Annotated in this window: 44 protein-coding genes, 2 tRNA genes and 1 pseudogene; 22 read left to right on the top strand and 25 right to left on the bottom strand. The window is 73.3% G+C overall.

The window, feature by feature from the left end; translation table 11 throughout:
• Positions 1–206: 206 nt before the first annotated feature.
• The 4 genes from CR165_RS24575 to CR165_RS16425 all read left to right on the top strand — a co-directional run bounded on the left by CR165_RS24575 (position 207) and on the right by CR165_RS16425 (position 3,383).
• Positions 207–491, top strand: a complete 285-nt coding sequence (locus tag CR165_RS24575) for a hypothetical protein (protein WP_146201922.1) — start codon at positions 207–209, stop codon at positions 489–491.
• A 243-nt stretch (positions 492–734) separates the two neighbouring features.
• A complete protein-coding gene (locus CR165_RS16435; RefSeq protein ID WP_109518021.1) occupies positions 735–1,301 on the top strand; it encodes a transposase in 567 nt (188 codons plus the stop codon).
• Positions 1,302–1,372: 71 nt separating this feature from the next.
• Positions 1,373–2,608, top strand: a complete 1,236-nt coding sequence (locus CR165_RS16430) for an argininosuccinate synthase (RefSeq protein ID WP_109518020.1) — start codon at positions 1,373–1,375, stop codon at positions 2,606–2,608.
• 187 nt (positions 2,609–2,795) lie between these two features.
• Positions 2,796–3,383, top strand: coding sequence for a hypothetical protein (locus CR165_RS16425; protein WP_109518019.1), 588 nt, complete (start codon positions 2,796–2,798; stop codon positions 3,381–3,383).
• A 95-nt stretch (positions 3,384–3,478) separates the two neighbouring features.
• Here CR165_RS16425 and CR165_RS16420 read toward each other — a convergent pair whose 3' ends face one another.
• Positions 3,479–3,907 (bottom strand): DoxX family protein, encoded by a 429-nt coding sequence (locus CR165_RS16420; protein WP_109518018.1) that lies wholly within the window; start codon positions 3,905–3,907, stop codon positions 3,479–3,481.
• A 120-nt stretch (positions 3,908–4,027) separates the two neighbouring features.
• On the opposite strand from CR165_RS16420, the gene CR165_RS16415 reads away from it, so the two are divergent.
• Positions 4,028–4,951 (top strand): LysR family transcriptional regulator, encoded by a 924-nt coding sequence (locus tag CR165_RS16415; RefSeq protein WP_109518017.1) that lies wholly within the window; start codon positions 4,028–4,030, stop codon positions 4,949–4,951.
• A gap of 194 nt (positions 4,952–5,145) precedes the next feature.
• On the opposite strand, the gene htpX is transcribed toward CR165_RS16415, so the two are convergent.
• Positions 5,146–6,117: a zinc metalloprotease HtpX gene (gene htpX, locus CR165_RS16410; protein ID WP_109518016.1), complete on the bottom strand. Its 972-nt coding sequence runs from the start codon at positions 6,115–6,117 to the stop codon at positions 5,146–5,148.
• A gap of 42 nt (positions 6,118–6,159) precedes the next feature.
• Here htpX and CR165_RS16405 point away from each other — a divergent pair, with 42 nt between their 5' ends.
• On the top strand, positions 6,160–6,363 hold the full coding sequence (locus CR165_RS16405; protein WP_456316320.1) for a DUF1674 domain-containing protein: 204 nt from the start codon (positions 6,160–6,162) through the stop codon (positions 6,361–6,363).
• 119 nt (positions 6,364–6,482) lie between these two features.
• Here CR165_RS16405 and CR165_RS16400 read toward each other — a convergent pair whose 3' ends face one another.
• From CR165_RS16400 to CR165_RS16390, 3 genes are all read right to left on the bottom strand, one after another.
• Positions 6,483–7,685, bottom strand: coding sequence for an MFS transporter (locus CR165_RS16400; protein ID WP_109518035.1), 1,203 nt, complete (start codon positions 7,683–7,685; stop codon positions 6,483–6,485).
• A gap of 75 nt (positions 7,686–7,760) precedes the next feature.
• A complete protein-coding gene (locus CR165_RS16395; protein WP_109518014.1) occupies positions 7,761–8,246 on the bottom strand; it encodes a nucleoside deaminase in 486 nt (161 codons plus the stop codon).
• Positions 8,221–8,985 (bottom strand): SDR family NAD(P)-dependent oxidoreductase, encoded by a 765-nt coding sequence (locus CR165_RS16390; protein WP_109518013.1) that lies wholly within the window; start codon positions 8,983–8,985, stop codon positions 8,221–8,223. The genes CR165_RS16395 and CR165_RS16390 overlap by 26 nt, the downstream gene beginning before the upstream one ends.
• 171 nt (positions 8,986–9,156) lie before the next feature.
• Between CR165_RS16390 and CR165_RS16385 the strand changes: the two genes are divergently transcribed.
• The 3 genes and pseudogenes from CR165_RS16385 (at position 9,157) to rsmD (ending at position 11,538) form a co-directional block, all read left to right on the top strand.
• Positions 9,157–9,870, top strand: coding sequence for a gamma-glutamyl-gamma-aminobutyrate hydrolase family protein (locus CR165_RS16385; protein ID WP_109518012.1), 714 nt, complete (start codon positions 9,157–9,159; stop codon positions 9,868–9,870).
• Positions 9,871–9,878: 8 nt separating this feature from the next.
• A pseudogene (locus CR165_RS16380) lies at positions 9,879–10,613 on the top strand (pseudouridine synthase); the annotation flags it as partial.
• Positions 10,614–10,968: 355 nt separating this feature from the next.
• Positions 10,969–11,538, top strand: a complete 570-nt coding sequence (gene rsmD, locus CR165_RS16375) for a 16S rRNA (guanine(966)-N(2))-methyltransferase RsmD (protein WP_109518011.1) — start codon at positions 10,969–10,971, stop codon at positions 11,536–11,538.
• A gap of 3 nt (positions 11,539–11,541) precedes the next feature.
• Here the strand turns inward: rsmD and CR165_RS16370 are convergent, their stop codons facing one another.
• Both CR165_RS16370 and CR165_RS16365 read right to left on the bottom strand, forming a co-directional pair.
• Positions 11,542–12,294 carry an SDR family NAD(P)-dependent oxidoreductase gene (locus tag CR165_RS16370; RefSeq protein ID WP_281262106.1) on the bottom strand — a complete coding sequence of 251 codons (753 nt, stop codon included), beginning with the start codon at positions 12,292–12,294 and terminating at the stop codon, positions 11,542–11,544.
• Positions 12,295–12,320: 26 nt separating this feature from the next.
• Entirely contained in the window at positions 12,321–14,228 is a 1,908-nt protein-coding gene (locus CR165_RS16365) for a capsular polysaccharide export protein, LipB/KpsS family (RefSeq protein ID WP_109518009.1), read from the bottom strand.
• Positions 14,229–14,425: 197 nt separating this feature from the next.
• Between CR165_RS16365 and CR165_RS16360 the strand changes: the two genes are divergently transcribed.
• The 5 genes from CR165_RS16360 to CR165_RS16340 are packed head-to-tail and all read left to right on the top strand — an operon-like array spanning position 14,426 to position 19,101.
• The gene (locus CR165_RS16360; RefSeq protein WP_181378200.1) at positions 14,426–14,770 is read left to right on the top strand and encodes a DVU3141 family protein; all 345 of its coding nucleotides are present in this window, start codon (positions 14,426–14,428) and stop codon (positions 14,768–14,770) included.
• An 8-nt stretch (positions 14,771–14,778) separates the two neighbouring features.
• Positions 14,779–15,567 (top strand): ABC transporter permease, encoded by a 789-nt coding sequence (locus CR165_RS16355; protein WP_245906486.1) that lies wholly within the window; start codon positions 14,779–14,781, stop codon positions 15,565–15,567.
• Positions 15,568–15,574: 7 nt separating this feature from the next.
• Positions 15,575–16,225 (top strand): ABC transporter ATP-binding protein, encoded by a 651-nt coding sequence (locus CR165_RS16350; protein ID WP_109518006.1) that lies wholly within the window; start codon positions 15,575–15,577, stop codon positions 16,223–16,225.
• 7 nt (positions 16,226–16,232) lie between these two features.
• A complete protein-coding gene (locus tag CR165_RS16345; protein WP_109518005.1) occupies positions 16,233–17,378 on the top strand; it encodes a capsule biosynthesis protein in 1,146 nt (381 codons plus the stop codon).
• Complete coding sequence (locus tag CR165_RS16340; protein ID WP_109518004.1) at positions 17,368–19,101, top strand: polysaccharide biosynthesis/export family protein; 1,734 nt, start codon at positions 17,368–17,370, stop codon at positions 19,099–19,101. The genes CR165_RS16345 and CR165_RS16340 overlap by 11 nt, the downstream gene beginning before the upstream one ends.
• Before the next feature lie 40 nt (positions 19,102–19,141).
• On the opposite strand, the gene bluB is transcribed toward CR165_RS16340, so the two are convergent.
• Both bluB and CR165_RS16330 read right to left on the bottom strand, forming a co-directional pair.
• The gene (gene bluB, locus CR165_RS16335) at positions 19,142–19,774 is read right to left on the bottom strand and encodes a 5,6-dimethylbenzimidazole synthase (RefSeq protein ID WP_109518003.1); all 633 of its coding nucleotides are present in this window, start codon (positions 19,772–19,774) and stop codon (positions 19,142–19,144) included.
• 8 nt (positions 19,775–19,782) lie between these two features.
• Positions 19,783–21,954, bottom strand: coding sequence for a glycosyltransferase family 4 protein (locus CR165_RS16330; RefSeq protein WP_181378199.1), 2,172 nt, complete (start codon positions 21,952–21,954; stop codon positions 19,783–19,785).
• Positions 21,955–22,100: 146 nt separating this feature from the next.
• Between CR165_RS16330 and CR165_RS16325 the strand changes: the two genes are divergently transcribed.
• A complete protein-coding gene (locus tag CR165_RS16325) occupies positions 22,101–23,447 on the top strand; it encodes a glycosyltransferase family 4 protein (protein ID WP_109518001.1) in 1,347 nt (448 codons plus the stop codon).
• 131 nt (positions 23,448–23,578) lie between these two features.
• On the opposite strand, the gene CR165_RS16320 is transcribed toward CR165_RS16325, so the two are convergent.
• Both CR165_RS16320 and CR165_RS16315 read right to left on the bottom strand, forming a co-directional pair.
• The gene (locus CR165_RS16320; protein WP_109518000.1) at positions 23,579–24,763 is read right to left on the bottom strand and encodes an enolase C-terminal domain-like protein; all 1,185 of its coding nucleotides are present in this window, start codon (positions 24,761–24,763) and stop codon (positions 23,579–23,581) included.
• A gap of 4 nt (positions 24,764–24,767) precedes the next feature.
• Positions 24,768–25,940 carry a CaiB/BaiF CoA transferase family protein gene (locus tag CR165_RS16315; protein WP_109517999.1) on the bottom strand — a complete coding sequence of 391 codons (1,173 nt, stop codon included), beginning with the start codon at positions 25,938–25,940 and terminating at the stop codon, positions 24,768–24,770.
• A gap of 155 nt (positions 25,941–26,095) precedes the next feature.
• On the opposite strand from CR165_RS16315, the gene CR165_RS16310 reads away from it, so the two are divergent.
• Positions 26,096–26,578 carry a GNAT family N-acetyltransferase gene (locus CR165_RS16310; RefSeq protein ID WP_109517998.1) on the top strand — a complete coding sequence of 161 codons (483 nt, stop codon included), beginning with the start codon at positions 26,096–26,098 and terminating at the stop codon, positions 26,576–26,578.
• Positions 26,579–26,588: 10 nt separating this feature from the next.
• On the opposite strand, the gene CR165_RS16305 is transcribed toward CR165_RS16310, so the two are convergent.
• The 4 genes from CR165_RS16305 to CR165_RS16290 form a co-directional block, all read right to left on the bottom strand.
• Positions 26,589–27,137: a hypothetical protein gene (locus tag CR165_RS16305; RefSeq protein ID WP_109517997.1), complete on the bottom strand. Its 549-nt coding sequence runs from the start codon at positions 27,135–27,137 to the stop codon at positions 26,589–26,591.
• Between the two features lie 162 nt (positions 27,138–27,299).
• Entirely contained in the window at positions 27,300–27,503 is a 204-nt protein-coding gene (locus tag CR165_RS16300; RefSeq protein WP_109517996.1) for a heavy-metal-associated domain-containing protein, read from the bottom strand.
• Positions 27,500–27,889 carry a Cu(I)-responsive transcriptional regulator gene (gene cueR, locus CR165_RS16295; RefSeq protein ID WP_109517995.1) on the bottom strand — a complete coding sequence of 130 codons (390 nt, stop codon included), beginning with the start codon at positions 27,887–27,889 and terminating at the stop codon, positions 27,500–27,502. The genes CR165_RS16300 and cueR overlap by 4 nt, the downstream gene beginning before the upstream one ends.
• Positions 27,886–30,258 carry a heavy metal translocating P-type ATPase gene (locus tag CR165_RS16290; protein WP_109517994.1) on the bottom strand — a complete coding sequence of 791 codons (2,373 nt, stop codon included), beginning with the start codon at positions 30,256–30,258 and terminating at the stop codon, positions 27,886–27,888. Before CR165_RS16290 ends, cueR begins: the two co-directional genes overlap by 4 nt.
• Positions 30,259–30,375: 117 nt before the next feature.
• Here CR165_RS16290 and CR165_RS16285 point away from each other — a divergent pair, with 117 nt between their 5' ends.
• Complete coding sequence (locus CR165_RS16285; protein WP_109517993.1) at positions 30,376–31,458, top strand: trypsin-like peptidase domain-containing protein; 1,083 nt, start codon at positions 30,376–30,378, stop codon at positions 31,456–31,458.
• Positions 31,459–31,566: 108 nt separating this feature from the next.
• Here CR165_RS16285 and CR165_RS16280 read toward each other — a convergent pair whose 3' ends face one another.
• Complete coding sequence (locus CR165_RS16280; RefSeq protein ID WP_109517992.1) at positions 31,567–32,442, bottom strand: helix-turn-helix transcriptional regulator; 876 nt, start codon at positions 32,440–32,442, stop codon at positions 31,567–31,569.
• Positions 32,443–32,559: 117 nt separating this feature from the next.
• Here CR165_RS16280 and CR165_RS16275 point away from each other — a divergent pair, with 117 nt between their 5' ends.
• Positions 32,560–33,408, top strand: a complete 849-nt coding sequence (locus tag CR165_RS16275; protein ID WP_109517991.1) for a substrate-binding domain-containing protein — start codon at positions 32,560–32,562, stop codon at positions 33,406–33,408.
• Positions 33,409–33,459: 51 nt separating this feature from the next.
• Here CR165_RS16275 and CR165_RS26020 read toward each other — a convergent pair whose 3' ends face one another.
• The 6 genes from CR165_RS26020 to CR165_RS25105 all read right to left on the bottom strand — a co-directional run bounded on the left by CR165_RS26020 (position 33,460) and on the right by CR165_RS25105 (position 37,548).
• Positions 33,460–33,585, bottom strand: a complete 126-nt coding sequence (locus CR165_RS26020) for a hypothetical protein (protein WP_281262105.1) — start codon at positions 33,583–33,585, stop codon at positions 33,460–33,462.
• Between the two features lie 28 nt (positions 33,586–33,613).
• Positions 33,614–34,243, bottom strand: coding sequence for a molybdenum cofactor guanylyltransferase MobA (mobA, locus tag CR165_RS16270; protein WP_109517990.1), 630 nt, complete (start codon positions 34,241–34,243; stop codon positions 33,614–33,616).
• Positions 34,233–35,123, bottom strand: coding sequence for a formate dehydrogenase accessory sulfurtransferase FdhD (gene fdhD / locus CR165_RS16265; RefSeq protein WP_109517989.1), 891 nt, complete (start codon positions 35,121–35,123; stop codon positions 34,233–34,235). The genes mobA and fdhD overlap by 11 nt, the downstream gene beginning before the upstream one ends.
• 91 nt (positions 35,124–35,214) lie before the next feature.
• Complete coding sequence (locus CR165_RS16260) at positions 35,215–35,856, bottom strand: hypothetical protein (protein ID WP_146201920.1); 642 nt, start codon at positions 35,854–35,856, stop codon at positions 35,215–35,217.
• Between the two features lie 39 nt (positions 35,857–35,895).
• Positions 35,896–37,212: a 4-aminobutyrate--2-oxoglutarate transaminase gene (gabT, locus tag CR165_RS16255; protein WP_109517987.1), complete on the bottom strand. Its 1,317-nt coding sequence runs from the start codon at positions 37,210–37,212 to the stop codon at positions 35,896–35,898.
• A gap of 183 nt (positions 37,213–37,395) precedes the next feature.
• Positions 37,396–37,548 (bottom strand): hypothetical protein, encoded by a 153-nt coding sequence (locus CR165_RS25105; protein ID WP_181378198.1) that lies wholly within the window; start codon positions 37,546–37,548, stop codon positions 37,396–37,398.
• Positions 37,549–37,767: 219 nt separating this feature from the next.
• On the opposite strand from CR165_RS25105, the gene CR165_RS16250 reads away from it, so the two are divergent.
• Positions 37,768–38,769, top strand: a complete 1,002-nt coding sequence (locus CR165_RS16250) for a Bug family tripartite tricarboxylate transporter substrate binding protein (protein WP_109517986.1) — start codon at positions 37,768–37,770, stop codon at positions 38,767–38,769.
• Between the two features lie 33 nt (positions 38,770–38,802).
• Here the strand turns inward: CR165_RS16250 and CR165_RS16245 are convergent, their stop codons facing one another.
• The 3 genes from CR165_RS16245 to rlmB all read right to left on the bottom strand — a co-directional run bounded on the left by CR165_RS16245 (position 38,803) and on the right by rlmB (position 40,314).
• Positions 38,803–39,018, bottom strand: coding sequence for a hypothetical protein (locus CR165_RS16245; RefSeq protein ID WP_109517985.1), 216 nt, complete (start codon positions 39,016–39,018; stop codon positions 38,803–38,805).
• 19 nt (positions 39,019–39,037) lie between these two features.
• The gene (locus CR165_RS16240; RefSeq protein ID WP_109517984.1) at positions 39,038–39,271 is read right to left on the bottom strand and encodes a hypothetical protein; all 234 of its coding nucleotides are present in this window, start codon (positions 39,269–39,271) and stop codon (positions 39,038–39,040) included.
• Between the two features lie 134 nt (positions 39,272–39,405).
• Positions 39,406–40,314: a 23S rRNA (guanosine(2251)-2'-O)-methyltransferase RlmB gene (gene rlmB / locus CR165_RS16235; RefSeq protein ID WP_109517983.1), complete on the bottom strand. Its 909-nt coding sequence runs from the start codon at positions 40,312–40,314 to the stop codon at positions 39,406–39,408.
• A gap of 289 nt (positions 40,315–40,603) precedes the next feature.
• Between rlmB and CR165_RS16230 the strand changes: the two genes are divergently transcribed.
• The 3 genes from CR165_RS16230 to CR165_RS16220 form a co-directional block, all read left to right on the top strand.
• Positions 40,604–40,686 (top strand) — tRNA-Tyr (locus tag CR165_RS16230).
• A gap of 123 nt (positions 40,687–40,809) precedes the next feature.
• Positions 40,810–40,883: transfer RNA gene (locus CR165_RS16225), tRNA-Gly, on the top strand.
• 87 nt (positions 40,884–40,970) lie between these two features.
• On the top strand, positions 40,971–41,098 hold a 128-nt coding region (locus CR165_RS16220), incomplete at its 3' end, for a GTP-binding protein (RefSeq protein WP_245906489.1).

The raw sequence follows: 41,098 nt of genomic DNA, 5'->3' as shown, positions 1-41,098 counted from the left end.
ACCGTGAGGCCTGGCCGCCTCGATCAGCGGCTCCCACACCGCCCAGGTCGCATCCGTGAGAAGCTGCTCGTCCTTGCCCTTCGCCATACCCAAAACATGGGAGTAGCATTCAAGCTCTAACAGGCCTTAATCAGGACGTGGAAGGCATGGCACCCTTATCTTGGATCATGAAAGAGCGAGAGCGCGCGAATTACGGGTCATGCCCGATGATCGAGCCCAATGCGCCTGCCTCGTTAGAAAAAATTACAAGGAACGTCTTAAGGACTCTTCTAAATCAGTATGCAAGTGATCCCGATTACATATGGGCCTTCCAAAAAGAGCATGCGATTCTTGCGATGCCGGTATGCCTTTTCAGGGATGTAGGGAAGAAGCTGAGTGGGCTTGCAGTTCTCCACGATGATGATGTGGAGAAATGCAGATCATACTTTAGGGACAAGAATGGTCCTTACGAAGTCCTCTTGTCGATTATGAAGAGGGTGACGGAGGCATAGCATACGCCAAATAGCCGCTTTCCGCCCAACCCTGCCTGATTGGCGTTCAGCGGCGTACGTCCTCTCTGGGGGGGGGAAGCCGTGGATCCATCTGGATGTCCGAGAAGGGCACAAAGCGGAACCGGGAGCCACAGCCATTCTCACCGCCTCCCGCGATTCGCCGCTTCGTGACAGCCTGCTCAAAACCTTGACAAAAGGCATAAATTCCTAATACCCTACCGCTCCCCCACCGGAGCGGCCCTCATGTCCCGGCTCACCCCGCCCGCCCCCTGGACCCCGCTGTCCGACGCCGCCTGGGCCGCCCTCCAGCCTTTCCTCCCGGCCCTCTCCCCCCAGGGCCGCCGCCTGGCCGATCCGCGCGCCCGGCTCGATGCCATCTTCCACCTCGCCCACCTTCCCGGCGCCGCCTGGAAGCACCTGCCGGAGCGCTTCGGCCGGCCGGACACCGTCGCCCGCTTCTTCCGCCGCCTCACCCATGCCGGCTTCTGGCACGCCCTGCTGCGCGCCCTCGCCAAGGCGCCGCCCGGCCACCCGCTGCGCGCCCTGGAATACGCCATCTGCCGCGCCTGCCGCCGCACCGCGCGGCTGGGCGGCCTGCCGCTCCTGCGCCTGATCCGCCGCCTCGGCCTGCGCTCGGCGCTCGGCGCGCCGCCCTGGCTGCTGCCCGATCCGCTTTTGTCCGAAACCCTGCACCGCCTGCCGCTCGGCCCGCGCCCGGGGGCCGCGGTGCTGCGCTCCCTCGGCCGGCTGCTGCGCGATGCCGCCGGCCGCGCGCGGATTCCCCGCTCCGTCCGCCTCGGCTGGGCATGAGCGCCTTGCCGGCGCCGCCCCGCTGCGGCAAACCCCTGGCCTTCGCTCGTTCGGACAAAGGGACCCACGCTATGGCGGTCAAGGACGTGAAAAAGGTGGTGCTCGCCTATTCCGGCGGGCTGGACACCTCCGTCATCCTCAAGTGGCTGCAGACCACCTACCAGTGCGAGGTGGTGACCTTCACCGCCGATCTCGGCCAGGGCGAGGAGTTGGGCCCGGCCCGCGACAAGGCCCTGATGCTGGGCATCAAGGAAGAGAACATCTTCATCGACGACCTGCGCGAGGAATTCACGCGGGATTTCGTCTTCCCGATGTTCCGCGCCAACGCGCTGTACGAGGGCCAGTACCTGCTGGGCACCTCCATCGCCCGCCCGCTCATCGCCAAGCGGCAGATCGAGATTGCGGAGATGGTGGGCGCCGACGCGGTGAGCCACGGCGCCACCGGCAAGGGCAACGACCAGGTCCGCTTCGAGATCGGCTACTATTCGCTGAAGCCGGACGTGAAGGTCATCGCCCCCTGGCGCGAATGGGACCTGACCAGCCGCACGAAGCTGCTGGAATTCGCCGAGGCCAACCAGATCCCCATCGCCAAGGACAAGCGCGGCGAGGCCCCCTTCTCGGTGGACGCGAACCTGCTGCACTCCTCCTCCGAGGGCAAGGTGCTGGAGGAGCCGTGGGACGAGCCGCCGGAGATCGTCTGGCAGCGCACCATCCGCCCCGAGGATGCTCCCGACGTCGCCACCGAGATCACCATCGAGTTCGAGCGCGGCGACGCGGTGGCGATCAATGGCGAGCGCCTCTCCCCCGCCACGCTGCTGACGAAGCTGAACGCGCTGGGCCGCGAGAACGGCATCGGCCGGCTCGACCTGGTGGAGAACCGCTTCGTCGGCATGAAGTCCCGCGGCTGCTACGAGACGCCGGGCGGCACCATCCTCTACGTGGCGCACCGCGCCATCGAGAGCATCACGCTCGACCGCGAGGTGGCCCACCTCAAGGACAGCCTGATGCCGCGCTACGCCGAGCTGATCTACAACGGCTTCTGGTTCGCGCCCGAGCGCCGCATGATCCAGGCGATGGTCGACGAGAGCCAGAAGAGCGTCTCCGGCACGGTGCGGCTGAAGCTCTACAAGGGCAACACCATCGTCACCGGCCGCCAGTCGCCCAACAGCCTCTACTCGATGAAGTACGTCACCTTCGAGGAGGACCAGGGCGCTTACGACCAGTTCGACGCCCAGGGCTTCATCAAGCTGAACGCGCTGCGCCTGCGCCTCGGCGCCATGGCCGGCCGCAAGGGCGGTGCGCTCTGAGCCGTTGAAAAGGCCGGGGGAAGGAATGCCCCCGGCCCCCCATCTCCCTTCTGCCCGCCTCCGGGCCTACGGCTGGGCAGGAAGGCGGGCAGGGGGCGCGAGGCAACCTGCCGGCGCCCCTCGCGTTCCTTCGGCATCGGGCCGCCCATCGGGGCGGCCGCAGACGAGCATGAAGGAGAAGGCAGCAATGGCCCGTATTTCCCTGACGATCGCGGCGGCGTCCCTGGCTCTGGCGGTGTCCGCCCCGCTGGCCCACGCGCAGATGGGCAGCGCCGTTCCGCCCGGCAACAGCATGGGCAGCGGCGGCATGCCGGGTGGCATGTCCGGCAGCATGGGCTCCGGCAGCAGCATGCAGGGCAGCAGCAGCATGCAGGGCAGCGGCGCCGCGATGGGCGGCCCGGGCGCCGCCAGCGGCGGGACCATGCAGGGCTCCGGCATGAGCGGGTCCGGAATGACAGGCCAGGGCATGAGCAACCCGGGCATGAGCGGCTCGGGCATGAGCGGTTCCGCAACGACGGGCCAGGGCATGAGCGGCTCAGGCATGACGGGGCAGGGCATGGGTGCCTCGGGCATGCAGCGCCCGATGGGCTCGGCCTCGACCTACGGCATGGGCGGCATGACGGGCCAGGGTTCGGCCGGCAACACCATGTCCACGCCGGCGCAGCCCCTGGCGGGCGTGCAGTTGCCGCAGCAGGGCGTCGGCAACGGTGCCTACAATGGCGGCGGCGTCGTGCTGGAGCACCTGCCGGACGGTACGACGCGCATCGTCCGCTGAGGCGAAGCGGCGGCAGCCGTCCGGCACTGCGGCGCCGGGCGGCTGCGATGAGGATTTAAGGGGCCGCTCCCGCGAGGGATCGGCCCTTTCGCCGTTCAGGCGGTGACAGCCTGGCGACGGCCCGTGAGCGCGGCGGTGGAGAGCGCCCAGGCGCCGTTGCCGAGGCCCGCCTGCACCAGCAGCGCCACCGTCCAGAACAGCGGGAACTCCCAGCCGCCGCCCGGACGGCTGAACACCCAGCCATTGCCGAGGTGCTGCATCGTGGCGCCGACCAGGATCGGCACCGCCAGCAGCGAGACGAGGCGGGTCCAGAGGCCCAGGATCAGGGCGATGCCGGCGGCCGTCTCGGCCAGCGCCACCACGGCGCCCAGCACCGGCGGATAGCCCAGGCTGCCGAAATAGCCCATCGTGCCGGCAAGGCCGAAGGTCATCACCTTCATCAGGAAGCCATGGGCCAGGAACATCACCCCGAGGCTGACGCGCAGCAGCAGGGTGGCATAGGGGATCAGGCGGGGGTCGTTCATCGGTTCGCTCGCTTGCGGAGGATGGAAGGACGGCCTTCCCGGCCGTGTCGCCGCTTTCCTAGACCCGGCGAGACCCTGGCTTCCAAACGCCATGCGGAACGGTCATCATTCGCGCCATCAATGGCCGACCTTTCCACCCTGGACCTGAACCTGCTGCGGGTGTTCGACGCCGTGGCGCGCGAGCGGCACGTGACGCGCGCGGCGCAGCGGCTGAACCTGTCGCAGCCCGCCGTCTCCAACGCCCTCTCCCGCCTGCGGCTGGTGCTGAAGGACGAGCTGTTCCTGCGCCGCCCGGGCGGGGTGGAGCCCACCGCCCTGGCCCTCTCCCTGGCCGAGCCGGTGGCGGAGGTGCTGGACCGGCTGCGCGGCGCGCTGGCAGCGCACGCGCCCTTCGACCCCGCCACCTCGGACCGGGTCTTCCCCATCGGCCTGTCGGAATATGCCGAGGCGGTGCTGGCGCCGCCGCTGCTGGCCGCCATGGCGCGGGAGGCGCCCGGCTGCCTGCTGGCGATCCGCCACGCGGACCGGGTGAACGCGCTGGAGATGCTGGAGGCGGATGCGGTGCAGATAGTGCTCGGCATGCTGGCCGAGCCGCCTGCCCTCTACACCCGCCTGCGGCTGCTGCCGGAAGGCTTCCTCACCCTGATGCGCCGCGGCCACCCGCTGGCCGAGGGCGAGATGACACTGGCGCGCTTCACCGCCTGGCCGCACCTGCTGCATTCGCCCAACGGCTCGCGCGATGGCGCGCTGGACGGGCCGCTGCGCGAGGCGGGCCATCCGCGCCGGCTGGGCGCGGTGGTGGCGCATCTCTCGGCGGTGCCCGCCATCCTGAAGGGCACCGACATGGTGATGACGCTCTCCGCCCGGCTGGCCACGCAGATGGCCGAGGCGCACGGGCTGCTGCTGCGCCCCTGCCCGGTGGAGACGCCGCACATGCGGCTGTCGCTGATCTTCCCGCGCCGCTTCGAGGCGGACCCCGGCCATGCCTGGCTGCGCCGCCGCCTGCTGGCCGTGGCGCGCGAGGCCACGCCCGCCGCCAGCTGAGCCGGGGGCTCTCCGCGCCCCCCGCGCCGCCTGGAGAGGCCACGCTGCCTCCGGCCCTTACCAGATCGCGATGCGCGGACCCTGCGCCCCGCCCGAGGCGGGCGAGCGCCCAGGTGGCGCGCAGCCAGGCGAAGCGCCGGCGCCCCCGGGCGGATCGGCCATGGCGGATCGGCCATGCTCCGCGGAAGCTGGGATCAGCCCCAGGGGCCGCGCTGCCGCCGCGGCGGCGCCGCGCCCCAGGGCCCCGGCGCCGCACCCGTGCCGCCCGCCGGCGGCAGGCCCGTCTGCGGAATGAAGGAGGCCTGCCCCCGCCCGCGTGGCGGCCCCATCTGCCCGGCCAGCTCCATCAGCGCCGCCACGCGGTTCTCGGTCTTGGGATGGGTGGAGAACAGCCCGTCCATCCGCAGCCCGGCCAGCGGGTTGATGATGAACATGTGGGCGGTGGCCGGGTTGGCCTCGGCCGCCTGGTTCACATGCGTCAGGCGGCCCTGCTCCAGCCGCCTCAGGGCGTTGGCCAGGCCCAGCGGGTTGCCGCTGATCTCGGCCCCCGCCCGGTCCGCCTCGTATTCGCGGGAGCGGCTGATGGCCATCTGCACGATCATCGCGCCGATCGGCGCCAGCAGCATCACCAGGATGGCGGCAATCGGGTTCATGCCGCGCTCGCGGTTGCCGCCGAACAGGAAGCCGAACTGCGCCAGCATGCCGATGGCGCCCGCCAGGCAGGCGGTCATGGTCATGATCAGCGTGTCGCGGTTCCGGATATGCGCCAGCTCGTGGGCGATGACGCCGGCCACCTCGTCGGGCGGCATGCGGTTGAGCAGGCCGGTGTTGACGGCCACCGCCGCCTTCTCCGGGCTGCGGCCGGTGGCGAAGGCGTTCGGCTGGTCCTCGTGGATGATGTAGAGCGCCGGCATGGGCAGCCCGGCATTCTGCGCCAGCCGCGCCGTCATCCGGTAGAGTTCCGGCGCCTCCTGCGGGCCGACGGGCTGCGCGTTGTGCATGCGCAGCACCATCCGGTCGCTGTTCCACCAGGCGAAGAGGTTGGTGGCGCAGGCCACGCCGAAGGCGACCATCATGCCGCTCCGCCCGCCGATGACGCCGCCCACGGCGACGAACAGCGCCGTCATCGCCGCCAGCAGGAGGGTTGTGCGCAGATATCCGTTCATGCCCTCTTTCCGTTCCCCAGCTTCCCACCCCAGATGGGGAGCATGACGAGCCCTGAGCAAGAGGCCGCCCCGCCGGCCCGCCCCGACCCGACCCAGCCCCCCGCCGCAGCCCCGCAGGACCAGGCGGCGGCCCCCGCGCCGAAGCCGCCCGCCACGCCAATGCCGCCCGAGATCGGCGGCCCCGCCGGGCCGGAGCCGACCCGCTTCGGCGACTGGGAGCGCAAGGGCCGCGTCAGCGATTTCTGAGGCGCGGCCGGCCGCCAGGACGGGGCGGCGGATGGGGAGAGGGAACGGCCCGTGAATCCCGCCGCCGCCGCGTCAGCGATTCGTTCGCGCGACTCGGCGGCCTGCTTTCCGGCTTTGTTCTATCCATCCCCTCGGCCCCGGCGCTGGCCGGCCAGCCAGACACTGACGCCCAGCACCCCGGCGCCGCAGAGCAGCAGCGCCGGCGATGGCCCCGCCGCCGCCTGGGCCAGGCCGAACAGCACCGGCCCCACCGCCTGCCCCAGGAAGTAGCAGAAGGCGTGCAGCGCCACGGCCGAGCCGCGCGCCAGCGGCGCCACCTCCGTCACGCGGGTCTGGATGCTGTTGTGCAGCATGAAGAAGCCCAGCCCCACCAGCAGCGCGCCGCCAATGCCGAGATCCGGCTGCCCGGCGCTCCAGCCCAGGGCGAGGGCGGCCATGCCCAGCGCCACGCTGGCGCCGGCCAGCCGCATCATCTGCGCCTGCCCCAGCCGGCGCAGCAGCAGCGGCGCCAGCAGCGTGTAGCCGAAGCCGCCCAGGCCGAAGGCCGTCACCGCCAGCCCGGCGCGCAGCAGCCCGTGCCCGTCCTGCCCTAGCAGCACGGCGAGGAAGGGGAACATGCCGAAGACGAACATCCCCTCCAGCAGCACGCCGAGATAGAGGGGCCGCGCCGCCGGGGTGCGCAGGATCTCGCCATAGCGCCGCAGCACCATGGGGATGGAGGGCGGGGCGGCGGGCAGAACGGGCGCCGGCCGTCGGCGCGCATCCCACGCCATCACCGCGCAGGAGAGGGCGGCGGCCCCGGCGCAGACCCCCATCACCCCGCGCCAGCCGATGAAGGGCGCCAGCGCCCCCGAGACCGCGCCGCCCGCCAGCTGGCCCAGGATGGCGCAGGCCAGCACCCGGCTGATGGCGAGCTGGCGCTGCGCCATCGGCACCGTGTCGCCGAACAGGGCGAGGGTGAGGGGGAAGATGCCGCCCGCCGCCAGCCCGGCGGCGATGCGCGCGGCGAAGAGGCTGTCCAGCCCCGGCGCCAGGGCGCAGGCCGCCAGCATCACCGCCAGCAGGCCGATGCAGAGCAGCACCACGCGCCGCTTGCCGAAGGCGTCGCCCACCGGGCCGAGCACCGGCTGCACCAGCGCGTAGGGCAGGGTGAAGGCGCTGGCCAGCAGGGCCACCGTCTCGTGCGGGGTGGCGAAGTCCTGCGCCAGCTCGCCCATCAGGGGGTCGAGCGCCCGGCCGGCCAGGGCGCCGGCGAAGCCGCTCATTCCGAACACCGCCACCATCCGGCGGATGGCGGCGGGGTCGGGCTGTATCGATTCCATGCGCCGGATGCTGCGCCCGGGGATGCGCGGCGCCAAGGCCACGCCGCCGCAAAGGCGCCTCAGCCCCCTCACGCATTAGCCTTTGGTGCGCAGCCCGGCGAAGAACGCCCGCAGCAGCGCGCCGCATTCCCGCTCCCGCACGCCGCCCACCACCTCCGGCGCGTGATGGCAGGAGGGGGCGGCGTAGATGCGGGCGCCGTGCTCCACCCCGCCGCCCTTGGGATCGTAGGCGCCGAACACCACGCGCCGCACGCGGAAGAAGCTGGCCGCCTGGGCGCACATCGGGCAGGGCTCCAGCGTCACGGTCAGGGTGCAGCCCGGCAGGCGGGGGGAGCCGCGCGCCGCCGCCGCCTGGCGCAGCGCCAGCATCTCGGCATGGGCGCTGGCGTCGTGGTCCTGCTCCACCCGGTTGCCGGCGCGGCCGAGCACGCGCCCGGCCGCATCCGTCACCACCGCCCCCACCGGCACCTCGCCCCGCGCCGCGGCGGCGCGTGCCTCCGCGAGGGCGATCTCGATGGGGGAGGGGGCCGGCCGGTCAGGGCCCGATGAGCTGGCCGCCATCCACCACGATGCTCTGCGCCGTCACCCAGCGGGCGCGGCGGGAGGCGAGGAACAGCACCACATCCGCCACCTCCTCCGGGTGGCCGAGCCGGCCGAAGGGGATCTGCTCCAGCGTGGCGTTGTAGAGGGCGGGGTTGCTCTGCCGCCGCTCCTCCCAGGAGCCGCCGGGGAACTCGATGGAGCCCGGCGCCACGGCGTTCACGCGGATGCGCTTCTCCGCCAGCATCTTCGCCTGGCTGCTGGTGTAGTGCATCACCGCCGCCTTGATGGCGCCGTAGGGCGGCGTCCGCTTGCTGGCCCGCAGCGCCGAGATGGAGGAGACGTTGATGATGGAGGCGCCGCCCTCCAGCTTCGGCGCCGCCTCGGCGAGGTAGGGCTCGGCCGCATGGCTGGCGCGGACGATGGCCATCATGTCCACGTCGAAGGAGGCGGCCCAGCCCGCCTCGTCATCCGTGGCGCCGAAGCCGGAGGCGTTGTTCACCAGCACGTCGATGCCGCCCAGCGCCTTGGCGGCGGCCGGGATGAAGGCGGCGATGTCCGCTGCCTTCGCGAGGTCGCAGGGGGCTGCGAAGGCGGTGACGCCGAGCGCCGCCACCTCGGCCCGCGTCGCTTCCAGCGCATCCTTCCCGCGCGCGCAGAGCGCGACCGAGGCGCCTTCCTGCGCGAAGCCGAGCGCGATGCTGCGGCCGATGCCGCGGCTGCCGCCCATCACCACCACACGCCTGCCCTGAAGCTGCATCCCGCTCTCCCGCGCTTTCATTGGATGACGAGATCAGCCCAAACCCCGGGGCGGGTAAACCCGCCGACTCGCAGAAAAAAGATGGGGGTCCGGGGGAATTCCTTCCCCCGGCCTTGCCTGCCCCCGACTTCCTCGTTGTGAAGCCGTGCGCCCAGGGGTAGCAACCGCCTCATGCGCACCCTTCCCCTGATCGGCCTGACCCTGGATGCGGAGCAGCCCGGCGGCTACTCGAAGCTTCCCTGGTATGCCCTCCGCCAGAACTACTTTGACAGTGTCGTCCGGGCCGGCGGCCTGCCCGTCGCCCTGCCGCACGCGCCGGAGCTGGCCGAGCAGTATCTCGACACCATCGACGGGCTGCTGGTCACTGGCGGCGCCTTCGACGTGGACCCCTCGCTCTATGGCGGCGGCCCGGCCCACCCCACGGTGGCGCTGAAGCAGGGGCGCACCGCCTTCGAGCTGGCCATGGTGCAGGGCGCGCTGAAGCGGGACATGCCCATCCTCGGCATCTGCGGCGGCGAGCAGCTGCTGGCGGTGGCGCTGGGCGGCACGCTGATCCAGCACATCCCGGACGCCGTGCCGGATGCCCTGGCGCATGAGCAGCCCAACCCGCGCACCGAGCCGGGGCACGAGGTCGCCATCTCCGAGGGCACGCTGCTGGCCCGCGTGGTGGGCGGCGCCCGCATGGCGGTGAACTCGGCCCACCACCAGGCGGTGGAGACGCCCGGCCCGCTGGCGGTGGTGAACGCCGTGGCGCCGGACGGGGTGATCGAGGGCATCGAATCCACCCGCCATCGCTTCGCCCTCGGCGTGCAGTGGCACCCGGAATACGCGGTGGACGCGGCCGACCAGGGCATCCTCGACGCCTTCGTGGCGGCCTGCCGGTGAGCGGCGAGATGGAAGCCGGGGGCACCCCCGGGGGCGGCGCCAAGGGCGAGCGCATCGCCAAGTGGCTGGCCCGCGCCGGCATCGCCAGCCGGCGGGACGCGGAGAAGCTGGTGGCCGAGGGGCAGGTGGCGCTGAACGGCACGGTGGTGGAGAGCCCCGCCACCTTCGTCGGGCCGGAGGATGTGGTGACGGTGGCCGGCAAGCCGGTGGGCACGCCGGAGCGCACCCGGCTGTTCCGCTACCACAAGCCGCCGGGGCTGGTGACCACGCACAAGGACCCCGAGGGGCGCCGCACCGTGTTCGAGGAACTGCCGGCCGGCCTGCCGCGGCTGGTCTCCGTCGGCCGGCTGGACCTCAATTCCGAGGGGCTGCTGCTGCTGACCAATGATGGCGCCCTCTCGCGCAAGCTGGAGCTGCCGCAGAATGCCTGGGTGCGCCGCTACCGCGCCCGCGTGCATGGCCGGGTGGACGAGCGGGCGCTCGCCGAGCTGGCGCGCGGCGTGACGGTGGAGGGCGTGGCCTATGGCCCGATCGAGGCGGGGCTCGATTCCCGCCAGGGCACCAATGCCTGGCTCACCGTCTCGCTGCAGGAGGGCAAGAATCGCGAGGTGCGCCGCGTGCTGCAGCATCTCGGCCTGACGGTGACGCGGCTGATCCGCACCGCCTACGGCCCCTTCACCCTCGGCCCGCTGCCGCGCGGCGCGGTGGAGGAGGTGAACGCCAAGGTGCTGCGCGAGCAGCTCGGGCTGGACGCGCCGCCGCGCGTGCTGCGCGGGGTGGAGCGCGCCCGGGCCGCCGCCGCCGCCCAGGACAAGGCCACCCAGGAGAAGGCCACCCGAGAGAAGGCTGGAGACGCGCCGGCGCGGCCCGCGGCGCCGAAGCCGGAGGCCATGCAGCGCAGCCGCCCGGCCAAGCCGCCGCGCGCCCGCAACGCCACCGAGCAGTTCCGCAGCCCCTGGGGCGCGGTGGTGCAGGGGCCGGACGCCGCGGACCAGCCGCAGGGCCCCGGCGGCCGCCGGCGCGGGCCCTCGGCCGGCCGGCCGCAGGGCGCGGGCGGCGCCGGCGGGCCGCGCGGCCCGCGCAAGCCGCGCTGAGGCCATGCGCATCATCGCCGGGCGCCACCGGGGGCGCCGCCTGGAGGCCGCCCCCGGTGCCACCACCCGCCCCACCGCCGACCGGGTGCGGCAGGCGCTGTTCGACATGCTCTGGCACGCCCCCTGGGCCGGCCGCGCGGCGGTGGAGGAGGCGGCGGTGCTGGACGCCTTCGCCGGCACCGGCGCGCTGGGGCTGGAGGCGCTCTCGCGCGGCGCCGCCTCGGCCTGCTTCATCGAGCGGGACCGCGTGGCGCTGGGCGTGCTGCGCGCCAACATCACCGCCTGCGGCGAGGGGGAGCGCGCCCGCATCCTGCCCGGCGACGCCACCCGCCCGCCGCGCGCCCCGGCGCCTTGCGGGCTGATCTTCCTCGACCCGCCCTATGCGCAGGACCTGGTGCCGCGCGCCCTCGCCGCCCTGGGCGCGGCGGGATGGGTGGCGCCGGGCGCGCTGGTGGTGGCCGAGACGGGGCGGGAGGAGGCGCTGCCGCTGGAGGGGCCGCTCGCCGGCTTCACGGAGCTTGCCACGCGCGAGCATGGCGCGGCCCGGCTGCACTGCCTGCGCGCGCCCGGCTGAGAATTATCTTTCCCTAATGCGGAACGCCATCCGGCGGACGCAGCCATCCACCCAGGCCGCCGGCAGCAGCGGCGAGAGGCGCAGCGCCCAGGCCAGCGGCCAGGGAAAGGCCAGTTGCGCCGCGCCCCGCCGCAGGGCGCGCTCCAGCTTCGCCGCCGCCGCCTCGGCGCTGATGGAGAGCGGGCGGGGCCCCTCCCAGCGGGCGCCCATGGCGCTGTCGAAGAAGCCGGGGGCCACCAGCGTCACCCGCAGGCCGGCAGGGCGCAGCCCGGCGCGCAGCGCCTCGCCATAGGCCCAGAGCCCGGCCTTGCTGGCGCAGTAGCCGGGGCTGTCCGGCAGGCCGCGGAAGGCGGCCAGCGAGGCCACCAGCCCGATATGGCCATGCCCGCGCGCCCGCATCGCCGGCCAGAGCGGCTCCACCAGGTTCATCGCCCCCAGCAGGTTCACCGCCACCTGCTCGTGCGCGGCGGCCAGCCCCTCGGGCGCGCCGCCGGGGCGGGTGCCGGCGGCGATGCCGGCATTGGCCACCACCAGATCGACCGGCGCCGCGGCGTCCCAGCCGGCCAGCAGCCGGGCCATGCCCCCGGCATCGCGCACATCCTGCACCGCCGGGCAGGGCTCGGCGCCGCGCGCCGCCACGGCGGCCGCCACGCGCGCCAGGGCTGCCGCGTCCCGCCCGATCAGCCCGATCCTCACCCCCGGCGCGGCCAGCCGGCAGGCCAGCGCCGCCCCCAGCCCGCGCGAGGCGCCGCTGATGACGACGCTGCGGAAGGCCGGCGCGCTCAGCGCAGCCCCCGCAGGCGCGAGACCCAGCCGCGCAGCCAGCCCTCCACGCCCCGGTGCGCGGTGAGGGGCGAGACCTTCCAGGCGGCGGGGTCGTCCAGCCGCTCCAGGATCAGCTCGGGCGGGCAGGGCAGCTCCGTCACCGGGTCCACCTGCCGGGGGAACAGGATCAGCGTGGCGGCCACCAGCGCGTCCAGGCTGAGGGGGCGGCCACGCCGGGGCGGCGGGGCGCGGTCCTCGGTCAGGCCCCAGCCGGCGTAGAAGGGCTGGCCGTAGGTGACCACCGGCACGCCGCGCAGCAGCGCCTCGAAGCCGGAGAGCGAGGTGAGGGTGTGCACCGCCTCCACCTGCGGCAGCAGGGCGGGCAGGGCGGCGCCGGTCACCACCTGGTCGGCCAGGCCGGCCAGCGCCGCGGCGGGCAGGCGGCCCTTGCGGAAGCCCGCCTCGAGGTCGGGGTGCGGCTTGTAGACCAGCCAGGCCCCGGGATGCGCGGCGCGCACGGCGCGCAGCAGCGCCAGGTTGCCCTGGATCGGCCCGCCGCCCAGCCGCACCGAGGCGTCGTCCTCCACCTGGCCCGGCACCAGCAGCCGGGCGCGGCCGGCGGGTGCCGCGATCTCCGGCGCCGCGCCGGCCAGATTGTACTTGCTGATGCCGCGCGCCACGATCGCCGCGCGCAGCGCCGCGGCGCGGGAGAGCAGCTCGGGCGGGAAGTCGGCGGTGGCGAGCAGGTGCTCCAGCGCGCTGGGCCGGGCGGGGTCGTAGTAGACGCCCTGGTCATCCACCGCATAGGCGGCGCCGGGCAGGAAGCGCGCGCCCAGCCCGCGCGAGCGGACGAAGCCATCCTCCACCGTCAGCAGCCGCACACCCTCGGCCTCGCAGCGGGCGCGGAAGCCCTCCGGCACGCGGCCGGCCCAGGCGGCGATGGCGCCGCCCTGCCGCCGGGCGATGGCGATGGCCCGCTCCGGCCGGCCGGTGAAGCCGGGGGTGCCGCCCGCATGGGCGAACAGCGCGGCGATGCGCGCGCGCTTCCAGGGCGCCATGCCCAGGCACACCGCCACCTGCCGGTTCTCCCGCTGCACCGCCTGCCACCGGGCCAGCTGCTCCAGTGCCTGCTCGAAGGGCCAGGGGCGTTGCAGGAAGGGATCGGCACAGCGGGTGGCGGCGATCAGCGCGGCCCAGCGCGGCGCCGGGTCCAGCAGCCGCCCCGAGACCCGCACCCCGGCGGCGGCCGCCAGCAGCGCCATCTCGGCCGAGGCGCCGTGCAGATCCTCCGCCAGGTCCAGCAGGGTCCAGGGCGAGAGGCGGACCTTGAGCAGCCGCGCCCCCGGCGGCGGGCGCAGCAGCGGCGGCAGCTCCGGCGGGGCGGCCGGGTCGCGTGCCAGCAGCACGGGGCGCCCCGCCGCCATGGCCAGCGCCGAGGCCAGGGCGGCGCGGGCGGCCGGCAGCCGGGCAGGATCGCAGGGGTCGAGCACCAGCACCGCGGCGCGTGCCGGCATGCGCAGCCGGGCGGCACCCGGATCGGGGAGGCAGGGCTCGCCGCCGGCCCGGCTGAGCACCGCCTGTCCGGCCGCCTGCCGGGCGCGGTGCAGCGCCGCCGCGTCGGCCACGGGGGGAGGCGCCAGCGGGGCGTCCTGCAGCATGGCGGGCAGCGGGCCGCACGGCATCAGGGCCACCGGCCGCTGGCGCGGCCCGAAGCGGGGTGCGCGCAGCAGGCCGGGCGCATAGCGGATGAGGCCCGTGGCCGGCGGCAGGGAGGGACTCGGCGCACCGGCCGCAACGGCGTACAGCGCGGCCTCGGCCGCCGTGGCCAGCCGGTATTCCGGCCAGAAGGCAGCCAGATGGGCGGCTTCCTCTGCCGTGGCCTGCGGAAAGGCGATGCTCTTGGAGAGGTCCGTCAGCGAACTCATCCCACGCGCAAAGGGGAAGAAAGACAAACGCAATGCGCGTAATAAATATATTCATCACACGCAAGCATGCGAGTTTTGCCAGCCGCTTTGCACTGCGTTAGGTTTCGGCCATGCAAGAACGTCCGCAAGCCTGCGTGATGGGGCAGTCTGTGAGCAGCTCTGCCCGCCTTCGCCGATTGACAAGCCTGGTTGTGCCAATGCTGGCCGCATTGGTCCTGTCCGGCTGCGATACCCTGTCCGGCATGGGAGGTGGCCAGACGGCCGCCACGCCGGCGGCCCTGCCGCAGAGGCCGCTGGAGCCCCTGGCGGTCTTTGCCTCCCAGGCACGGCCGGGCGAGCAGAGCACGCTTTCGCCGGCCCCGGGGGCGGCGCCCGTGCGGGTGCAGATGGTGCGCAGCTATTACGCCGCCAGCGGGCGGCCCTGCCGTGAGCTGGCCCTGGGCAGCGGCAGCACCTCGCGCCCGGTGCTGTATTGCGAGGAGCCGACCGGCTGGGCCGCGGCGCGCCCGCTGCTGCGGGGTGGAGCGGTGGCCCGGCCGTGATAGCCGATGTGCCCCGCCGCGCGCCGAGCAGCCCCCTGGCGGCGCAGATCCGGGTCATCAGCGCCCTGTTCATGCGCGAGCTGCTGACACGCTTCGGTCGCAGCCGGGTCGGCTACATTTGGCTGATCGGCGAGCCGCTGATGCTGGCACTGATGATCTCGGCCCTGCACTGGGCGAGCGGCAGCCATCTGCCCAACGACCTGCCGACCTTCCTGTTCTACGGCATGGGCTACGTGCCCTTCCTGATGTTCCGTTCCATCGCCAGCCGTGGCGCGGCGGCCGTCACCTCCAACATATCGCTCCTGTTCCACCGCAGCATCACCCTGCTGGACCTGATGATCGCGCGGAACATCATGGAGACGCTGGTCTGCATGACCCTGGTCGCGCTGTTCGTCCTGGGGGGGATGCTGACGATTGGAGAGATCCCGCATCATCCGGGGCAGCTGATCCTCGGCCTCGTCCTGAGCGCGCTGCTCGGGCATGGGCTGGCCATGCTCCTGGGCTCGCTGCAGGTCTTCGTCGAGTTCACCGAGCGGCTGGTGCACCCCTTCACCTACATCCTCATGCCCATCTCCGCGCCCTTCTACATGGTGGAGACAATGCCGCCGAACGTGCGCGAGATGCTGCTGTGGAACCCGCTCGTCCATATCAACGAAATGAACCGCTGGTCCATGTTCGGCGACCGCATCGTGCCGCATTACGACCTCGGCTACGTGATGATCTGGGTGCTTGGCCTGAACCTCCTCGGCATGGCCGGGCTGCGCGCGGCGCGGCCGCGCCTGTCGATGTCGGACTGAGCGCCGCATGATCGAGCTGGAGAACGTCTGGAAGCGCTTCGAGTCCCGCCAGCAGGGGCACCGCTACATCCTGCGTGGCGTGCATGCCCGCATCCGGCGGGGCGACCAGGTGGGCATCCTCGGCCGCAACGGTGCCGGCAAGTCCACCCTGCTGCGCATCTTCGCCGGCGTCGAGGCGCCGACCCGCGGCCGCATCCGGCGGGAGATGTCGATCTCCTGGCCGATCGGCGGCGGCTACGGCATCCAGAGCAGCCTGACCGGCATCGCCAATGCCCGCTTCATCGCCCGCCTCTACGGCATGCCGCTGCAGCGGACGGAGGAGTTCGTCGCCGATTTCTCCGAGCTCGGCCCCTATTTCCGCGAGCCGGTCCGGACCTATTCCTCCGGCATGCTGTCCCGCCTGCTGATGGCCCTGTCCTTCGCGGTGGATTTCGACTGCTACCTGGTGGACGAGGCGCTCTCCACCGGCGATGCCCGCTTCGCCAACAAGTGCCGCGAGGTGCTGGAGGTGCGGCGGGCCAACGCGGCCATGCTGCTCGTGTCGCACAATGCGGGGCATGTGAAGAAGTACTGCAAGACAGCCGCGATCCTGCGGAACGGCATGCTGGAATTCTACGAGGACGTTGATGAAGCTATCGCCGCCTACCAGGGTCTCTGACCCGGGCATGACCGGCGCGGCGGCCAGCCGCCCCGCCGCGTCCCGTTCATCGTCGCCATGGCTGCGGATGCTGTGGCGGCGGCGCTTCTACCTGCTCCTCGTCGTGCTGCCGACGCTGATCGCCGGCCTCTACCTCTACGGCTTCGCCGCCGGGCAGTATGTCTCGGAAACCCGCTTCCTGGTGCGGGGCCGGCAGGAGACGCGGGTGGCCTCGTCGCTGAGCGACATGATCGGCGCCGCCGGCTTCAAGCAATCCTCCGAGGAGGCGCTCAGCGTGCGGGACTTCCTGCGGTCGCAGGACGCGCTGAAGGCGCTGGATCGCAGCATCGACCTGACCGGCCTCTACCGCCGGCCGGAGGCCGACCTCCTGTTCCGCCTCTGGACCGCCGACCCGCCGATCGAGTTTCTGCAGATCTACCATCAGTGGATGAACGCGATCTCGCATGACGCGACCTCCGGCATCATCACCCTCCAGGCGCGTGCCTTCCGGCCGGAGGATGCGCAGCGTATCGCCGAGGAACAGCTCCGCCTGTCGGAGACCTTCATCAACGACCTCTCCGTCAAGGCGCGCGAGGAGACCCTGCGCGTGGCGCATGAGGAGCTGGCGCGCGCCGAGCAGCGGGTGCGGGATTCGCAGATGGCCGTCACCACCTTCCGCCAGCGGGAGCAGGCGGTCGATCCCTCGCGCAGCGCGCAGATCGGGCTGGAGGGCCTCGGCGCGCTGGAAGGCCTGCTGACCGCCGCCCGCGCCGAGCTGCAGGAGAAATCCTCCTACATGCGGAACGACAACCCGCAGATTGCCACGCTGCGCAACCGCATCGCCTCGCTGCAGACCGAGATCGCCCGCCATCGCGAGCGGCTGACGCTCGGCGGGCAGGCGCTGCCGGGCCAGCTGGCCACCTATGAGCGGCTGATGCTGGAGCGCGAGTTCGCCGACAAGCAGCTCGCCTCCGCCACCGCCTCGCTGGAGACGGCGCGGCTGGACGCGCAGCGCCAGCAGCTTTTCCTGGCGCGGGTGGTGCAGCCCAACATGGCGGAGTACCCGCTCTACCCGAAGGCCGGGGTCATGCTGATCAGCATGTTCCTGGTGCTGTCGGTGCTGTACGGGATTGGCTGGATGCTGGCTGCGGGGATTCGTGAACATGCTCTCTAACCGTGCGCTGGTCGCCGCCCTCCTGGCGGCGCTGACCGCCGGCGATGCCCTGGCGCAGTCGAACCCCCTGCTCAGCGCGCCCGTGCCGGCCGGCATGGCGCAGGGCGGCAACAACGCGCCGCAGACCGTGCCGCAGCTGCTGCCGGACACCAGCCTGATCAACCGCGCCGGCAGCACCACCGAGGCGGAGGCCGGCGCCACCGCCGAGGGGCCGCTGGCCGAGCCGTTCCGCCCCGCCGGGCCCAGCCGCACCGTGTTCGGCGCCGCGCTGTTCGCCCGCTCGGCGCCGACGCCCTCGGAGACCAGCAACCCGAACTACCGCCTGGGGCCGGGGGACCGCGTCAGCGTGCGCGTCTGGGGCCCGGTGGAGGCCGAGGTGATGGGCGCCATCGACCCGGAGGGCAACCTGTTCCTGCCCTCGATCGGGCCGCTGCGCCTGGCCGGCACCCGCGCCGGCGACCTGCAGCGCACCGTCGAGACCGAGGTGCGGCGGATCTATACCCAGCAGGTGCAGGTCTATGCCGTGCTGCTCTCGGCCAGCCAGATCGGCGTCTATGTCACCGGCTTCGTCAAGCTGCCGGGCCGCCACCGCGGCTCGGGCTCGGACACGGTGCTGGACTACCTGCTGCGCGCCGGCGGCGTCGATCCGGTGCGCGGCTCCTACCGCGACATCGTGGTCAACCGCGGCGGGCGGGCCGTCACCCGCATCGACCTCTACCCCTTCCTGCTGCAGGGCAAGCTGCCCGGCCTGACGCTGCAGGATGGCGACACCATCGTCGTCGGCAGCCAGGGGCCCACCGTCTCGGTCGATGGCGCGATCCGCAACAACTACCTCTTCGAGGTGAAGGACCGCGCCATGGCCGGCAGCGAGCTGATGGACCTCGCGGGGCCGCTGCCGGCGGCCACCAACGCCGTCATCCGCGGCACGCGCAACGGCCAGCCCTGGTCCCGCTATGTCGACATCCCGGCGCTGCGCCGCCAGTCCCTGCTCGACCAGGACGTGGTGACCTTCATCACCGACGCGCCGGCGCCCACCGTGCGCGTCTTCGTCGAGGGCAGCCGCATCGGCCCCTCGGTGCTGGTGGCCGACCGCGACATGAACCTCTGCCAGCTGCTCGACCACGTCGCGGTGGAGCCGAACCTGGCGGATACCGGCTCGGTCTACCTGCTGCGCAAGCGCATCGCTGCGCAGCAGCGCCGCTCGATCAACGAGGCGCTGGACCGGCTGGAGCGGCAGCTCTTCACCGCCACCTCCGCCACCACCGGCGTCGCCGAGATCCGCGCCAGCGAGGCGCAGCTCGTCTCCAACTACATCCAGCGCGGCCGCCGGCTGGAGCCGGAGGGGCGGCTGGTGGTGATGGACAATGGCGGGCGCTGCACCAATGTGCGGCTGGAGGATGGCGACACCATCGTCATTCCCGAGCGCTCCGACACCGTGCTGGTGGCGGGCGAGGTCTCGACGCCGCAGGCCATCCTGTGGCGCCCGAACATGACCATCCAGGATTATGTGAAGGCGGCCGGCGGCTACACCCAGCGCGGCGACGATGGCGGGGTGATGATCCGCCGCGCCAGCGGCCAGATCATCCTCGACCCGCGCGAGGGGCCGCGCCCGGGCGACGAGCTGATCGTCCTGCCGCAGCTGGGGGCCAAGAGCTTCCAGATCACCCGCGACCTGCTGCAGCTGATCTACCAGTCGGCGCTCTCGGTGCGGGTCTTCAACTGACCGCGCCGAGGGCCGGGGGGAGGTGGTCTGCCCCCGGCCCTCAGCGCCGCAGCAGCGGCGCGGGGTGGGGCGTTTCCCAGCCTTCGCGCTGCAACTCCGGCGTCTCGGAGTCCGCCTGCGGATAGCCCAGGCAGAACAGCCCGATGAAGCGCCATTCCGCCGGCACCGCCAGCGCCGCCGCCATCCCCTCCGGCTCCAAGATCGACACCCAGCCGAGGCCCAGCCCCTCCGCGCGCGCGGCCAGCCACAGCGTGTGCGCCGCCATCACCGCCGAATAGTCCAGGGTCTGCGGCATGGTGCGGCGGCCCAGCCCGTGGCCCTGCGCCGGGTCGGGCAGGGCGAAGAGGGCGAGCAGGCAGGGCGCCTCCTCCAGCCCCGCCAGCTTCAGCCGGGCATAGCGCGCGGCCCGCTCCGCCGGCTGCGCCGCCAGGGCCTCGGCGTTGCTGCGGCGGAAATTCTCCCGCAGCCAGGCGCGGCGCGCCGCATCCTCCACCAGCACGAAGCGCCAGGGCTGGCTCAGCCCCACCGAGGGGGCCAGCGCCGCCAGCGCCAGCAGCCGCTCCAGCGCCGCCTCCGGCACCGGATCGGGGCGGAAATGGCGGACATCCCGCCGCCAGCGGAACAGCGCCTCCAGCCGCGCCTGGAAGGCGGCGTCGAAGACGGGCGGCGTCACCGGCGGCGTCACATCCCGGGCCGCGCGGCGGGGACGAGGAAGTGGCGCTGCTCCAGCAGGGCCAGCCGTTCGTCCAGCCGCCCGGCGCGGGCCAGGCCGAAGCCGGCGAGGCCGATGCCCAGATGCCCGGCCTCCCGGTCGGCCGGCGGCACGCGGCTCAGCAGCTCCACGCGCAGCAGCGGGCCGCCGGCCGGTACGTCCAGCGCCAGGATGGCCGATTGCCCCGCCCGCAGATGCAGCGGCACCGGGGCGGCCGGCGCCGCGTCCTCGCGCTGTGCCAGGATCTCCACCATGCGGTGCGCGGGGGCCGGGGCGCGCAGCTCCAGCTCCAGCCGCAGCGGGCCGGCCTGCTCCGGGCCCAGCGGCAGCGCCAGCAGCGCCTCGCCCGGGCGGGTCCAGGCCTCCTCCGCCGCCAGCGGGTGCCAGCCCTCGCCCTGCCGCACCGCCTCGGCGATCGCCATCTCCAGGCAGGGCCGCCCCGTCTCCAGCCGCCGCAGCCGGTGGCGCCGGCCCGCGGGCACCGGCAGGCGGCCGAGCAGGGAAGGCGGCGGCAGCCCTGGCGCGGTGCCGCCGGCCAGGCGCTCCGCCTCCGCCATCAGCTGCGCCGCCACCGCCTCCCAGCCGCGCAGCGGCGGCGCGGCGGCGATGCGCGCCTCGGCGGCGGCGCGGAATTCCGGCTCGGTGATCAGCCGGGTCAGCTTCTCCAGCAGGTCCGGCTCGCTGCCGGGGGCGAAGAACAGCGCGCCGCCTTCCCCCGCCTCGCGCAGCGCCGAATGCTCGGGCACCAGCGGCACCTTGCCGGCGGCCAGGCTCTCCGTCACCGGCAGGCCCCAGCCCTCATGGTGGCTGTTGTAGAGGGTGAACAGGCATTTGCGGTACAGCGCCGCCAGCAGCGGGTCCGGCACGTCGTGCAGCAGCCGGACGCGGGCGCGCAGTTCCGGCACCGAGTCGAGCAGCGCCAGCGCCGCCTCCGCCCGCCAGCCCGGCCGGCCGACGCAGACCAGCAGCGGCACGGCGCCCGGGCCCAGCCGGCGCAGCAGCGTCAGCCAGGCGCCGAACACCATCAGGTGGTTCTTCCGCCCCTCGATGGTGGAGACGAACAGCACGAAGGGCGTGCCGTCGCGCAGCAGGGGGTGCTCGGGCGGCGGGGCGGAGGGCAGGGCGGCCAGGGGGCGCGGCGCGGCGTCCAGCGGCACCACCGCGGCCGGGGGCACGGGCAGCTCCGGCAGCAGCGCCGCGTGCAGGCGGCGCATGTCGTCGCGCGTGGAGCGGGAGACCGCCAGCACGCCATCGGCATGCAGCGAGAGGCTGGCGAACCAGCGGGCATAGGCCCGCGTCACCCCTTCCGCGCAATGCTCGGGCAGCAGCAGCGGGATGCAGTCGTGCAGCAGCGGCACGTGGCGCAGCCCGTCCCGCTCGCGGGCCAGGCGCAGGCTGGCGAGGTAGTCCGGCTGGCCCCAGGTGCCGCCCAGCGTCACCAGCACCGCGCCGGGGGCGAAGCGCAGCGGTGGCGGGCTGGCCAGCAGGGCCTCCAGCAGCGTGGCGGCGTCGCGCCATTCGGGCGCCTCGGGGTCGGCGCCCTCGGTCATCAGGCGCTCGAGCCGCAGGAAGAGCGGCGCCGGCAGGGCGCGCCAGCCGCCGCCCCCGGCGGGCATGGCGCAGAGCGGCGGCGGCGTGGGCGCGGACAGCGCGGCGCGGGCGAGGCCGAGCTGCACGCGCTGGATGCCGCTCGGCGCCCGCCGGCCGCCGCGGATCCAGGCGGCGAGGTCGGTCAGGTCCAGCACCACGCCGGCGGCGGCCGTGGCCAGGGGCCGCGCCGGGCGCTCGCCGGCCAGGGCGCGCCATTCCCGCCAGCCATCCTCGGATCGCGGGTCCAGCAGCAGGGCATGGCCGTAGGCGGCCAGCGCCGCCTCGCGCGCGCCGCGCAACTTCTCGGCATGGCCGATCTGCAGCGGGATGTCGGCCTCCTCCGGCCGCTTGCGGGCGGCGTCGCGGTAGAGCGCCAGGGCGCCGGCGATGTCGCCCGCCTCCTTCAGGCAGTGCCCCTGCTGCACCTGCATGCCGGCATCCTCGGGGCGCAGGCGCAGGAAGGCCGCGTAGGCCGCCGCCGCCGCGCGCCATTCCCGCCGGTTGCGCAGCTCGTCCGCCTCCCGCCGCAACGCCTCCGCATCGTCCAGCATGTCCGCTCCCGCTTTGGTCTCCGCTGTTCCATCCCCTCCGCGGGGCATGGCGGTCAAGAGCCGGGCACCCTTCGCGGAAAGGGAGCATGGACGGGTGCCCGCCCGCCCGGCTACCCCTGGGATGGATCTCGGCCTAGGGTCTCTCCATGCGCTCCCGAATCTACCTCGACGGCTACAACCTCGCGCTCGACCAGGGCACGGGCGTCGCCACCTATGCCCGCAACCTGAGCTTCCGGCTGGGGGCGATGGGGGCGGAGGTGGGGGTGCTCTACGGCACCCGCGCCAGCCCCAGCCGCAATGAGCTGATCCGCGAGATCGCCTTCTTCGACAACCGCGTGGGCGAGAGCGCCAAGCTGCTGCGCTGGCTGCGCGCCATGCGCCGGGTGGCGATGGGGCCGCTCGGCGAATACGCCACCCGCGTGCCGATCACCGGCAACGTCGTGGCCAGCACCTTCGAAAGCCGGATGCCGCATTTCGACCATCTGTGGAACGTCGAGAACGGCTTTTCCCTGGCGGCCAACTACTTCAAGCACTTCAAGCACCGGCTGACGATCCGGATGCCGCGCCCGCCCGAGATCATGCACTGGACCTACCCGGTGCCGATGCGGCTCTCGGGCGCCAAGAACATCTACTGCCTGCACGACCTGGTGCCGCTGCGCCTGCCCTACACGACGCTGGACAACAAGCGCCGCTACTACCGGCTGAACCGCCTGCTGGTGCGCCAGGCCGACCATATCGTGACGGTGAGCGAGGCCTCGCGCCGGGACATCATCAACCTGCTCGGCGCCGACCCGGAGAAGGTGACGAACACCTACCAGGCCGTCGACCTGCCGCGAAAATTCGCCGAGAAGCCGCTGAACGAGGCGCAGGACGAGGTGATGGGCAGCTTCGGCCTGTCCTGGAAGGGCTACTTCCTGTTCTTCGGCGCCATCGAGCCGAAGAAGAATGTCGGCCGCATGATCGAGGCCTTCCTCGCCTCCGGCTCCGAGCTGCCGCTGGTCATCGTCGGCAAGCAGGCCTGGAAGAGCGAGGAGGAGCTGAAGCTCCTGTTCGACGACCACATCCGCTACCAGGTGCAGGAGGGCTCCATCCTGCGCACCCGGCGCAAGATCATCCTGCTGGACTACGCGCCCTTCCGGCTGCTCATCTCGCTGATCCGCGGCGCCAGGGCGGCGCTGTTCCCCTCGCTCTACGAGGGGTTCGGCCTGCCGGCGCTGGAGGCGATGATGCTGGGCACGCCGGTGATGACCTCCAACACCTCCTCCCTGCCCGAGGTGGTGGGCGAGGCCGCCATCACCGTCGACCCCTACGACGTGCGGGCGATGGTGGAGGCGATCCGCGCCCTCGACACCAATGCGGAGCTGCGCGGCTGGCTCGCCGCCGCCGGGCCGCAGCGCGCCGCGCTGTTCAGCAACGCCGCCTATGAGAAGAAGCTTTCCGAGGTCTATGCCCGGCTTGGCGTCGGGCCATCGGCCGCAGGGGAAGGCCAGTAAGGCATTCTTCTTTTTCTGAAGAAAAAGAAGCAAAAAGACTTTGTCAGTCTGGCGCGGCGCCCGTGGATGGCGCGGGCCAAACTGACAAAAGTTTTTTGGTTCTTTTTTCCAAAAAAGAACCTCTTCCTGGCTTACGCCACCAGCGTCCGCAGCACCGCATACAGCGCCGACTTCTTCTCGAAGCCGATGCCGGGCGTGTCGTGCAGGCGGATGCGGCTCTCCTGCACCGGCGTATCGTCGGCGAAGCCGCCGAAGGGCGCGAACACCTCCGGGTAGCTCTCATTGCCGCCGAGGCCGAGCCCCACCGCGATGTTGAGCGCGAACTGGTGCCCGCCATGCGGCACGCAGCGGCGCGGCGACCAGCCATGCTGCGCCAGCATCTCCAGCGTGCGGAGATATTCCACCAGCCCGTAGGAGAGGGCGGGGTCGAACTGCAGGATGTCGCGGTCCGGGCGCAGCCCGCCATGGCGGATCAGGTTGCGCGCATCCTGCATGGAGAACAGGTTCTCGCCGGTGGCGATGGGGCCGGCATAATGCTCGGCCAGCGCGGCGTGGGTGCTGTAGTCCAGCGGGTCCAGCGGCTCCTCGTACCAGCGCAGCTTGTAGGGGGCCAGCGCCGCCGCGTAGCTCAGCGCCGCGTGCAGGCCGAAGCGGCCGTTGACGTCCACGCAGAGGCGGGAGCCGTCGCCGCCCAGCAGCTTCAGCACCGCCTCGATGCGGGCGATGTCCTCCTTCAGCGCGTCGCGCAGCGGCGTGCCGGGGGCGCCGCCGATCTTCATCTTCACCACCGAGTAGCCCATGCCGAGATAGCGCCGCATCTCCTCGACGAGCTGATCGACGCCCTTGCCGGGGTAGTAGTAGCCGCCGGCGGCGTAGATCCAGGCGCTCTCATCGGCCTGGCCCTGGCGGTAGCGCTCGGCCAGCAGCGCCCAGAGCGGCTTGCCCTCCAGCTTCGCCGCCGCGTCCCACAGCGCCATGTCCAGCACGCCGACCGCCACGGAGCGCTCGCCATGCCCGCCGGGCTTCTCGTTGCGCATCATGGCGGCCCAGGCGCCGGCCGGGTTCAGCGTGCCCTCGGGCGTGGCCAGCGCCACCTCCGGCGCCTCCAGCAGGCGCGGGATGAAGCGCTCCCGCAGCAGGCCGGGCTGGGCGTAGCGGCCGTTGGAGTTGAAGCCGAAGCCGGTGGCGGCGCGGCCATGGCCGTCCTCCACCGTGACGGCGACGATGCTCGCCGTCATCTTCGAGAAGTCGATATAGGCGTTGGCGATGTCGCTGGCGATCGGCGCGACGCCGTCGCGGATGGCGGTGATGCGCATGGGGTCAGATGGCCTTCTTGGCGCGGAGCGTGTCGATCTCCTCCGAGGCGAAGCCGAATTCGCGCAGCACGGAGGTGGTGTGCTGGCCGCGCTCCGGCGTCGGCTGGCGCGGCGGCTCGACGCCGGCGAGCTGCATGGGCGGCCGCACCAGGTTGATCTCGCCGAGCTGCGGGTGGCGCACCGGCCAGGCGAGGCCGAGATGCCGCACCTGCGCGTCGTCGAACACCTGGTCCATGGAATAGACCGGGCCGCAGGGCACGCCGGCGGCGTTGAAGGCCTCGATCCAGTGGGCGGCGGTGTCCGTCTCCAGCTTCGCCTGCAGCACGGCGTTGGTCTTGGTGCGGTTCTGCGAGCGCAGCTTGTCGGTGGCGAGATCGGGGTCGGCCGCCTCCGCCTCGATGCCGAGCACGCCGACGATGCGCCGCCACATCTCGCCGCCGCCAGCGGCGATGTTGATGACGCCGTCGCTGGTGCGGAACAGGCCGGTGGGAATGGTGGTGGGGTGGTCGTTGCCGGCCTGCTGCGGCACCTCGCCCTTCATGGTCCAGCGCGTGGCCTGGAAGTCCATCATGCCCACCATCGCCTCCAGCAGCGAGGTGTGCACCCAGCGGCCGCGCCCCGTCTGCTCCCGCTCCAGCAGCGCGACGAGGATGCCGATGGCGCAGTAGAGCCCGGCGGTGAGGTCGGCCACGGGGATGCCGGCACGCACCGGCCCCTGGCCGGGCAGGCCGGTCACGCTCATCAGCCCGCCCATGCCCTGGGCGATCTGGTCGAAGCCGGGCCGCTTCGCATAGGGGCCGTCCTGCCCGAAGCCGGAGATGGAGCCGAGCACGATGCGCGGGTTGATGGCGGCGAGCGCCTCGTAGCCGATGCCGAGGCGGTCCTTCACGTCGGGGCGGTAGTTCTCCACCACCACATCGGCCTGCGCCACCAGCCGCCGGAACGCCGCCAGCCCGTCCGGCGACTTCAGGTTCAGCGTGATGCCGCGCTTGTTGCGGTGGACGTTCTGGTAGTCCGGCCCCAGCGTGTCGCCGCCCAGCCCCTTGCCGGTGTCGACCGCCTCCGGCGCCTCGATCTTGATGACATTGGCGCCCCAGTCGGCCAGCTGGCGCACGCAGGTGGGGCCGGAGCGGACGCGGGTGAGGTCGAGCACGGTGAAGCGGGCGAGCGGCAGCATGGGCCTGGGTTTCCTCCGGCGGTGGCGCCGTGGAATGGCGCCCGGCCAGAGTAACGCGCGGCGCCGGGGCGGGAAGCCCCCCCGGCCGGCCCCCGCGCTGGCGCCGCGCCGCCGCCCTGCCTAAACCGGGGCTTCCAGCAGGAGAGCTTCGCCGCATGTTGATCCGCCCCGCCCGTGCCGAGGACCAGACTTCCCTCTGGTCCATCCTCGGCCCGACCATCCGTGCCGGCGAGACCTATGCCCTGCCGCGCGACATGGGCGAGGCGGCGGCGCTGGCCTACTGGCTGGGCGCGGACCGCGAGACCTTCGTGGCGGAGGCGGGGGGCGAGATCCTCGGCACCTACTACATCCGCCCCAACCAGGCGGGGGGCGGGGCGCATGTGGCCAATTGCGGCTACATGACCGCGGCGGCCGCCACCGGGCGGGGCGTTGCGCGGGCGATGTGCGCGCACTCGCTGGAGCACGCCCGGGCGCGCGGCTACCGGGCGATGCAGTTCAACTGCGTGGTCAGCACCAATGAGCGGGCGGTGCGGCTGTGGCAGGCCATGGGCTTCGAGATCCTGGCCCGCCTGCCGGGCGCGTTCCGCCACCCCACGGCCGGCGAGGTGGACGCGCTGGTGATGTTCCAGGCGCTCTGACCGCGCCCGCTCAGCCGAGCGGGCTGTCCGCGAGGCGGGCGAAGGGGCCGTAGAGGTCGCAGAGATCGGTGCTGGGGCTGAGCTTGCGGTAGCGCATCGGCGAGAGCGGGTCCCGCGGCTGCACGGCCAGCAATTGCTGCCCGTTCCGGTCGAGGAAGAGGCGGTGGTGGAAGCTGTCGCCGCGGTGGATGACGAAGACGCCGCGCGTCTCCGCCACCTGCTCTCCCAGATCGTCCAGCGCCCAGCGGCGCCAGGTGACGGCCCAGCCCTGGCGGGTGCGGGTGAGGGCGCGCGCATCCATCTCGGCATTGCGGGAAAAGAAATCCCGGTGCGATTCGACAAGCTGGGCGAGGTCGTCCCGCAGGCGGTTGAGGATGGGGTTGAGCGCGGCCGGCGGCGGTGGCGGCGCCGCCTGGTGCACATCGGTGCCGCCATAGCCGGTGAAGCGGGCCTGCTGGTAGTCGGCCAGTGGCGAGGGGCTGCGCCAGCCGCCCGGCACGATGCCGGGGCCCGCGCCGGGCGTGCCCGGCAGGGTGGGGTTTTTCCAGAGACCGCTCATGCCAGATCCTCCGCCCGCAGATGCCGGGGATTCCTGCCATGCTTCCCTGAAGAAAGTCTGAAGGCGCCGCGGCCGGCGCGCTTCAGCCGGTGCCCGCGCGCTTCAGCCGGTGCCCGCGCGCTTCAGCCGGTGCCCGCGCGCTTCAGCCGGTGCCCGCACGCTTCAACCGGTGACGGTGTAGCCTTCCTCCGCCACCAGCGCGGCGACGCGCGCGCGCGGCAGGCCGGTGGCGGCGCGCACCGTGCCGGCGGCGAGGTCCACCGCCACCTCCGCCTTCGGGTCCTCGGCGCGGATCGCCTCGGTCACGGCGCGCACGCAGTGGCCGCAGCTCATGCCCTGCACGGTCAGGGTGTGGGTCTCGGTCATGGCAGCTTCTCCAGTTCGTCCAGGATGGGGCAGTCGGGGCGGGCATCGCCGTGGCAGTGGGCGGCCAGGTGGCGCAGCGAGCGGGCCATGGCCTGCATCGCCTCCGCCTTGGCCTCCAGCGCCGCGACATGGTCGAGCGCGATGCGCCGCACATCGGCGCTGGCGCGGTGGCGGTCCCGCCACAGCGCCAGCAGGCGGCGCACATCCTCCAGCGGGAAGGCGAGCGCCCGGGCGTGGCGGATGAAGCGCAGCACCGCGATGTCGGCCTCCGCGTAGTCGCGGTAGCCATTGGCCAGGCGCCGTGCCGTCAGCAGCCCCTCCGCCTCGTAGTGGCGGATCATCTTGGCGCTGAGGCCGGAGCGCCGCGCCGCCTCGCCGATGTTCATGCGCGCGCCCTCCAGCGGCGGAGCAGCAGCGCGTTGGAGAGCACCGCCACCGAGGAGAAGGCCATCGCCGCCCCCGCCAGTGCCGGCGAGAGCAGGCCGAAGGCCGCGAGCGGGATGCCCAGCGTGTTGAACCCGAAGGCCCAGGCCAGGTTCTGCCGGATCTTTGCCAGCGTCGCGCGGGTGATGGAGAGCGTCGCCGGCACCAGCGCCGGGTCCGGGCGCAGCAGCGTCACATGCGCGGCGGCGATGGCGGCATCCGTGCCGCTGCCCATGGCGATGCCGAGATCGGCGGTGGCGAGTGCTGCGGCGTCGTTCACGCCATCGCCCACCATGGCCACGCGGCGGCCCTCGCGCTGCCAGGCGGCGACGCGCTCGGCCTTCTGCGCCGGCAGCACCTCGGCCGCCACCTCCGCGATGCCGAGGCCCTGCGCCACGGCGCGGGCGGCGGCGGGGCCGTCGCCGCTCAGCATGGCGGTGGCAACGCCCTGGGCGGCCAGCGCGGCCACGGCCGCGCCGGCACTCTCGCGCGGCGTGTCGGCGAAGGCCAGCAGGGCCAGGGCCTGGGGCGGCTCGGGCCGGATCAGCCAGGAGAGGGTTTCGCCGCGCCCGGCGGCGGCCTCGGCCTCGGCGGCCAGCGGGCCGGGGGCGGCGCCGCTCTCGGCCAGCAGCCGGTTGCTGCCGAGCAGCAGGCGCTGCCCGTCCACCACCCCCTCCACGCCGCGTCCGGGCAGGGCGCGGAAGGCTTCGGCCGGGGCGGGCGTGCCGCCGGCCTGTTCCAGCACGGCGCGGGCCAGCGGGTGCTCGCTGCCGGCCTGCAGGCGCGCGGCGGCGGCCAGCGCCCCGGCGCGGTCCTGGCCCGGGGCAGGGTGCAGCGCCGCCAGCCGGGGGCGGCCCTCGGTCAGCGTGCCGGTCTTGTCGAAGGCGACGAGGGTGATGTGCCCGGCCCGCTCCAGCGCCTCGGCGTCGCGGATCAGGATGCCGGCGCGGGCGGCGGCGCCGGTGCCGGCCATGATGGCGGCCGGCGTCGCCAGGCCCAGCGCGCAGGGGCAGGCGATGACCAGCACCGCCACCGCGTGCAGGATGGCCGCCGCCACCCCGCCGCCGGCGAGCCACCAGCCCAGGAAGGTGAGCGCGGCGATGCCCAGCACCACCGGCACGAAGACGGCGCTGACCCGGTCCACCAGCTTCTGCACCGGCGCGCGGCTGGCCTGGGCCGCCTGCACCAGCTTCGCCACCTGGGCCAGCCGCGTCTCGGCGCCGACCGCCGTGGCGCGCAGCACCAGCCTGCCATCCAGCGCCACCGTGCCGGTGGCCACCGTGTCGCCCGGGTGCTTCTCCACGGCGCGGCTCTCGCCGGTCAGCGCGCTTTCATCGACGCCCGAGGCGCCCTCCTCCACCGTGCCGTCGGCGGGGATGCGCTCGCCGGGGCGGACCACCACGCGGTCGCCGGGGTGGAGGGCGGCGATCGGCACCTCCTGCTCCAGCCCCGCCGCATCCAGCCGGCGGGCGGTGCGCGGGCGCAGCGCCAGCAGCGCGGCGATGGCGGCCCCCGTGGCGCGGCGGGCGCGCGATTCGAGGTGCCGCCCCAGCAGCACGAAGGCGATGACCACCGCCGCCGCCTCGAAATAGAGATGCGGCTCGCCCTGCAGCAGCAGCACCAGCGAGAGGCCGAAGGCGGCGCTGGTGCCGATGGCCACCAGCAGGTCCATGTTGCCGGTGCGCGCCTTCAGCGCCGACCAGCCGGCGCGGTAGAAGCGCAGCCCCAGCCAGAATTGCAGCGGCGCTGCCAGCAGCGCCTGCGCCCAGCCCGGCGGCATCCAGTGCCGGCCGAAGGCCATCCCCACCATGCCGATGAGGAAGGGCGCGACCAGGGCGAAGGCGAGCGCCAGCTCCAGCCGCTCCCGCCGCAGCTGGCGGGCCTGCGTGGCCTCCTCGTCCGGCCCGGCCTCGGCGCGCAGGGCATAGCCGGCGCGGCCGATGGCCTCGGCCAGGGGCTCGGTCTCCGTTCCCGCCAGCAGGCGCAGATGCGCCGTCTCCGAGGCCAGGTTCACCGAGACGTCCAGCACGCCCGGCACCTTCCGCAGCGCGCGCTCCACCCGCCCCGCGCAGCTGGCGCAGGTCATGCCCTCGATGGCGAGGTCCCGCTCCGTCTCGGCCACGCCGTAGCCGGCGCGGGCGATGGCCTCGCGCAGCGCCTCGAGGCTGGCGGTGCCCTCGGCCTCGGCCTGCTCGCTGGCCAGGTTGACCCGGGCCTCGGTGACGCCCGGCACCTTTCGCAGGGCACGCTCCACGCGGCCGGCGCAGCTCGCGCAGGTCATGCCGGTCACGGGCAGGGTCAGGCGGGTGGGGGCGGGGGCGAGGTCGGGCATGGCGCCAAGATGGGGATTCCCATTATGGGAAGGTCAAGGGGCGAATGCGGAAACCTCGCCGGAAGCGCGGGGCTGGCCATTGACCCGGAGCCGCCGAGAGAGAACATCCCGCCCGTCATGCACCGCACCGCCCTGCTCTGCGCCTTCCTCGCCCTGCCCGCCACCACGCTGGCGCAGGGTTCCCCGGCACCGGCCTTCACGGCACCGGCTCCCGCTGCCACGGCCCCCACGGCACCGGCTCCCGCCGCCCCGGCGGAGGCGGGCAACCGGCTCCAGCTCGTCAACCGCACCGGGCAGGACGCCACCAGCCTGCAGGCGGTGCGCAGCGGCCGCGCCGACTGGGGGGCCAACACCCTGCCGCGGCCGATGCCGACCGACAAATCCTTCACCCTGCGCACCCGCGCCGAGGCCGGCTGCCGCTTCGACATCCGCCTGACCGTGGCGGATGGCCGGGTGGCGGTGCTGCGGGACCGCGACATCTGCGCCGAGCCGCGCGTGGTGGTGGAGGAGGCCGCGCTGCGCGCCGCGCCCAGCCGCCCGGCCGCCGGCCAGCCGGACCCCAAGGCGCGCGCCGCCTCCGGCACCGGCTTCGTCGTGGCCACCGACCGGGTGCTGACCAACCATCACGTGGTGGATGGCTGCGACCGCATCTTCGTCCGCACCGCCGACGGGCGGACGCTGCCCGCCGTGCCGCCCGCGCGGGTGGATGCCGGCATCGACCTCGCCCTGCTGGCCGTGCCGGGCGACCCGGGCGAGCCGCTGCCCTTCCGCGCCAGCCCCGAGGTGCGGCGGGGCGAGGGTGTCATCGCCTTCGGCTTCCCGCTGGCCGGGCTGCTCTCCTCCGACCCCAAGCTGACGCGGGGCGAGGTGAACGGGCTGAACGGCCTCGGCAACAACCCCAACCACTACCAGATCAGCGCCGAGGTGCAGCCGGGCAATTCCGGCGGCCCGCTGCTGGACATGCAGGGCCACATCGTCGGCGTGGTGGTGAGCAAGCTGCACGCGCAGAACATCGCCAAGCGCACCGGCGACATCCCGCAGAACGTGAACTTCGCGGTGAAGGGCGCGGTGGCGCAGGAATTCCTCCGCCGCGCCCAGATCACGCCGCAGACCGCCCCCAGCGCGGGCGCGGAGCGCAGCGTCGCCGACATCGGCGAGCTGGCCAACCGGGGCACGGTGTTCGTCCGCTGCGAGAAGTGACGGCCTAGAGCCTTTTCCGTTCGCACTGGCTCACAGAAAAGGCTCTGGCTCATTGTTTCCACGAGCATCTTCACGCGATCAGGCGAAGCAGCCTGCTCGCGATCTGCTCTAGACCCGGAAAGCCACGCTGCCGCAGGCGGCGATGTCGTAGCCGCTCAGCCGCTCCGCCCGCGCCGCGAAGCCGGGCGTGCGGGTGAAGCGGAGCAGCGCCTGCAGCTCCGGCCCGAACCAGTCCTGCGCCCGCGCCACGAGGTCGAAGCGCTCGCGGATCAGCGGCAGGAAGTGCAGCCCGCGCGCCGCCGCCTCGGCACGGATGCCGAAGCCGGCCTCGGCACGGCCCTCGGCCACGGCGGCGGCCACCTCGTCCTCCGCCATGGCGGGCTCGGCCAGGAAGCGGAGGGAGTCCAGCCGGATCTGCGCCTCGGCCAGCAGGTGCAGCAGCAGCAGGTGGCTGCCGGCGCGCGGCTGGCGCCCGGCCACGCGCAGTCCCGGCCGCGCCAGGTCGGCGATGCCGCGCACCGCCTGCGGGTTGCCGGCGGGCAGGATCAGCCCCTGCTCGCGCCAGGCCCAGACCAGCCCCACCGCCTGCGCGTCCGGCAGCAGGTCGCGCACCGTGGCCTCGTTGAAGGCGCCGCCATCGGGGTCCGGCAGGTGGGTGGCGGCGGCCAGGGCGCGGCCGGCGGCCAGGGTCTCCAGCCCCATCAGGCTGCCGCCCGCGGCGATGGCCAGGCCGCAGCCGGATTGCCGCACCGCCCAGTCCAGCAGCGGGTCGTGGCTGCCGGCCAGGATGGCGGGCGGGGCGAGGCGGGCCGCCTCCGGCCCGGCGGCGCGGCTCATCCAGCGCAGCAGCAGGTCGCGCGGGAAGATCCACTTGCCGGCCAGGATCACCGCCGGCAGGCGCTGCTGCCGGGCCAGGTCATACAGGGCACGCTCGGACAGGCGCAGCAGCCGCGCGGCTTCCTTCAGGGTGAGAAATTCCGGCATCAGGCGGCAGGCTCCGGCAGGTGGCGGCGGATGCTAGGGAATGGGGCGGCTCCCCGCCAGCGCCTGCCGTGTCAGTTTGCCTGCCCGAGACAAAATGCCGGACCGGAGCCAGAGCCCATGCGCCGCCGCCTCTTCCTGCCCCTGCTGCCCTTGCTCGCGGGGCTGCTCGCCAGCCTGCCGCCCCTGTCGCCCTCCCTGGCGCAGGAGCGCAGCATCACCGTCTCCTCCACCACCTCCACCGAGCAATCCGGCCTGTTCGGCCATATCCTGCCGATCTTCACGGGGAAGACGGGCATCGCCGTGCGCGTGGTGGCGCTGGGCACCGGGCAGGCGCTCGATGTCGGCCGGCGCGGCGATGCCGACGTGGTCTTCGTGCACGACCGGGCGGCGGAGGAGAAGTTCGTCGCCGAGGGCTATGCGACGCGCCGCTATCCCGTGATGTACAACGACTTCGTGCTGGCCGGGCCGAAGGCGGACCCGGCGGGGGTGCGCGCCGCCGGCGCCGACATCGCCGCCGCGCTGAAGGCCATCGCGGAGAGGAAGGCGGCCTTCATCAGCCGCGGCGACCGCTCCGGCACCCATGCGGCCGAGCTGCGGCTGTGGCGCCAGGCGGGGATCGACCCGGCGGCCACCGGCGGCGGCTGGTACAAGGAGATCGGGCAGGGGATGGGCCCGGCGCTGAACACCGCCGCCGCCGCCGAGGCCTATCTGCTGGCCGACCGCGGCACCTGGATCAGCTTCCGCAACCGCCGCGGCCTCGCCATCCTCACCGAGGGCGACCAGCGCCTGTTCAACCAGTATGGCGTGATGCTGGTGAACCCGGCGCGGCACCCGCATGTGAAGCAGGCGGAGGGCCAGGCCTTCATCGACTGGCTGGTGTCGCAGGAGGGGCAGGCGGCCATCGCCGGCTACAGGATCGACGGCGAGCAGCTCTTCTTCCCGAACGCCGGCGACCCGCGGGGCTGAACGCGGGCGCCGGCCGGCGGGGAGGGCCGCGGCTTCTCCCCGGCCGCTGCGTTACAGCCGCACGCCGCGGGTCTGGAAGGCGGTCTCGGCGTCGCGCTGCACCTCGGTGTCCAGCACGAAGGAGGCTGCCGTGGCCAGGATGATGGCGGCCACGACGCCGGTGATGAATGCCTTCATGGTTTCTCGCTCCGCGGAATGGCGTGCCTCAAGCTATGGGCAGCGGCGGCGCGGACCGCAAGAGCTTCTCCGCCTCCGCCAGCTCCTCCGGCGCGTTGGCGTTGAAGAAGGGGTCCACCGGCGTGGCGGGCCACTCGGCCTCGGCGCAGCCGAAGCGGGCGGTCCAGCGGTCGATCTTGCGCTCGCCGCCCTGCAGCGCGGCGCGCAGCTCGTCCCGCAGCGCCACCGGCCAGAGGCCGATCGGCGGGTGCGACCAGCCGCCGGAGCGGGCGCAGGCCAGCGGCGTGCCCGCCGCCACGCGCGCCGCGTGCAGCCGCGCCACGAGGTCGGCCGGGATGAAGGGCGAATCGCCCGGCACCGAGACCAGCCAGGGCAGGTCCGGCCGCTCCGCCGCCGCCCAGTCCAGCCCGGCCAGGATGCCGGCGAGCGGGCCGGGATGGCCGGGCAGCCCGTCGGCCGCCACCGGCAGGCCCCAGGCGGCGAAGCGCGCCGGGTGGCCATTGGCGTTCAGCAGCACGCCCGCCACCTGCGGGCGCAGGCGGAGCAGCACATGGTCGAGCATCGGCCTTCCGCCGAGCGGGCGCAGCGGCTTGTCGCCGCCGCCCATGCGGCGCGCCAGCCCGCCCGCCAGGACGAGGCCGAGCGTCTTAGCCCGCATGGCTTTCCGCCTCCCGGCTGTTCTTGCGCCAGTGGCGGGGGCTTTCCTCACCATCCCGCGCCGGGTCGGCGTCGAAGACGATGCGGTTCTCGCCGGCCAGCGCGATGAAGCGGCTGCCCTTGCAGCGGCCGATGAGGGTGAGGTTCGCCTCGCGCGCCAGCTCCACCCCCCAGGCGGTGAAGCCCGAGCGCGAGATGAGGATGGGAATGCCCATCCGCACGGTCTTGATGACCATCTCGGAGGTGAGGCGGCCGGTGGTGTAGAAGATCTTGTCGGCGCCCGGCTCGCCCTCGCGGAACATCCAGCCGGCGATCTTGTCCACCGCGTTGTGGCGGCCGACATCCTCCATGTAGACGATCGGCTGGTCCGCCTGGCACAGCGCGCAGCCATGGATGGCGCCGGCCTCCAGGTAGAGCGTCGGCAGGGTGTTGATGGCGCGCAGCAGGCCGTAGAGCCAGGAGGTGCGCAACACCGCCTCCGCCGGCAGCCGGACCTGGGCGAAGCCTTCCATCAGGTCGCCGAAGGCGGTGCCCTGGGCGCAGCCGGAAGTCAGCGTCTTCTTGCGCAGCTTCGCCTCGTGGTCCGTGGTCCGCTCGGTGCGGACGACGACGACGCCGAGATCCTCGTCATGGTCGATGGCGGAGACGCGGTCGTCCGGCCGCAGCATCCCCTGGTTCAGCAGGTAGCCGAGGGCGAGATCCTCCGGGTGGTCGCCGATCGTCATCATGGTGACGATCTCCTGCCCGTTCAGGTAGAGCGTCAGCGGCCGCTCGACGGTGACGCTGACCTCGACGGGCCGCCCCGCCTGGTCGAGCCCCGCCACCCGGCGGGTGAGGCGGGGGTCGGAGGGGTCGGGGCGGACGCGCAGCGCATCGGTCATGCGCCAGAGATGCCCATGCCCGGCGGAAAAAAGAAGGGGGTGGCGCGGCGGGAGGGTGCCGCCACCCGCCGCGCCACCCGCCGCGCCACCCTCAGTGGGCCGCCGGTGCCTCGCGCTGGTAGCGCTCTTCGCCGCCGCGCAGGGCCAGGGGGCGCAGCAGGAAGGCGGTGCCCCACCCCCAGCCGCCATTGACGACGGCCCATTGCCACCACGGCGCCTCGAATCCCGGCACGCCGGGAAGCCGGCCGAACAGGGTGAGCCCGAAGGCGCCGAGCAGCGCGCCGCAGAGCAGGTCCGGCAGGGCGTGCACCCAGCGCAGGATCAGCGAGAGGAAGGCGCCGCCGAGCGCACCCACCAGCATCAGCGCGTAGAGCGCCGGGATCTCGGTGCCCGGCAGCGGGGCGAAGAGGAAGCCGCGCTCCGGCACCAGGCGGAAGGCCTGGTGCAGCACGAACAGGCTGGCCTGGTGGAACACGACGATGGCGATGGCCCCCACCACCAGCCCGCCGCCCAGCGCGCGGCGCGGCCCAAAGGGGAGGGGCCAGCGCAGCAGCAGCAGCGCCAGGGCGGTGCCGGCCCCCAGCAGGGCGACCTCGCCCAGCCGGGCGAGGGAGATACCCTCCAGCGCTGGGCCGAGGGGGAGGGGGGTGGTCCCCCCGTTCCCCGCCATGACCCGCGCCACGACGAGGAATGCCAGGGCGAGCACCGCCCCCTTCAATGCAGCGCCGATCATGGAGTTGCCGGCTTGTCTCCCCCCGTCAGGCGCCTGGGCTCAGGCGGTGCGCTCGGCGACGCATTCGCGCAGCGCCTCGCCCAGGATGCCCATGCCTTCCTTCACCAGCGAATCGGAGGCGGTGAGCGGCACCAGGAAGCGGATGACGTTGCCGCGCACGCCGCAGGAGAGCAGCACCAGCCCCTTCTGGGCCGCGCGCGCCACCAGCGCCTTGGTCAGGTCGGGGTCCGGGCGGTTGGCGTCGTCGCCCGCCACCAGCTCCATCGCCACCATGGCGCCGAGGCCGCGGATGTCGCCGATGACGCCCTTCAGGCTGTTGCTCGCCTGCATCTCCTTCAGGGCGGAGACGATGATCTCGCCGATCTGGTCGGCGCGGGCGCAGAGGCCCTCCTCCTCGATCACGTCGAGCACGGCGTTGCCGGCGGCGCAGGCCAGCGGGTTGCCGCCATAGGTGCCGCCGAGGCCGCCGGCCATCGGGCTGTCCATGATCTCCGCCTTGCCGGTGACGGCCGAGAGCGGGAAGCCGCCGGCCAGCGACTTGGCCATGGTGATGATGTCCGGCTGCACGCCGGAATGCTCGATGGCGAACAGCTTGCCAGTGCGGGCGAAGCCGGTCTGCACCTCGTCGACAATCATGACGATGCCATGCTCGTCGCAGATGCGGCGGATGCCGGCCAGCAGCTCGGCCTGGGCGATGTAGAAGCCGCCCTCGCCCTGCACCGGCTCGATGATCATGGCGGCGATGCGCTTGGGGTCCACATCGGCGCGGAACATCACCTCCAGCGCCTCCAGCGTCTGCTCGACCTCCTTGCCGTGGTAGGCGACGGGGAAGGGCAGGTGGAACACCTCGCCCGGCATCGAGCCGAAGCCCGCCTTGTAGGGCACCACCTTGCCGGTCAGCGCCATGCCGAGCAGGGTGCGGCCGTGGAAGGCGCCGGAGAAGGCGATGACGCCGTTGCGGCCCGTGTGGTGGCGGGCGATCTTCACCGCGTTCTCGATCGCCTCGGCGCCGGTGGTGAGGAACACCGTCTTGCGGGGCCCGCGCGTCGGCACCACGGCGTTCAGCCGCTCGGCCAGGCGGATGTAGCCCTCATAGGGCATCACCTGGATGCAGGTGTGGCTGAAGTTCTCGAGCTGCGCGGCGACGGCGGCCTTCACCTTGGGGTGCAGGTGGCCGGTGTTCACCACCGCGATGCCGGCGCCGAAATCGATGTAGCGCTTGCCCTCGATGTCGGTGATCTCGGCGTTCTCGGCCTTCGCCGCGAAGACCGGAAGCTGGATGCCGAGGCCGCGCGGCACCGCCGCCTCGCGCCTCGCCTGCAGAGCCGCGTTGCTGTCGGCTGCCGTCACGCCCATGGCCCGTACTCCTGAAGCTGCCATTGTGGAGGCCGGACGATGCGCCCGCATCGCCGCCGCGCGCAAGGGCGCAACGACAGGAAATCGGCCATCGGGCGAGGCTTTGCGCTCCTGGCTATCGCAATGCGATCAAGGGGATGGGCAGGCCTGCCGCGGGCCTGCGCGCGCCCGGCCGGCGGCGGCTCAGCCGCCGGCGAGCCCCAGGGCGAGCGTGGCGAGCAGGCAGGCCCCCAGGCTGAGCAGCACCGGCAGGTCCGGCTCCGCCGCCAGGGGGGCGGCGAAGGCGCAGGCGGGCAGGGCCTGCGGCGTGGGCCGGTTGTCTTCCGCGTGGAGCATGATGGGCTTCCCATTAAACACGTTTGACAACTGTCATATAAATCATTCTACGGTAAGTTCCAAGAAAACACCCCGGCCCCTTCCTTGCGTCTGATTCCTTGCCCCTGCCCGCCGAAGCGGCCCGGAGATGCCGCGCCGGGACGCTGCAAAGCCGGTGATGACGAGGTTCGGGACGATGAGAGGCAGGCGCCGGAACGCCCTTCTGGAAATCACGATTTCATGACGCAGAATAAATTGCCCCGCCGCGCCCTGCCGGGCCTGCTCGCCGCCCTGGCCGCGCCGCTGCTGCCGCCGGCCCGCGCGCCGCGGGCCCAGCCCGCCGAGACCGCCGCCTTTCCCGACCGGCCGCTGCGGCTGATCGTGCCGGTGGCGCCGGGCGGCAGCCAGGATCTGGTGGCGCGGCTGCTGGCCCGCGGCATGGGCGAGGCGCTGGGCCGCGCCGTGCAGGTGGAGAACCTGCCCGGCGCCGGCAGCAACATCGGCTACGAGGCCGCCGCGCGGGCGAAGCCGGATGGCTACACGCTGCTCGCCGGCTCCGACAGCCTGTCGATCAACGCCGCCCTCTTCCCGCGCCTGGGCTACGACCCGCTGCGCGCCTTCGAGCCCATCCTGCCCGGCGTCGCCGTGCCGCAGATCCTGGTGGTGCGGGCCGAGGCGCCGCAGCGCGACCTGGCCGGATTCGCCGAGGCGGCGCGCGGCGGCGCCCTGGCGGTGGGCACGCCGGGCAATGGCAGCCTCTCCCACCTCGTCGGCGAGCTGATGCAGCAGGCGGCCGAGATCCGCTGGACCCATGTGCCCTACCGGGGCGGCGCCCTGGCCATCAACGACCTGCTGGCCGGGCATCTGGAGGGGGTGTGGATCAACATCGGCGCCGTCACCGACCATGTGCGGGGCGGCCGGCTGCGCGGCCTCGCCGTGTCCGCGCCACGCCGCGCCGCCGCCCTGCCGGAGGTGCCGACGCTGGAGGAGGCGGGGCTGCGCAACCTCGCCGCCACGGGCTGGCACGGGCTGGTGGCGCCGGCCGGGCTGCCGCCCGCCATCGCCGCGCGGCTGCACGCCGCCGGTCAGGCGGCCCTGCGCCGGCCAGATGTCGCCGAGCGGCTGGCCGCGCTCGGGGTGGAGGTGCTCGACGAGCCGCCTGCGGCGCTGGAGCGGCGGATCCTGGCCGATGCGGAACGCTGGGCGGCGGTGGTGAGGCGGGCGGGGATCAGGCCCGACTGACCCCCGGTCCCGCCGGCGGCGGCGCGCGTGGCGTCAGGGGGCGGCGAAGTCGCGGGCGAGGCGGCGCCGCGCCTCCGCGTCGCGGGCGATGGCGACGATGGCGCCCGTGCCCTCGCCGGGCAGGAAATCCTCCAGCGGGCGGAACTGCATGTTCAGCGCGTGGCGGCTGGCCCATTCGCGCAGGGCCTGCTCCTGCCCGAGGGAGAAGATGCGAAGCTCGATGGGCTGCGGGGAGGGGGTGTCCGGCATGGGGCGCGTTTCCCCAGGCTCAGGCGCGCAGCACGGGGCCGAAGGCGTCGGTGCTGGTGGCGCGCACCACCGAGGCGAAGAGGCGCAGCGCATCGGGGCCGCCCTGGTCGAGCAGCGAGCCGCCTTCCATTTCGCGCGCCAGGAGCTCGGCATGGCCGGCCAGGGTCTCGGCGGCGCGCCGCAGCGCCTCGCGCGAGAGGGCAAGCTGCTGCTGCTCGGAGAAATCGTGCCAGGTTGCGGGCCGGGGGGGCATGGTCGTGTCCCAGGATGCGGCCGTCTTGGCATTGTGGAGGTCCGTCCGGTGACGGCAGGGGCAGGATGGCGCGGAAAGGTTAAGGGTTGGCGAATGCGGTGGGGCGGATGCGCATCCGCCCCACGCGGTTTCCCTCAGTCCTTCCGGACCAGCTCGTAGAGCGCCACCGAGGCGGCGACCGAGACGTTCAGGCTCTCCACCGCGCCGCTGATGGGCAGGCGCACCAGCTCGTCGCAGGTCTCGCGCTGCAGGCGGCGCAGGCCGGTGTCCTCGGCGCCCAGCACCAGGGCCACGGGGCGGTCCTTCGGGCGGGCCTCGGCCAGGGTGTTGTTGGCGTCGCCATCCAGCCCCATCACCCAGTAGCCGGCGCGCTGCAGCGTCTGGATGGTGCGGGCCAGGTTCACCTCCCGCGCCACCGGCACGCTGTCCAGCGCGCCGACGGCGGCGCGCGCCATGGCGCCGGTCTCCGGCGGCGCGTTGCGGTCCTGCATCACCACCGCCGCGGCGCCGAAGGCGGCGGCCGAACGCAGGATGGCGCCGACATTGCGCGGGTCCGTCACCTGGTCGAGCAGCAGCACCGGCCCGCGCGAGCGCGCCAGCGCATCCTCCAGCGGCACCGGCGGCAGCGGCTCGCACAGCAGGGCGATGCCCTGGTGCACCGCGTCCTCGGTCAGGAAGGTCTGGAAGCGACCGCGCTCCACCCGCTCGGGCTGGATCTTCCAGGGGCGCGGCAGGCGCTCGGCCAGCGCCGCCTCGGCCTCGGTGGTGAGCAGCAGGCGGCGCAGCCGGCGCTGCGGGTTGGCCAGCGCCGCGGCCACGGTGTGCAGGCCGTAGAGCCACAGCGTGTTGGGCTCGGTCTTCTCGCGCGGGGCGGCGGCCTTCTCGCGGCGGGCGGGGGCCGGGCCCGCCATGGGCGCGGCCTCGGGGGCGCGCTCGGCGAATCGGGTGGCGCGGCTGGGGCGGGCGCCGGCGCGCGGCGCCGGCTCGGCCTCGGCCGTGCGGGAGGGCGCGCGCCCGGCGCCGGCCTGGGCGCCGTGGGGCATGCCAGGGGGGCGGCCATGGGCCTGGCCCTGGGGGGCCTGACCCTGGGGCCGGCCGGATTCAGGGGAATGCGTCCGCGAGGACGGGTGTGAGGAGGAACGGGAGGAGGGGCGTGGCCCCTCGGGCCGGCGGGGAGGGCGGGACATGCGCGGCATCCTGCGGATCGGCGGCGGCGGCGCAAGCACCATGCGCGATTTCCGGCGCTTTCTTCGCGAAACCGCATGGAGGCACGTTGACAGGCCGCCCGGAAACCAGATAGTCCGCAGCGCTCCCGCCGGCCGGGAACAGCGCGGAGGGGTGCCCGAGTGGCTAAAGGGGACGGACTGTAAATCCGTTGGCGCACGCCTACGTTGGTTCGAATCCAACCCCCTCCATACCGGCCCGCCCGCGACGTCTGCGGATGTCGCGGGCCCGGGCAGGCCAAGTTTTCCCGGTTGGAGGCGCCACGGCGCTGCGGTCCGTGCCCTGGTTGCAGGGATTCGGCACTGCCGCGCGGTGCGGGTGTAGCTCAATGGTAGAGCCCCAGCCTTCCAAGCTGGTTGTGCGGGTTCGATTCCCGTCACCCGCTCCATTCCCTCATGGGGAAGCGGAGCGGGCGGTGGGTCATGGGCCAGATGGTGCGCCGGTGTCGGCGCTGGACCAACAGGGTGACCGATAGATGGCGAAAGCTAAGTTTGAGCGGAACAAGCCGCACTGCAACATTGGTACGATCGGGCACGTGGACCATGGCAAGACGTCGCTGACGGCGGCGATCACCAAGGTTCTGGCGAAGTCGGGCGGTGCGTC

The organism is Teichococcus aestuarii (genome assembly GCF_003116135.1).
GTDB lineage: Bacteria > Pseudomonadota > Alphaproteobacteria > Acetobacterales > Acetobacteraceae > Pseudoroseomonas > Pseudoroseomonas aestuarii.
Note: the sequence above shows the minus strand (reverse complement) of the source record. Positions and strands in the feature narration are given on the sequence as shown.

Coding starts and splice junctions, on each gene's coding strand:
- CR165_RS24575 (WP_146201922.1), top strand. CDS start 207: ATGATCGAGCCCAATGCGCCTGCCTCGTTAGAAAAAATTACAAGGAAC.
- CR165_RS16435 (WP_109518021.1), top strand. CDS start 735: ATGTCCCGGCTCACCCCGCCCGCCCCCTGGACCCCGCTGTCCGACGCC.
- CR165_RS16430 (WP_109518020.1), top strand. CDS start 1,373: ATGGCGGTCAAGGACGTGAAAAAGGTGGTGCTCGCCTATTCCGGCGGG.
- CR165_RS16425 (WP_109518019.1), top strand. CDS start 2,796: ATGGCCCGTATTTCCCTGACGATCGCGGCGGCGTCCCTGGCTCTGGCG.
- CR165_RS16420 (WP_109518018.1), bottom strand. CDS start 3,907: ATGAACGACCCCCGCCTGATCCCCTATGCCACCCTGCTGCTGCGCGTC.
- CR165_RS16415 (WP_109518017.1), top strand. CDS start 4,028: ATGGCCGACCTTTCCACCCTGGACCTGAACCTGCTGCGGGTGTTCGAC.
- htpX (WP_109518016.1), bottom strand. CDS start 6,117: ATGAACGGATATCTGCGCACAACCCTCCTGCTGGCGGCGATGACGGCG.
- CR165_RS16405 (WP_456316320.1), top strand. CDS start 6,160: ATGACGAGCCCTGAGCAAGAGGCCGCCCCGCCGGCCCGCCCCGACCCG.
- CR165_RS16400 (WP_109518035.1), bottom strand. CDS start 7,685: ATGGAATCGATACAGCCCGACCCCGCCGCCATCCGCCGGATGGTGGCG.
- CR165_RS16395 (WP_109518014.1), bottom strand. CDS start 8,246: ATGGCGGCCAGCTCATCGGGCCCTGACCGGCCGGCCCCCTCCCCCATC.
- CR165_RS16390 (WP_109518013.1), bottom strand. CDS start 8,985: ATGCAGCTTCAGGGCAGGCGTGTGGTGGTGATGGGCGGCAGCCGCGGC.
- CR165_RS16385 (WP_109518012.1), top strand. CDS start 9,157: ATGCGCACCCTTCCCCTGATCGGCCTGACCCTGGATGCGGAGCAGCCC.
- rsmD (WP_109518011.1), top strand. CDS start 10,969: ATGCGCATCATCGCCGGGCGCCACCGGGGGCGCCGCCTGGAGGCCGCC.
- CR165_RS16365 (WP_109518009.1), bottom strand. CDS start 14,228: ATGAGTTCGCTGACGGACCTCTCCAAGAGCATCGCCTTTCCGCAGGCC.
- CR165_RS16360 (WP_181378200.1), top strand. CDS start 14,426: ATGCTGGCCGCATTGGTCCTGTCCGGCTGCGATACCCTGTCCGGCATG.
- CR165_RS16350 (WP_109518006.1), top strand. CDS start 15,575: ATGATCGAGCTGGAGAACGTCTGGAAGCGCTTCGAGTCCCGCCAGCAG.
- CR165_RS16345 (WP_109518005.1), top strand. CDS start 16,233: ATGACCGGCGCGGCGGCCAGCCGCCCCGCCGCGTCCCGTTCATCGTCG.
- CR165_RS16340 (WP_109518004.1), top strand. CDS start 17,368: ATGCTCTCTAACCGTGCGCTGGTCGCCGCCCTCCTGGCGGCGCTGACC.
- CR165_RS16330 (WP_181378199.1), bottom strand. CDS start 21,954: ATGCTGGACGATGCGGAGGCGTTGCGGCGGGAGGCGGACGAGCTGCGC.
- CR165_RS16325 (WP_109518001.1), top strand. CDS start 22,101: ATGCGCTCCCGAATCTACCTCGACGGCTACAACCTCGCGCTCGACCAG.
- CR165_RS16320 (WP_109518000.1), bottom strand. CDS start 24,763: ATGCGCATCACCGCCATCCGCGACGGCGTCGCGCCGATCGCCAGCGAC.
- CR165_RS16315 (WP_109517999.1), bottom strand. CDS start 25,940: ATGCTGCCGCTCGCCCGCTTCACCGTGCTCGACCTCACCCGCGTCCGC.
- CR165_RS16310 (WP_109517998.1), top strand. CDS start 26,096: ATGTTGATCCGCCCCGCCCGTGCCGAGGACCAGACTTCCCTCTGGTCC.
- CR165_RS16305 (WP_109517997.1), bottom strand. CDS start 27,137: ATGAGCGGTCTCTGGAAAAACCCCACCCTGCCGGGCACGCCCGGCGCG.
- CR165_RS16300 (WP_109517996.1), bottom strand. CDS start 27,503: ATGACCGAGACCCACACCCTGACCGTGCAGGGCATGAGCTGCGGCCAC.
- cueR (WP_109517995.1), bottom strand. CDS start 27,889: ATGAACATCGGCGAGGCGGCGCGGCGCTCCGGCCTCAGCGCCAAGATG.
- CR165_RS16290 (WP_109517994.1), bottom strand. CDS start 30,258: ATGCCCGACCTCGCCCCCGCCCCCACCCGCCTGACCCTGCCCGTGACC.
- CR165_RS16285 (WP_109517993.1), top strand. CDS start 30,376: ATGCACCGCACCGCCCTGCTCTGCGCCTTCCTCGCCCTGCCCGCCACC.
- CR165_RS16280 (WP_109517992.1), bottom strand. CDS start 32,442: ATGCCGGAATTTCTCACCCTGAAGGAAGCCGCGCGGCTGCTGCGCCTG.
- CR165_RS16275 (WP_109517991.1), top strand. CDS start 32,560: ATGCGCCGCCGCCTCTTCCTGCCCCTGCTGCCCTTGCTCGCGGGGCTG.
- CR165_RS26020 (WP_281262105.1), bottom strand. CDS start 33,585: ATGAAGGCATTCATCACCGGCGTCGTGGCCGCCATCATCCTGGCCACG.
- mobA (WP_109517990.1), bottom strand. CDS start 34,243: ATGCGGGCTAAGACGCTCGGCCTCGTCCTGGCGGGCGGGCTGGCGCGC.
- fdhD (WP_109517989.1), bottom strand. CDS start 35,123: ATGACCGATGCGCTGCGCGTCCGCCCCGACCCCTCCGACCCCCGCCTC.
- CR165_RS16260 (WP_146201920.1), bottom strand. CDS start 35,856: ATGATCGGCGCTGCATTGAAGGGGGCGGTGCTCGCCCTGGCATTCCTC.
- gabT (WP_109517987.1), bottom strand. CDS start 37,212: ATGGGCGTGACGGCAGCCGACAGCAACGCGGCTCTGCAGGCGAGGCGC.
- CR165_RS25105 (WP_181378198.1), bottom strand. CDS start 37,548: ATGCTCCACGCGGAAGACAACCGGCCCACGCCGCAGGCCCTGCCCGCC.
- CR165_RS16250 (WP_109517986.1), top strand. CDS start 37,768: ATGACGCAGAATAAATTGCCCCGCCGCGCCCTGCCGGGCCTGCTCGCC.
- CR165_RS16245 (WP_109517985.1), bottom strand. CDS start 39,018: ATGCCGGACACCCCCTCCCCGCAGCCCATCGAGCTTCGCATCTTCTCC.
- CR165_RS16240 (WP_109517984.1), bottom strand. CDS start 39,271: ATGCCCCCCCGGCCCGCAACCTGGCACGATTTCTCCGAGCAGCAGCAG.
- rlmB (WP_109517983.1), bottom strand. CDS start 40,314: ATGCCCCACGGCGCCCAGGCCGGCGCCGGGCGCGCGCCCTCCCGCACG.